Origin of the sequence: Demequina soli, assembly GCF_000971195.1 — a bacterium.
GTDB classification, from domain to species: Bacteria; Actinomycetota; Actinomycetes; order Actinomycetales; family Demequinaceae; genus Demequina; species Demequina soli.
Window position 1 is genome coordinate 223,763 of record NZ_BBLZ01000001.1, and the last position, 56,047, is coordinate 279,809.

Below are 56,047 nucleotides of genomic sequence, written 5' to 3' on the forward strand. Positions count from 1 at the left end.
CGGCGGGAACGAACACGTCGGTGAAGGTGAAGTCGACGCTGCCGGTGCCGCGCAGCCCGATCGTGTCCCACCCTCCGCCATAGGCGATCTCCGAAGTCGGAACGGCGAACATCGCGGGAGGGCCGTCGACCGGCTCGTCGTTCACGACCTTCCGTGCCGGCGTGAAGATGAAGCGGGTGTGCTTCGAACCGCTCGCGTACCGGTACGAGCCCGTGAGCTTCCAGCCTCCATCCACGGCGACCGCGGTCGCCGCACCGTTGCTCACGGCGCCGAACAGGGGCTCGCCCGAGTCGATGATCGCTCGGGCGGGGTCGTACTCGAGGTAGTCGATCATGTGACCGCCCGCAGCGAAGATCGTGTTGACCCAGCCGATCGAGCCGTCGATCTGCGCGACGCGATCGAGGATCGGAAGCGCTTCGCCGGGGAACAGGCCAAGGCCCCCGAGCTCCTTCGGCAGGAAGACCCGGGTCACGCCGGTCTCGACGAGGAGATCGATGGCGCGGTCGGTGAGCTTCTGCGCCTCCTCCGTCTCGGCGGCCTCTGCCTTGAGGTCCTCCGCGACGGACTCGAGCTTGCGCATGATGGCGGCGACGATCTCCGCGTTGTCGAGCTGGTGCTGGGGTTCTGTGGTCAGCGTCATTGCTGAGGCCCTTCTCTCGATGCCCCGATCGGCTCCGGTGCCGATGGGGTGCGACTGCACGGGTGCACCGTGTCAGTTCACATCCGAGTATTGACATATCACGGTGCGAGGTCAAGGCCCGACTTCGACGTGACGAGTCGCGACCCGCGGGATGCGGCCGTGCGCACGAACGCGTCTGCGGACGAGCTCAGGCCCCGCTACGCCAAACCGCGCCGAGCATCGTCACGCCTCCCGCACGGACCGCCACGGCGCGAGCGACGGCGGGGACGTCAGAACTGGAAGCTCACGGAGTGGCTGGCGAGCGACGTCGCGGTCAGCAGCCACTCGGTCACGCGAGCCCTCGATTCACGGATGAAGGACAGCGCGAGCTCCTCCGCCTCGTCGGGCGTCGCCGACAGCGCCGCCGACATGCCCAGCACCTGAATCGCGCTCAGCGTCTCCGACTTCCACACGAGGGTGAAGATGCGCTGCATGTCGCCCGCGAGCCTCCGATAGAGGTCGGAGAGGATCACATTGTCTGCCGCCGCGACCACGACCGCCCACGTCTTCGTCGCATAGGCGACCATCTCTTCACCGCTGGACTGCGCGCCAGGCACCTGCAGTGCCGTGATCTGCGCGCGATGCTCATCCGTCATGCGCGTCACCGCAAGCCGAAGGATCGGCGGGCCGAGGATCTCCCATGCCTCGAAGAACTGGATGATGCCGCGCAAGGTGATCGGTGCGACCTGGTAGCCGACTCTCGGGATGGCGGTCAGCAGATTGTCGGCCGTCAACCGCACGAGCGCACCGCGCACCGCCGACAGCCCCAGGCCGTATTCCGCGGCGAGTCCGCGCTCCGTCACCTGCGAGCCGGGAGCCAGCGTGCACTCGAGAATCTCACGGCGGAGCAGATCGTAGGCGCGATCAACCAGGGAGGTCGTCGACGGCTGATCGCTCATTCGCCCAGCGTAGGGCAAGCGGCGATCACCCCCTGGCTCCGGCGTACCGGCGCGCCTCCGCGGTTCGCCCTGCCCGGCGCCCACGCGCATGCCACCTAGGCTCATCCGACGCCGTGTCGATCGCCACCGCCTGCGCGATGGCGCGGGTTCTGCAATTGCAATTCAGGCTATTGACATCTCAAAAGCGCGCTGTCTAGTTTCGTTGACTACGAGGCGTCGACGCGGACCCCCCTCGCTCTCGAGCCGTCATGCGCGGCCCCGGCGGGCAGTCCTGGCCGGGCGTCCGTGCGGACAGGTCCGCTGTCCGCTGACGAGCGAGCAAGGGAGCAGGACATGGCAGACATCGATGGCCGGTGGCACATCGAGGCGATGACGCCGATGGGCAAGCAGACCTCCGTACTGGACCTCGCCGTCAGCGGGTCGTCCGCGACGGGCACGCTCGCAGGACCCGACGGAACGTCGTCCGAGATCCTCGACGCGAAGGTGGACGGCTCGAGGGTCGAGTTCGGGATCCAGACCACGACGCCGATGGCGATGAAGATCAACCTCTCCCTCGAGTTCGAGGGCGACGCGGTGACGGGGAAGGTGAAGGCCGGCATCTTCCCGCCAGCACGCGCCGCCGGATGGCGGGTCGCCGGCTGAAGGGCACCTCAGGTCGACGACGGCGACGAGGGGGCGCCCCGCGGCGAAGCGGGGCGCCCCCTCGTCGCCGTCACCGGTACACGGGGCCTTCGTACACGCGAGCGCCGACGATCATGCCCTCGCGGAACGAGTAGACACCGAGGCCAGCATGCGGCGGGCGCCTCCAGCTGGTGAACTCGACCGCGTACCCGTCGCCCGCTCGCGTCACCGTGTTGAACTCGAGCGGCACACCACCTTCGGAGCCTGAGAACGCGGCGACGAAGACGTCGCGCCCCACCGTGCCGATGGGCGAGTGGAACTCGGCGTCCGGGTGCACGACCGCCTCGAGCAGCGCGCGGTCGCCGCGCGTCACGGCCTTGAAGTACCGCTCCAGCTCGTCCGGCCATGCGAAGTCGGTGCGCGCGAGCACGGGGCGGCGGGGATCGGTGAGCCCGAAGTGTGCCTTGTTGTAGTAGACGCGGGCTCGGGGATCGGCGTCGGTCTTGTCCCAGACGAACGCCACCGGGACGTCGGCGGGCTCACCGACGTCGCGTCGGAAGGCGTACTCCCAGACGTCCCGCTCGGCGGACTCCGTCGCAGAGACCCGCTCGACCGACGCCCACGATCGCGCGGGCCAGACGAGCGACTCCGCCTCGAAGGCGCCCGCATCGCACCAGCCGACCGTCGGATCGTCGATGGACGCCTGGAGGCGTAGACGCTCGATCAGCGCCGCGACCCCTGCCTCCTGCCCGTCGGCCGGCGTCGCGCCGGGCTCGGGCACCGGCGCTGAGGCCGGCGTCGAGGCCGGGGTGCTCGCGTCGACGCTCATGCGAACCTCGAAACGTCGCCAAGGACGTGCCACTCACGGTTGTGATAGACGAGGGGCGAGGCATCGTCCTCCCCGTCCTGCCACGACTCGATGACGTGCACGACGAAGAGCGTTGCCGCACCCGCGTCCTCCTTCTTGACCACGCGCCCGCGGATGCGTCGGCGGGGAGCGACGTAGTACGGCTCGCCCGTGGGCAGCACCGCCCACTGCTCGGGGTCGGCGAAGCGGTCGACACCGCTCGTCGCGCCAAGCACAGCGATGTCGTGGCATGCGGCATCGATGAGATGGATCACCAGGGTCTCGGCCGCGAGGAGCGTCGGCGTGCTCGACGACATGTCCGACGCCGAGAAGACGAGCAGGGGCGGCGCGACGCTGATGGAGAACAGCGACGATGCCGTCATCGCGACCGGGCCGCCACCAGCGTCCGCGGTGATCACCGCGACGCCCGACGGATGGTCGCGGAACAGCGCCTTCAAAGCGTCGGGGCTCACCCCCGGCTCGCCCCCGAGCGCGACCTGATCGATGGCCGACGTCGACGGAACAGTCGACGGTAGGGATTCTTCGATTTGAGTCATCACGTACGCCTTTGCATTGTTGGTGCGACCTCGTTGTCGCCAAGCTGCAATGCCACAGTAACCCGTTGACCTTTCAGTTACCAGCCCCGGATCCCGAGGTGGGCACTCAGGCGCGGCGCCGCGTTCACAGAGGGCGCCGCACGCGCGCGGCACGATGCGGGACGCGGGAAGCACTGGATCGGCACGGCTGCGCCACCCGGCCCCGCCGCCGGACGCCGGCGCGATGCGCGGGGCGTCGCCCGCAGCTAGGTCAGGTCGGAGTACGCGATGCGTAGCAAGAGGCCGCGGAGCACGTCGACCTCCGCCTCGGACAGCGAGGAATGCACGGCACGCTCGACACTCCGCACCGCGGCTCTGGCGGCGGTGAACAGCGACACGCCTTGCGCCGTCGCCTCGACGGTGCGGGTCCGCCTGTCGCTCGGTACAGGCCTCCGGTGGACAAGGCCGCGCGACTCGAGATCATCGACCAGCGCGACGATCTGGCTGGGGTCGAGGCGCAGGTGGGCAGCCAGGCCTCGCTGCGTCGGGCTGCACTCCACAGCGAGCGCCAGAACCGAGTAGGACCTGACCTTCAGGCCCAGCCCCGCAAGGGCGCCGTTGCCGGCGGCGGCCGCCACGGCGCTCGCACGCGCGAGCAGGAAGCTCGCGTCCGAGTCGAGCGAGCTGGGCCCGATCCCGGCCGCGGTGCGTTCGGCTTCCATGGCCCAAGCCTAGCAAGCGACATGAGATATTCAATCATTGACGTTCTCAACGAAGCATGGTCGGATGTGGCCATGGAACAAGGGAGTTCGCTGATGTCACACGCCACACCGCTCAGCGGGAAGGTCGCCATCGTGACGGGATCGGGCCGCGGCCTCGGTCTCGCCTACGCGCAGGAGCTCGCCCGGCAGGGCGTGTCGGTGGTCGTCAACGACGTCGACGCGGACACCGCCGCCGGGGCGGTCGCGTCGATCACGGCGGCTGGCGGCTCCGCCGTCGCCGTGGTGGCGCCCGTGGGGCCCACCCCGACCGCCGACGCGCTCGTCGCCGCAGCCCTGGACACCTTCGGCCGCCTCGACATCCTGGTGACCAACGCGGGCGTGCTGCGCGACACCGTGCTGTGGAAGATGAGCGACGAGGACTTCGACACGGTCATCGGCGTGCACCTGCGGGGCACCTTCACCTGCGTGCGCGCGGCCGCGACGCACTTCCGTGAGAATCAGGTCGCGGGGCGCATCATCTGCATCGGCTCCCCCACGGGTCAGCGCGGCAACTTCGGCCAGACCAACTACGCGGCCGCCAAGGCCGGGATCGTCGGCATGGTGCGGACCTGGGCGCTCGAGCTCAAGCGCGCGGGCATCACGGCGAACGTGGTGATCCCGGTCGCGGCGACCACCATGACGGCGACAGTGCCCTACTTCGCCGCCGCCGTCGAGGCGGATGAGGCCGGCGCGCCGATGCCCGCGTTCTTCCGTCACGACCTCGGGTTCGGCACGGCGGACGACGTCGCCGGTCTCATCGCGTACCTGGCATCCGACGCCGCTGCGGGTGTCACCGGCCAGGCGATCGGCGTCGGCGGCGACCGGCTGCAGCTCTGGTCCCACCCCGAGGCCGTGACCACCGCCTACCACGACGGCGGATGGACCTTCGAGGCGCTCGACGCGGAGTTCCCCGCCGTCGTGGGTGACCACCTCCAGAGCGTGGGCGAGAGGTTCCCACCGCTGCCCGAGGACCTCGTCCGCCCTCAGGTCACGGCCTGACGGTGTCCGCACGACCAGCCGGACGGCGCCGATGACATACGCACCCGAGCTCGACCTCGACTCGATCACCGCGATCGACATGCATGTGCACGTCGAGGTGGACGGCCACGGCCATGCGTCGCTTCCGGCCGACCTCGCCGAGGCCGCCTCGAAGTACTTCCGCACCGACGGGCCGCGCCCCGAGCTCGAGGCGATCGCCACCCACTACCGCGAGCGCCGGATGGCGGCGGTGGTCTTCACGGTGGACGCCGAGACCGGGCTGGGGCACCCGCCGCTGTCGAGCGAGGAGATCGCCGCGGGCGCAGCTGCGCACGCGGACGTGCTCATTCCCTTCGGATCGGTCGACCCGCACCGTCCGGACGCCGTCGAGCGCATCCACCGGCTGGCGTCCGAGCACGGCGTGCGCGGCTTCAAGTTCCATCCGACGGTGCAGGGCTTCGACCCGAGCGACGAGCGCTGGTACCCGCTGTACGCGGCGATCGAGGCCGCGGCGGTCCCGGCGCTGTTCCACACCGGCCAGACCGGAATCGGGGCGGGCCTCCCCGGCGGGCGCGGACTGCGACTCGCGCTGTCGAACCCCATGCTGCTCGACGGTGTCGCCGCCGACTTCCCCGACCTGCAGATCATCATGGCGCACCCCAGCGTGCCGTGGCAGGACGAGGCGCTCGCGGTGGCGACGCACAAGCACAACACGTGGATCGACCTCTCCGGCTGGAGCCCCACGTACTTCCCCGAGACGCTCGTGCGCGCCGCCGGCTCGTACCTGTCCGACCGCGTGCTGTTCGGCACCGACTTCCCGCTGCTCACCCCCGACCGATGGCTGGCCGACATCGAGCGCACTGCGCTCAAGCCGGAGAAGCTGCCCGCGATCCTCAAGGACAACGCCATCCGCCTGCTCGGCCTCGACATCTGACGCACGCCGCGCATCGTCCCCCAGCCCGCCCCCACGAAAGGAAACGTCATGACCACCACCTCCGTCGCCTACGCCGACCTCGCGGACCTCCGCGGACGCGACCTGGGCTGGTCCGACTGGCTCGAGATCGACCAAGAGCGCGTGAACGTCTTCGCCGACGCCGTCGACGACCACCAGTGGATCCACACCGAGCCCGAGCGCGCGACGGCGGAGAGCCCTTTCGGGGGACCGATCGCCCACGGGTTCCTCACCTTGTCGCTCGCGACGCGCTTCTGGACCGAGCTGCTCGAGGTCGACGGCGTGAGCGCGAAGGTCAACTACGGGCTCGACAAGGTCCGCTTCGTGTCGCCCGTCCAGGTCGGGGCACGCGTGCGCATGAACGCGGTGATCGCCGAGGTGACGGACGTGCCGGGCGGGTACCAGCTCACCGTCGACCAGACCATCGAGGTCGAGGGTGGGACCAAGCCCGCGGTGGTGGCGCGGGGCCTGTACCGCTTCTACGCCTGATATCTTCCGAACTCGACCCTACTCACGCTGCAACGAGGCACACATGAGGAACCAGGGACTCGGCGACTGGGTCGCCCGTCGACGCATCAAGTCCGCCGGCGATACAGCGCTGATCGGCGAGGAGCGCACATATACGTATGAGGTGTTCGCGGACCGTATCGCCCGGCTCGCGAACGCCCTCGCGGCACGGGGGCTCGCCAAGCGTGACCGCCTGGTCTACCTGGGCAACAACCACCCCGACTTCCTGACGACATTCTTCGCGTGCGGCACGCTCGGCGCGATCTTCGTCCCGCTGAACACCCGGCTCGCCTCCAGCGAGCTCGAGTACATGATCGAGGACTCGGGTGCGACGTTCCTGGTCACCCACGAGTCGGCTCGCGACCTCGCCCGGGCCGCCGCCTGGTCGAGCGGCATCCGCCATCGCCTCGTGGTGGGCGGACCTGCGGATCTGCCTGCGGTCGAGTCGTTCGACGAGGTGGTGGACGCCGCGAGCGGATCGCTGCGCGACGAGGAGGTCTCGCTCGAGGATCCCGCGATGATCCTGTACACGTCCGGCACCACCGGGCGCCCGAAGGGCGCCGTCCTCACGCACGGGAACCTCACCTGGAACGTCTTCAACGCGATCGTGGACTACGACGTCACCAGCGAGGAGGTCGCGCTCATGCTCTCGCCCATGTTCCACGTCGCCTCCCTGTCGATGGGCGCCCTGCCGGCGCTGCTCAAGGGCGGCGCCGTGGTGCTGCAGGAGCGCGTGGAACCAGCGGCGGTGCTCGACGCGATCGCGTGCCACCAGGTGACCAGCCTGTCGGGCGTCCCCACGACGTTCCAGTTCCTCGCCGAGGATCCGGCATGGGCCGAGGCTGACCTGTCGAGCATCAGGAAGCTCACCTGCGGCGGCTCCAGCATCCCGCTTCGCGTGATCGAGGCCTACGCCGCACGCGGGCTGTCGTTCTCGAGCGGCTACGGGATGACCGAGGCGTCGCCCGGAGCGACCTCGCTCCCGGTTCGGAAGGCGAGCGAGCACGTCGGCACATCCGGGTTGGCGCACTTCTTCACGAGCGTGCGCATCGTGGGTCCCGACGGATCGGTGCTCCCGCCGGGCGAGGCCGGCGAGATCCAGATCTCGGGGCCGAACGTCATCCGCGAGTACTGGCGCCGCCCCGATGAGAGCGCGAGGAGCCACGATGGCGCCTGGCTGAGATCGGGGGACATCGGCAGCGTCGACCGCGACGGCTATCTCACCGTGACCGACCGGCTCAAGGACATGATCATCTCCGGCGGCGAGAACGTGTACCCCGCGGAGATCGAGCAGCTCATCATGGAGCTGTCAGCCGTGCGAGCGAGCGCCGTCATCGGCGTGCCTGACGACCGGTGGGGCGAGGTCCCCCTCGCGGTCATCGCGTTGCACGCCGGAGCCGGCCTCTCGCCGCAGGCTGTCCTCGACCACCTCAAAGGGCGGCTCGCGCGGTACAAGCAACCGCGCGCGGTGGTCATCGTGGACGACCTCCCCCGGACCGCGAGCGGAAAGGTCCGCAAGGTCGAGCTCAGGCAGATGTTCAGCGCCGTGCCGTCGGACCCCGTGGACCAGGGTGCGAGGCGGGGCTAGAGCGAGAGATCCTCGGTGACGACGTCCTGGAGGCGGCTCCGGAACCTGTCGACGATGTCCACGGCTCGCGGGTCGAGGAGCCACTGGACCTGAAGCCCGTCGATGAGCGCGACGAGCTCGGAGGAGAGTCCCGGCGTCCAGGAGCCCGTTCGCACCCTCCCTCGGGACGATGCCTCGACCAGCGCATCGTCGATGTCCGCCCGCAACGATCGGTACCGGGCGACGAAGTAGGCGTGAGCGGGGTGGTCGGGGTCGGATGCCTCGGCCGACAGGACCGCGAACAGCGCGACGATCTCGCGCTGCGTCACATTGTGGGCGACGACGTCGAGCAGCCTGCGAAGGTAGTCGATGCCGTCGCGCCGCGGGTCCGCGCCCTCGAAGAAGAGGACGCCGTTGATGCGGTCGCGCTCCTCGAGGACCGCGGTGAGGAGCGCCTCCTTGGACGGGAAGTGGTGCTGAAGCCCCGCGCGTGAGACTCCGCACGCGGCGGCGATCTGCACCATCGACGCGGAGCGGTATCCCCCGGCGGCGAAAGCGAAGAACGCGGTGTTGAGGATCTCGGCACGCCGCCGCTCGCCCTTCGCGTAGCCGCCGCGTGTACGCGCGGCTGGCGGCGTCTCGCTCCCCGTCATGCCATCACCTTGGCACGAGCCGGACGTCGAACCCACCGCTTCACGCCCACGGCCGCGATGGCGGACACCAGATCCCCGGACGCGAGGGCGACCCAGATCCCGGTCGGGCCGAACGGAGCAAGCGTCGCGACGAGCGGAAGCCGGATGACGAGCACCGTGCCGATGGAGACGACATACGAGGCCCGGGGCGATCCCGTGGCCTGGAACAGCCCCGATACCAACGGCGCGACGCCGGAGAAGACGAATCCCAGGGCGACGATGCGGAGAGCCGTCGCCGCGTCGCCGTGCGCCGGGCCCGGGCCGAGGAAGACGGCTGCCAGGGGTTCCGCGGCGAGGAGCACGACCGCGCAGGCCACCGCGCCATAGAGCACGGTCGAGCGCATGACGATGCGCGTCGCGGCGCCTACCCGGTCGGCGAGGCCGGCGCCGCTCGAGTAGCTGACCACGGGTTGAGCCCCCTGCGTGATCCCGGTCTGGGGCATCGTGATGAACGTCTGGACCCGCGCGCAGACGGCGAACGCGGCGAGCGCTGCGGCGCCCGCGGTGGCGAGGGATGCGTTCACCACCGCGGCGACGACGGTCGCTCCGATGCCGGCGAGGAAGGACGGTGCACCGATCGCGACCATGGCGCCGATCGTGCGCGCACGGGGACGCAGGTGCGCGAGCGTGATCCGATACGGGCGGTCCGGCTGCCCGAAGAAGAACCACATGGACATCAGCGCGGACACCGCCTGCCCGCCCACCGTGCCGAGCGCCGCTCCCATGACGCCCATGTCGAGTCCCATGATGAGCAGCGGGTCCAGCGCGATCTGCACGGCCACGGGGATCACCCAGAGCAGCGTGGAGAATCGGATCCGCCCCTCGGCGCGCACGATCGCGGAGAAGCCGGTGGACACGAGTGCGCCGGCAAGGATCACGGCGGCATAGGGCCGCGCATACGGCATCGTCTCCGCCGTCGCCCCCAACAGGCGCAGCAGCGGGTCCAGGAACGTCAGCCCGAGCAGGGTGGTCGCTGCGGCCGCCGACCAGAACAGGACGATCGCATTTCCCGTGGCGCGAGCAGCGTGGCCCGTCCGGCCCGCGCCGAGCGCCCGCGCGACCAGCGACGCCGCCCCGACGCCGACCGTGGTCGACACCGCGCCGACGAGGAGCAGGAGCGGCGTCGCCAGCGCCACCGCCGCGAGCGCGGTCTCGCCGACCAGCCGTGCCACGAACCACGTGTTGGTCAGCGCGTAGACGCCGTACACACCCACGGACATGGTCGTGTGCAGGCACGACTCCCACAGGAGCGGTCCGAGGGGTCGCGTCCCGAGCTCATCGGCGCGCGCGGGCGAGCGCGGCACGTCAGCGGCGCGCGCGACCGAGCGCGGCCATCACGCGGTCGAGCTCCGCCCGGCCGAAGTCGTAGACGACGGTGTCGGTGTGCCCCCGGTAGCGGGTCTCGACCACCATGATGAGCGCGAGGTACATCGAGTAGAGGCGGCGTCGCGTGCGCTGCGTCTCGCTGAGCACCCGCAAGCCGAAGCCCTCCATGAAGTCCGTCGGATCGTCGAATCCGGCGAGGTCGAGCCCGGTGAGCCCGGCCTCCATCAGCGGATCGCCGTACAGCGCGCGCTCGTGGTCGAGGATCGCGACGATGCGCCCGTCCTTGATCATGGAGTTCTTCGCCCACAGATCGACCTCGATGAGCCGCGGTTCGGTGACCTCGTCGAGCGCGCCGGCATGCTCCTCAAGCACACGCCGGATCTCGTCAGGCTCCCACCCGAGGTCGATCCCGACGGCGGCGCCGTCCCGCAGCGTGTCCTCGATGGCGGCGGTGAACGCCTCGCGCCAGGTGCGGAAGCCAGGCCCGAGCAGCGGCCCGTAGTGCGGGCCCACCACCTGGTTGATCTCGCGGTTGAGCGCGCCGAGCTCGCGGTTGCCCACGGCGATCACCTCGGGCGCAAGTCGCCCGTCAGAGGCGGCGAAGCCGAAGTTGTCCGCATCGATGTGCTCCATGAAGAACAGGTCCGCATCCACCACCTCGTGCGACAGGTCGATGTGCTCGATCCGCGGTACCGGCACGGACGTCCGCTCGGCCACGAGGCGCATCGCCTCGAGCTCGTTGCGCATCATGCCGACCTCGCGAGTCAACACGGGCACGTCCGCCGGTGGGGCGACCTTGAGCACGACCACCCGACCCGACCGCAGCCGGATGCGGTAGGCCACGTTGAACCAGCCTTCGGTGATCTCCTCGGCGAAGTCCTCGTCCTCGGGCACCTCGTCGCGCCCGAACCCACGCTCGATCAGCACCCGGAGGGTGGCGGTGGACTGGCGGTTCTTCGTGAGACTCTCCATCGAGGCTCGTCCTCTCGTACGTCGCTCAACCCCAAGCCGCATGGCCGGGATGAGCAGAGAGCGTAGCAGAAACCGGCACCCTTGCCGGTTTTGTGGGGCGCGTGGGCATGGGTCACGGCGCGGCTTCGCACCTGAAGGCCTCCCGCCCGCCGGGGTCGACATCGCCGCGCGAGCGAGCTCCGCCGAGACTTCACACGCCGACGACCTTCCTCACAGCCGATGCCACCACGTCGCGCTCGAGCGGCGCCACATCGAGGGCGCCGTGCAGCGCGAACCCCTCGATCAGGGCGTCGAGCTGACGCGCGACGTCTGGGGGGAACCAGCGTTCGAGCTCGGACCTGCTCACGGCCATCCATCGGCCGGTGATCTCTCGGTAGGCGGGGTCTCGTGCCGCGAGCATGTAGAGCTCGTACGCGACGATGTTGTCGCGCGCCCCGGCGTCGGCGCAGAGATCGCGGACGAGGGCGACCACGGCAGCGATCGCCTCCTCGTGCGTGCGCGCCTCGGCGAAGTGCGCGGCGTAGGACGCGGAGAAGTGCTCCGCGAAGCGCGCGAACGCCGTCCGGAGCAGGTCATCCATGCCATCGAAGTGATAGGTCATGGACCCCAGGGGCACGTCAGCACGGTGAGCGATCCCTCGGTGGGACACCCCGGCCACGCCGACCTCTGCGATCAGGTCGAGCGTGACCTCGACGATGCGGTCGCGCCTTCCGGGATCATGGCGCCGCACTCTCGCCGTCCTCCTCGAGCGTGCGGATCACCTTCGCGGGAACGCCGGCCACGACGACGTTCGCCGGCACGTCCTTGGTCACGACCGCACCGGCGGCGACGACGGAGTTCTCGCCCACGCTCACTCCTGGGCAGATGATGGCGCCGCCGCCGAGCCACACGTTGTCGCCGATGACGATGGGTCGCGCCGCCTCCCACTTGTCGCGCCGGGGCTGCGGATCCAAGGGATGCGTCGGCGTGAGGAGCTGGACGTGGGGACCGATCTGGCAGTCGGCACCGATCGTGATGGGCGCGACGTCCAAGGCGGTGAGGCCCATGTTGACGAAGGTGCGGGCACCGATGCGGATGTTCGTGCCGTAGTCGACATAAATCGGCGCCCGCACGAATGCGGTGGGGTCCGTTCCAGGCATCAGCTCTCGCGCGGCCTCTTGACCACGCTCGGGATCCCGGTGGTACTCGTCCGCGAAACGCGCCATGCGCCGCACGGCGACACCTTGCGCCTCTGCGATCGCCGGGTCGTCCGCGATGTAAAGGTCTCCCGCCATCATCCGTTCGTGGTGGGACCGCCGGTCGGCCGCGCCGTCGCCACGAGAGGCTTCATGATCACTCATGCGTACGATCGTACATAACCACCCCGGGTGCGCGCCCCACAGGCCGCTCGGGCCCGGAGCCCGACCAGGACCGGCCACCTCGTCAACGTCGCGGTGCGGCCGTGAGCCCGGCGCTCCCCACGCAGGCGACCGGACGCGAGACGGCCGTCCCGACGCGCGCGGCAGCGCACGTCGGGACGGCCGTCAGGGCTGCGTCACGCCGGCATCAGCCCTGCGGCGACCCCGCCGCGACCAGGTCGTCGTCCCCCTCCCGATCAGACGACTGCGGCAGAGGATGCGAGCGTTCGAGCGCCGCGCCCTCGACATCCACGTCCGGAAGGATGCGGTCGAGCCACCTCGGAAGCCACCACGCCGCCGAGCCGAGCAGGTGCATGACCGCCGGGATGAGCAGCAGCCGCACGACGAAAGCGTCGAGCAGCACGCCGAAGGCGAGCGCGAATCCCACGGACTTCACCAGGGCAGACTCGGCGAAGATGAACCCCGAGAAGACCGACACCATGATGAGGGCCGCGGCGACCACGACGCTCCGGCCCGCGCGAAGACCCGTCACGACCGCCTCGCGCGCGGGCGCGCCGTGCACGTAGGCCTCACGCATGCCGGACACCAGGAACAGCTGGTAGTCCATCGCCAGCCCGAACAGCACGCCGACCGCGACGATCGGGATGAAGGTCAGCACAGGCCCGGGCTCGTTGATGCCGAACACCCCCGAGAGCCACCCCCATTGGAACACCGCGGTCAGGCCGCCGAACATCGCGACGAGCGACAGGATGAAGCCGAGCGTCGCGGTGAGTGGTACGAGCAGCGAGCGGAACACGACCAGCAGGATCAGCAGCGAGAATCCGACGACAACCGCGAGGTAGATAGGGAGCGCGTCGGCCACCTTCTCGCTGATGTCGATGTTGCCCGAGGCGTTGCCGGCGACGCCGAACGAGTCGACCCCGGCGAGCTTCAGGTCGCGGATCTCGACGACAAGATCCTCGGTCGACGCCGCCGTAGGCCCGTCGGCCGGGATGAGCTGGAAGGCGAGCAGCGTGCCATCCTCGGAGGCGCCCATCGGCACGACCGCGCGGACGTTGTCGAGCGACTTCAACGCCGTGCCGACGCGCACCTGCTCGGCCAGCAGCGCATCATCCGTGACGACGTCCCCCATGTCCGCGACCGTGACCAGGGGGCTGTTGAATCCCGCGCCGAACTCGTCCCGGGTGAGCGTGTAGGCACGATAGCCGTCGGACCCGGCCGGCTCCCCGGCGCTCGTGTTGAGCCCCATGCGCATGTCGAGCGCAGGGATGGCGATCACGATGAGCAGCGCGACGGCGCCGACGATCGTGAGGACGGCGCGGCGCGTGGTCATCGCCTTCCGGCTCGCACCTCGGCCGCGCGTCGCGGCCGAGCGGGCACGGCCGCGCCCCTTGGCCTTGGGGGTCAGACGCGAACCCGCGAGGCCCATCAGCGCCGGGGTGAGCGAGAGCGCCATCGCGATGGCGACCGCGACACAGATGGCGCCCACGGTTCCCATCGCTCCGAGGAAGGAGATTCCCACGAGGTTGAGCGCCAACAGGGCGGTCACCACGGTGGCACCGGCGAACAGCACGGCGTTGCCGGAAGTGCCGTTGGCAAGACCGATCGACTCCCGCACCTCCATGCCGGCCCGGAGCTGCTTGCGGTGGCGGTTGATGATGAAGAGCGCGTAGTCGATGCCGACAGCAACGCCGAGCATCAGGCCGAGGATCGGCGTCAGCGTCATCATGTCGAGGACGCTCGAGAGGCTGAGCGAGACCATGAGCCCGACGGCGACGCCGAGCAGCGCGACGATGAGCGGGAGGCCGGCCGCGGTGATCGTACCGAGCATGACGATCAGGACGATCGCCGCGACCAGCAGGCCGCCGATCTCCCCCGGCCCGACGATGCTGGGCATCTCGCCGGAGATCTCACCCGCAGGAATCACGTCGACACCATCGATCGGATGGTCCGCGAGGCTCGCCTTGATCGCGTCCTTGAGGTCCTCCGAGATCGTCGTCGCCGCCTCGTTGAACTGCACCGCGGCCATCGCCGTGGCGCCGTCGTCCGAGATCTGCTGGGCACCATCCGCGAGAGACATGAGTGCGGCCGCGTTGCCCAGCGAGGCCTGCTGAGCGTCAAGCTTCGCCAGCGCGCTCTCGAGATCTTCCTGCTGCGCGTCGAGCGCGTCGACGGCGGCGTCGAGCGCCCCCGTCTCCGCGAGGCTCGTGCGCTGGCTCGCGATCCGCTCGAGCCCCGCCTCGACGTCGGCGCGTGCCGCCGCGATCTCATCAAGGCCCCGGGCGACGTCCGCATGCTGCGTCTCGATCTCCTTCGCGGTCGCGAAGGGATCCACGGCGCCCGTGACGCCGTCGACATCCTCCAGCGCGGCGAGCGTCGCGCCGACCTCGGCCTGCTGCGCCTCGGTGAACGGCTCGCCGTCGACGGTCTGGAAGAGGACCGTGCTCGCGCCGGCACCCGCGTCGGGGAAGCCCTCGGCGATCTGCGCGCCGACCTCCTCGGTCGGGGTGCCGGGGATGCTGATGGCGGTGGAAAGCGTGCCACCGAACAGCACGAAGGCGCCGACGGCGAGCGCGAGCGCGCTGAGCCACGCGCCGATCACGCGCCATGGATGCCGAGCCGACGAGACGCCGAGCCGGTAGAGAAGTGCAGCCACTGGAGGACCTTTCAGAAACGTAGGGGACTGAAGAACAGGGGGCGGTCGGAGAGCCACCGGGCGGGGCACGCCTGGCGACCATGGGTCACGGGCGCAGGAGGGTCTTCCCACGCTCGCGGTCGACATGCACGAGCGGCGCATCCTCGAGGGGACGCACGCCTGTCACGTGCAGGCGGAGACGGCCGGCGTCGACTGACGCGACAAGCTCCTCGAGGACCGTGCGCGAGGGGTGCGCGGCCATCCTGATGGTGGTGATCCGTTCGTCGTCCGCCTCGATGTCCGTGGTCGCCGACACCAGACGACCGCGAGTCCGCACCAGCGGCGCGAGCTCCGCGACCGGGGTGGGCGCGACGTTGACGGCGAGGTCGTAGGAACCCGGCTCGATGTCGCGGACCGCCGTCTCGGTGTAGTCGAGGATCCGCGCTGCGCCGTAGCCGCGCACGCGCTCCACGCTCATCGGGCCCGCGATCGCATCGACCTCCGCGCCGGCGGCGACCGCGAGCTGGACCGCGAGGCCACCGACCACGCTTCCGGCACCGTTGACGAGCACACGTTGGCCACCGACGAGCGCACCGTGCTCGAACAGGGCCTGCCACGCGGTGGTCCCGGTCGACGGCAGCCCCGCGGCTTCGACCAGGGGTATCGCCGTCGGCGCGTGGGCAAGCAGCCCGACCGGCACGGCGACGTACTCGGCCGCTGCTCCCACGATGTTCGGCGGGAGGAACGCCACGACAGCATCCCCTGGCGCGAACTCCGGTCCAGCATCGCCGACGATCGTCCCAGCGAGGTCCATGCCCATCGTGTGCGGAAAGGTCAGCGGCAGCACGGCAGAGAAGGCGCCGGTGCGGATCGCCACATCGGCAGGGTTGAAGGACGTCGCCGCCACCTTGACGAGCGCCTCCCCTGGGGCCTGTCGAGGCATCGGAGCCTCGTCCACCTGCAGAACCTCGGGCCCTCCGTAGGCATGGATGCGCAGCGCCTTCATGTCGTACCTCTCCGTGTGGTGCGCGCCACGTGAGCGCCTCGCGCGCATCACATGGCATTCACTGCGTCGGAACTGGCGGCATCGGCACACCAAGGCGCCTCCACAGCCGGCATCGACGCCCAAAACCGGAGGCAATTCCTCCGGTTGACTGGGACCTTAGCACTAAAACGGAGAACGTGCGTCCGCTTGCCTGCCTAGGATGAACCCATGAGCACCTCGGCCTCACCGCAGCACCGCCCCCTTCGCGCCGACGCCGAACGCAACCGCCGGCGCCTCCTCCGCGCGGCCCGAGAGGTGTTCGCGGCGCGCGGCCTGGACGTCGCACTCGACGACGTCGCCCGCCACGCCGGGGTTGGCGTCGGCACCGTCTACCGACGATTCGCGAACCGCGAGGAGCTCGTCGAGGCGGTCCTCGACGAAGGCGTCCGGCAAGTCGCCGAGATCGCCAAGGACGCACTCACCGACGACGACCCCTGGGAAGCCTTCGAGCGCTTCTTCCTGGAGGCCACCGCAATGCTCGCGGAGGACCGCGGGCTGCGCGAGATCCTGCTGCTGGGCGGACACGGCACCGGCGCCGCACTGGAGACGGCGCAGGCGCTGCTCACACCGAGAGTTGACGCCCTCATCGAGCGCGCGCAACGCTCCGGACAGCTGCGCGACGACCTCGAGCCCATCGACTTCCCGATGATCCAGCTCATGCTCGGCGCCGCATCGGAGCGGAGCCGGGACGTCGAGCCCGGCCAATGGCGGCGCTACGCCGGCCTGCTGCTCGACGGCCTGCGCACACGTCGGGACGGCCCGACCGCGCTCGGCACCCCCGCGCTCACCGGCAACGAGTTCTACCGCAGCATGACGGGCCACGCCAACGAGTCCGCGCGCTAGCTGAACTCGCTCACGAGCCCGGAGACAGCGCCGAGTCCCGATGGACCTACTGGAGCCTTGCAACTCGGCGGCATCGCGCCCGAGCCGACCTCAGGGCCTCGAGCCCGCCCCGAGCGCCGGAGTGCACACCCGAAGCGTCCGTGACCCACCCGCGCTATCGCCGCTCCGCAGTACCGCAGCGAACTCGGGCCTCAGCGAGGCCAAAGTGATGAGTAAACGATGACCTGGTCACTTCTCACATCCGATGAAGGTCGTGGAAACCTGCGAGTTACCAGGACTTTCACCGTCGGGGTGACAGGATTTGAACCTGCGACCCTCTGTAGGATCCGGCCGGCTTCCGGACCTTCACGCTTGTCCCGGGAGCTCGCGTGTTCCCTGGTGATGCGAGGGACGCTGGCGGTTCGCTCATTCCGACTGTACCCGGATGATTCCGGTTGGTCACGGCTGAATCTGATGGGTTCCTGATGGGTTCACACTCCGGCGAGCTCGCCTGTCGAACTCAGTCCCAGCGCCGCGCGCTGGGGTCCCAGCGGTGCACAGCCTGTGATCCAAGGACGGGGTCGGCGAACTCGGAGACTGCCGCGAGCACCTCACTGAAGGTCTCAGGAAGGTCGTCGAGCCTGCCTGTGCGCCGTCGCCATGCGGCCCACTTCGCCTGTGCGAGTGCCGGCATTCCGGCGAGCGCGGGCAGGAGCGGCTTGAGCTCGACGCCACGGTAGCGCGCGACGGTCTCGAACGACGCTCGAAGCACGCTCGCGCCCACGTCCCTGGAGCGCGTGAGCGTGTAGACGTCGGCGAAGTCTCGCCACCGGGTGTTCGCCTCGCCGCGGTCGAGCATGGTGATGATCTTCTCGGCGAGCACCATCGTCAGCGGGTAGCCGAGCAGCCTGATCCCCTCTTGCCCGAGCGCGAGCAGCCGGGGCACCTCCACGACAGTGGGGGCGGGCCCGATCGGATCGCCGAAGTTGACGTCGATGCCGATGGTCACCCGAGAGCGGCCGAGATGTCCGACGAGCCGGACGCGGACTCCTGCGTACTCATCTTCGTCACGGATAGCGGTCGCCCCCACGCTCTCGACGTCGAAGACGACGCCGTCCGCCATGTCGATCGATGCGATCGCACGGACTCTCTCGGCGACGTCGTCCGCATCGTTCGCAAGACCAGTCGCCTGCAGGTCGATGTCTTTGGTCGGCCGTCGAAGTGCGAACGCCGCGAGGAGCACACCGCCCTTGAGCACGAAGTCATCGCGATGCCCGCTCGCGGCGATCCGGGCGAGGAACGCCTCGAGGACGTACAGCGTCTGCAGCTCCTGGACGTCCCCGCCGGTCGCCCGCGCGAGACCACGGATGGCGAGGACCGCGTCGCCGTCGGGCGTGCCGTGTCGAGGGTTCGGGCTCACAGCAGGATCTCCAATGCAGTCCGGATCGCGGGCTGCGCCTTGGGGAATGATGCGGCCATCTCGAGGAGCGCAGACGGGCTGCTCTCGCGAGTGCGGAGCCATCGCTTCAGCGCCTCGATCGCAAGGTCGCTGCCCCAGTCGTGTCGCAGTCGGAACAGGTCGATGATCGTCCGCTCCGCGGAGTACAGGCCGATAGACAGGTCGCCGGGCAGCTGGTGCTCACCACGCCCGATGTCGAACGTCGCTGCATCGAATCGGTGCCACGCGATCGGAGCCGTCGGCGCCTCGATCGACTGGATCCCGCGCGGGATCGCGATGTGCGAGCGAGTGGGGATCTCGTCGGTCAGCTCGTGCAAGGCGAGCGCCGAGAGCAGGCAGAGCGTCGCTTGCGGTCGCTTGGCTGCGATCGCGATCCATGCTGCCGTCGTGTCGTCGACCTCACCGGCTCGCAGGAACAACCCCGGCGCGATGCGCTCATACTCCCCCGCGCCCAGCAAGGCCCGGAGCCGATGCCTGGTCAGGCCATGGTCCGCGAGCGACTCGTAGCGGAGCATCGTGGGATCTGCAGATGGAGCCATGCCCGTGTCCTCCCGGTCACTCCGACGGAAACATGAACAGATAAAGAATACCTGTTACTGTTTCCGTCGATCAAGAGTGTGCTCGCCAGGACCCCTGAACGGCCGGCGCCGCTGCTTCGACGCGCAACTGACCGAGATACCACTCGCGGCGATGCAGGCGACCACGACCGCGCATCATCGGCACCATCACGCGAAGATCTCCACGAAACCCGGAGCGCAACACTTCGCGGGTCGCACGTCTCGCAACACGCACCACCAGGGGCACAACGCCGAGGAAGACAACCGTTACGCCACCCGACAGGGCTGGACCCACGGCACCAGGCCGACGAGACTCCACTGGTCTCGGTTCATCCGAAATTACTCGGCGCCGCAACCCGTCCGCAATCGCGCCGTTCTATGGTGACGGTGCCACCCAATCAGGCGAAGAGAAGGAATCGGGATGAACCGCCCACTGTCGGCCATCAGCGCATTTACGCTCGGCATCTTCTTGCTCATCGCAGGCGGGTCAACCGCAGGCGCAACCACTCATACCCGCGCATCCGCCACGCCGGCCAGCGCCCAGGTTGCTGCCGCGTCCTGGGTGGAGTGGGACGGCAACCACATCACCACCGCGGCAAAATGTGCAGCCCGTTTGACCTACATCGCCAACACTTACAACATCCAACGAAGCGCGCTGTGGTGCGAGAAAGTCGCCGTGCCCATCTGCCCACCCCAGTACTACTGGGTCCTGATGATCAACACCAGCGCTGCAGCATTCTCCGTCCCCGAGACGGTCACTCGCGAGGCTGCATCATCGACACTGGTCGCCGCCTGCGCGTGAGCAGGTCACGGAGCCCCTGGTTGCCCCTTGTCGTAGACGAGGGGCAACCAGCTCAGTGCATCGGACAGCCTCACTGGCTCGCGGGCATACCTCACTTGCAGTCCAACGGCACCTTCGACCTCACATCCGAAGGTTGGCTGATGAGCTCCGTCCCATTGAGGCTTGCGGTGACGTCGCGAGCGTTCGACGACGTCCTCCACCACATGGTCGTCGCTTCCGGGTCTTGGGCAGATGATGCACTCCACGTCGAACGGCTGACGCCAGTCCCGCGGGCGACGAATGAGCGGCAAGCGCGCGGCCAGGTGCGCCGGACTCTTCGCACCGAAGAACGACCTAGGCACCGGGACCCCGTCGAACGATCCCTCTTGGAAGAGGGGTCGGCGCTCGAGATCGATGTCATCGAGGACGGGCAAGGGCGGTTGCACCGCGTTGTTCTCGCGCACGATGTGCGACGCGTCAAGGCCGCGCTCGAGCATCGAGACGGCATACCCCTCGAAGTCATCCCGAGCCGGCGCACGCAAGCCGAGCTCGATTCGATCCTCGAAGAGATTCTCGCCGACGAGCCTCTCGTGCGCGGATTCGGATTCAAGGCCAGACCACGCGAACAGGTGCGCATCGCGTTGACAGTCCTTCGAGTGACGCCGCGGCTCGAGCGCAGACTCGCCGCCGTGCCGGCCGACGTGCTCGACATCACTAGCCTCGTCACACCTCGTTGACCCGCGGCACGTGACACGGGTCAGGCTCCCTTGGACTTATTCTTGGATTGATCCCCGCCCTGCACCTCCCGCACAAAGCGGTGAACGAGCGCCGTGCGGCAGTCTTGGCCCATGAACATGGTCCGAGAAGACTGGCTGCTAATCGCAGCGTTCGGCGCGCCGTTGACCAGTGCAATCATCTTCGGGGTGTCAATCTGGCTGAACATGCGCGCGACACGGCGAGCCGAAGCCGCTCGACTCGCAGCTGCGGTTCGTGCGAGCGCCTTGGCTGCCCTGAAGGCCGGCACCGTGTCACACACGTTGGGTCTGTTCAGCGGCTGGCCATACGAGTTCGTTCTTCGGACTAGCGAACTTGCCAGTTGGATTGACATCAAGGGTGAGAACCCGGTGAGCAAGTGGCTTGTGGAAGGGGTTCCGCACGTCGTGCAGGAGTATGACGCGGAGGCCCGAGGGCGCAGAGTTGGCGAGTACGTCGCGATGCTGATCCTTCTCGAAGACCGCAAGGGCCGGCCGATGCGGCGCGCCCGCCGGGTCGCCGCGGCCAAGCCCTGGCCCGACGAACTCCCGGACCTGCCGCGATGGCGGAAGCTAGTGCAGTCGATGCGGGCCACCAGCGACTGAACCGATGCGCCTCGGGCATGGCCAAGACTCGGAAACATTGACCTGGCCCGCCTGCGACGAGTGCTTCTGGTTGGCGGTCGGCTATGACGAGGCGGCGCCGATGAGGCGGCAGGGATCATAGGCCCAGGTGTCGGCTCGACGTGGTCTGCATCGACGCGATGGGTCGGATGTAGGCGTTCACCAGCATCGCGAGGTCGCGGTGGCGGGTCTGTGCAGCGATGCGGTCGAGTGGCACGCCGGCCATCGCGGCGGCCGTGGCGTGGCCGGCGCGTAGGGAGTGGGCGGTGATGCGGTCGCCGGTGAAGCCGACGGCGTGGGCGCGGGTCTTGACGATCCGCACGACCGAGGCGGCGTTGATCGGCTCGCTCGTGACGGTGCCGTTCGCGCGGACTCGGGTGAAGACGCTCCCGGCGCTGCGGGGGCGGACGCGCAGCCATGTGCCCAGTGCTTCGACTGGATCCGATTCGGCGTGACGGCCGCGGGCGATGGCGATGGCCTGGCCCGCGCCGTGGGGGTCGCCTTTTGACCGGCGCACGGTGATGAGAAGTCCACCCTCTGCGGGCGCTATGTCCCCCACTTCCAGCGCGGCGAGCTCACATCGGCGCATGGCCGAGGCGAAGCCGAGCAGGATGATCGCGGCGTCGCGCTTGCCGATGGCGGTGGTGCGGTCGATGGCAGCGAGGATCTCGCGGATGTCCTCGACGAACAGGGGTCGTGCGCGGCGGCGGGGTGCGACGCCGAGGATGCGGCGCAGGCCGCGCCGGACGCGTGTCACGAGCTCGCTGTCGGTGGGGTCGTCCAGGCCGGCGACTCGGTGCCGGTGGGCGATGGCGGCAAGGGTGCAGGTGACCATCCCCATCGTCAGGCCCCGTTCGGCCTGCGTGGTGATGTAGGCGCAGACAATCTCGGGTGCCGCGGGCAACGCCGTGAAGCCGCGCTGGTCACACCAGGTCTCGAATCCTCGCCACGCCGAGGCGTAGGTGGTGCGCGTCGAGGGCGCGTGATGGGCCGCAACCGCTGCGTCGATCCGTGCCAAGTCGGCCGGAGTCAGCCCTGCGGGGAGGGATCGCGGGAAGTCTTCGTCTGCTGTCAGCCATGGAGTCATGCAGGCATGCCAGCAGGGCGACAGCAGTCGTCACAAAGATGAGTAAAAGATGACTTGGTCACTTTTCACGTCCAATGAAGCTCGTGGAAACCCGCGAGTTACCAGGACTTTCACCGTCGGGGTGACAGGATTTGAACCTGCGACCCTCTGCTCCCAAAGCAGATGCGCTACCAAGCTGCGCTACACCCCGTGTCACCCCACGCGGGGGCGATGTTCCTCGCTCGCGCGAGGCTCCGCTACTCTAGTACGCGCCGAGCAGGCGTCATCGCCGTCGGCTTCGCGGGTGTAGCTCAATGGTAGAGCCTCAGTCTTCCAAACTGATCACGCGGGTTCGATTCCCGTCACCCGCTCTCGCAGCACGAAGGCCCCTCCCCGGAGGGGCCTTCGTCGTCGATGCGAACGTGCGCGCTGCGAGGCGCTCACTGCCCGATTCTCGCGATTCTGAGGACTGGGCACCTCAGGGGGCGCGACGCTGGCCGCGCGAAGGGATCACAGCGCCGCCCACGCCTCGCGGCGCACCATCACCCGCTCGAGCGCCGCGAGGAAACGCTCCACGGCGGCGGCGTCGATGGTGAGCGGCGGCTTGATCTTGAGCACGTTCTTGTGATCGCCGGTCGGCTGCACGATGACGCCCTCCAGCAGCAGCGCCTCGCAGATCTCGCGCGCCGCCACGGCGTCCGGCGCGTCGGGTCCGCCCGCGACCACCTCGAGGCCCAGGTACAGGCCCAGCCCGTGAACCTCGCCGAGGGCGGCGAAGCGCGCGCAGGCCGCGCGCAGGCCGTCCGCGAGCAGCGCGCCCACCACCCGGGCGTTCTCCTGCAGCGCGTCCTCGTCGAGCACACGCAGCACGGTGGACCCGACCACACAGCTGACGGGGCTTCCGCCCGCCGACGAGAAGAACGACCCCTCCACCGCGAACCGTTCCGCGATCTCGCGCGTCGTGATGACCGCCCCCAGCGGGTGACCGTTTCCCATGGCCTTGGCGACCGCGATGACGTCGGGCACCACGCCCTGCTGCTCGAAGCCCCAGAAGTGCTCGCCGAGGCGCCCGTAGCTCACCTGGACCTCGTCCGACACGACGATGCCGCCGCGCGAGCGCACCGCCTCCCACACGCCCGCGAGGTACCCGTCGGGCAGCAGGATGCCGCCGCCGTTGCCGAAGATCGGCTCCGCCACGAACCCGGCGAGCGACACCCCGGCCGCGTCGAGCTCGCCCAGGCGCCACAGCGCATCGTTCAGGTACCGCCGCACCTCCGCACCTCGGTGTCGGCCGCGATACGTGTTGGGCGCGTCGAGCAGGTGCACCCAGTCGGGGCGCGACGCCAGCGCGCCGGGGTTGTCCCCCAGCGAGGTCGAGATCGCATCGGCGCCGACGGTCCATCCGTGGTACGCCTCGGTGAGCGCGAGGATGTCGGTCCGTCCGGTCGCGGCGCGCGCGACGCGGATCGCGAGGTCCACGGCCTCCGAGCCCGAGTTCACCAGCAGCACGGTGTCGAGCCCCTCGGGCGCGCGGGCGGCGAGCTCCTCCGAGAAGTCCACGACGGCCTCGTAGTGGAAGCGCGAGTTGGTGTTGAGGCGGCGCAGCTGGCGGTCGACGGCGTCCGCGATGCGCGGCTCGCCGTGACCGAGGATCGCGACGTTGTTGACCATGTCGAGGTAGCCGCGCCCGTCGGTGTCGATGAGGTGGTGGCGCCAGCCGCGCTCGATCCGCGGCGGCGCGGCGTAGTAGTGCTCCTGCACGGCGGCGAACGACGCGTCGCGGGCCGCGAGCAGGGCACCTGGCGTGCGGGGGGACGATGCGCCGGTCGCCGGGACGCGTCCCAGCAGCGGGGCGGGGTCCGGGCACAGCGCGGCCCAGGCGTCGTCGTGCCCGGGCATCACGCGTGCTGGCGGCCCGAGGTGGGGCACCACGGACTGCCACACGAGCACGACGGCGAGCCCGTCGTCCGCCGCTGCCGCGCGCGCGACGGGCTGACCGGCGACCACGCGGGCGCCCGCGGCCACGAGAGGCTCGACGCCGCGCACGTGCACCGCGGGACCGTAGTCGACGCGGAGCGCGAGCGCGTCGGCCTCCGCGAGGGTCACGGTCCCGCCCGCCGGGCTCACGATCGTGGTGCCGGACGCGACGGCGACCGCCCGGCCCGCCAGCCGCGAGCGCGGGGCGGCGGCGAGCGCGGCCTCCGGCAGCAGGAGGTGCTCGCCGTACCGCGTGACCGCGCCGGCGCCGTCGGCGCGGGCCTCCGCGAGCGCGGAGCGGAGCGACGCGGGGTCGAGCCACGCGCCCCCGTCGTGGCGGGCCGACTTCACGGACAGGTCGGCCTCGGGCGCGTCGGCGAGCCCGGCGATCATGGGGGCGTAGGTCCGCGATGCGGCGTCGGGCACGCGGCCGAGCGCGTGGCGCACGAGCAGCTCGGCCTCGTCGAAGCCCAGCGCGGTCGCGCGCTCGAGCATCCGCGCCTCGAGCGGCCGACGCGCCCGCGCGTAGTCGTTCGAGGGATCCTCCGCGAGCACGCGCTCCCCCGCCGCGGCGAGGACCACGGCGCGCGCCACCACGAGGGGCCACACGGCCACGAGGTCGTCCTCGTCGAGCGGGGCCGCGCGATCGAAGGCGGCGACGGCGGCGAGCGCGTCGCCGATGGCGTCGCCGTCGTGCTGGAGCAGCGCGCACGCGAGGATCGCGGCCTCCGCGACGGCCCAGCCTAGCCCCAGGTCGCCGAAGTCGATCAGGCCGGCCACGCGGCACTCGGGGTCGACCACCACGTTGTCGGCGGTGAGGTCGCCGTGCACCGCCTGGACCCGCAGGCGCGGCGCAACCCCGGCCAGCCGTGCGCCCGCGGATTCGAGCAGTGCGGCGAGGCGCGCATGCTCGTCGGTGCCGAGCGCGACGGCGGCGGCGTCGAGCACCTCGCGCGCGCGCCGCAGGTCCCACGCGCCGGACGCCAGCCCGGCGTGCGCGAACGACGCGAGAGCGGCCGTCAGCTCCCCCGCGGTCGCGCCGAGCGCGGCGGGCAGGCCCGCGGGCAGCCGCGCGCCGTGCGGAGGCTCGCCCTCGAGGAAGTCGAGCACGCGGGCATGCGCGCCGCCGTCGAGGGGCACGATGCGCTCGCCGCCCGTGGTCGCGTGGACGCGCGGGACCGGCAACCCCGCCGCGGCCAGGTGCGCGAGCGCGGCGTCCTGGGCCTCGAGCGCGGCGCGCGCGATGCCCGGGTGTGACGCCTTGAGCAGGCGGCGCGTCCCGTCGGCGAGCGTGAGCAGGACGTTGCGGTCCTCGTTGGAGCCGAGGTCGCGGGCGTCGGCGAGGTCGAGGCCCCACTCACGCGCGGCGAGCGCGCGCAGGGCGTCGAGGGTGAGGTCGGCGTTCATGATGCGCGCATCGTCTCACCCCGCCGCGCCGCGCGCGGGCGCGCTACTCCGAGGCGGCGGTCAGCGCGTCGAGCTCGTCGGTCGACAGCTCGAGGGTCATCGAGGCCAGCAGCGGCGCGAGCTGCTCGAGGGTGCGGGCCGAGGCGATCGGCGCCACGACGGTCGGCCGCGAGCGCAGCCAGGCAAGCGCGACCGACGCGACCTCGACGCCGTGCGAGGCGGCGACGGAGTCGAGCGCCTCGAGCACGCGGCGGCCGCGGTCGTCGAGGTAGGCGCCGGCGCCCTCGGCGCGGACGGAGTCCACCGCGACGCCGTCGCGGTACTTGCCCGCGAGGAAGCCCTTGGCGAGCGCGAAGTACGGCAGCACGCCGAGCCCGTGACGGCTCGCGGCGTCCCGCGTCTCGCCCTCGAAGCCGCGCTCCACGAGGTTGTAGTGGGGCTGCAGCGCCACAGGCCTGTGCAGGCCGTCACGCTCGGCGATCGCCAGCCACTCGTCGATCCGCTCGGGCGTGTAGTTGGAGACCCCGATCTCGCGCACGAGGCCGCGGTCGACGAGGCGGCTGAACGCGGCGGCGGTCTCGGCGAGCGGCACGCTCGCGTCGTCGAAGTGCGCGTAGTAGAGGTCGATGCGGTCCGTCCGCAGGCGCTCGAGCGACGACTCGGCGGCCGCGCGGACGTTCTCGGCCGACAGCCCGCGGAACTGCGGGTGGGTCGACACCTTGGTCGCGATCAGGACGCGGTCGCGGGCCCCGCGCGCATCCTGCCACTGCCCGATGAGGTGCTCGGACTCGCCGCCGACGTGACCCGGCGCCCACGCCGAGTACCCGTCGGCGGTGTCCACCATGACGCCGCCGCCGTCGACGAACGCGTCGAGGACGCGGAACGAGGCGTCACGGTCGGCCGTCCAACCGAACACGTTGCCTCCCAGCGCCAAGGGCGCGCGCGACAGGTCAAGGGATCCGAGAGAGGCGGAGGTGAGCTCAGCGGTCATGGACGCATCAACATTCGGCATACCCGCAAGCATTCCCGGCGACCGGCGCCAGGGCAACCCCTAGAACAGGCCGATGATCAGGCCGGCGACGCCCAGGCCGACCGCATCGTGCGCCGCGTCGATGAGGGTGACCGCCGGGCTGCGCTGCGCGAAGCCGTTGTGAATCGCGTGCGCGCCGCCGCGCAGGATCAGGCCCACCACCAGGCCGAGCACGAGCCCGCCGGACCAGTCGTCGATGCCCAGCCCGTTCATGAGCATGGCCAGCACGATCACGCCGAGACCGGTGGCGAGGATGGTGCCGCCGAAGGCGACGCCCATGTTGCCGCCCTCCATCATCTCGTCGGTGATGCCGGCCTTGTCCCGCCACAGCCGCCAGAACCCGGCCGGCGAGTACCACCACCAGCCCACCGCGAAGCTCACGACGAACGCGACGAGCACCGCGAGCCAGTTGATCCCCTCGAACGTGAACCAGTCCATGACCCCTCCCCGGGTCCACGGGCCGCCACCGCGGCCCCTCAGCGTGAGCGTATGCCCTGGCACCGACACCGCGGCGGACGATGCGCGGGTCGCGTCCGTACGGCGCGCGTCAGGCGGGCTCGGCGGCCTCCGCCGCGGCGGCGATGTGCGCGAGGTCGTCCTCGAGCGCCTTGCGCGTGGCGCGCATCCCGGCCTTGCCGAAGAGCAGCCAGCCGAGGCGCTGCGCGGGCCCGGGGCTGGGCGTCTCCGCGGTGAAGTCGCATACGAGGCGCGTCCCGTCCCCCGCCGGCTCGAGCGTGTACACCGTCACGTACTCCGTGCCGCGGGACTCGGCGCGGATGGTCGTGGCGACCGGCGCATCGGCCACCGTCACCACCATCTCCTCGGTCTCCTCGCGGCCCCACATCTTGCGGGTCTCGCGCCACCGCACGCCCACCGCATAGCCGTCGCCCTCGAGCCGCTCGAGCGCGACGATGCTGGGCAGCACCTCGGTGGCGTAGTCGAGGTCGGTGAGGATCTCCCAGACACGCTCGACGGAGGCCCCGATCCCGCGCTCCGCGCGCACGCTGTGTCCCGCCATCGCCCATCCCCTCTGCCGCGATGCGGACAGGCTAACCCGGCGCCCGCGCGGGCGCCCGGCGAGTCAGGAGAAGTGCCTGATGAGGTCGCCGATGTCGGCCTTGAGGCGGACCGTGCCGCCAAGCGAGAAGAACGTCGCAACCGCCTTGCGCATCGCGCGCTCCGCGAGGGACGGGTCCGGGTGGTAGACGTGGAAGACGCGGCGGACGAGCGTGCCGTCCTCCGACTCCGACAGGAACGTGGTCGAGGTGAAGGTGCCGTCCGGCCCCACGCGCTCCTGCACGAGCCGGCGGTACGGATCGGACGCGGTGGTGGTGAGCCGCACCACCACCGGCTCGCTGCCCGCGACCCTCTCCGTGAGCTGGAGCACGTGGCCGACCTCGCCGGGCAGGCCCTCCTCGGTGACCGCCTGGGACACCATCGAGAACACCTCCACCCGCGCGTCGGGGTCGGTGAGCGCGCGCCAGATGTCCTTGGCGGTCGCGGGCACCAGCCCCTCGCGATGCACCGACACGTCCAGCGGGCCCGACATCGCCCCTCCTTAGCGAGGCGCCCGGGTGCGCCTCATCCCCCCGTCATAGCAGGAAAGGGACGTCCACGGCAGGGTTGCCTGGCCCAGGGCGTGGCGCTAGCCTGGGCCCGAAGCCACGAAAGGTCGGGACGATGAGCATCGAGCGCCGTGCGGTGACCGCACCCAGCTCTGCCCTTCCCACCCGTGCTCTCCGCGACACCCGCTGCCGCTGCTGCGGCTGCTGCTGTCTGTAGAGCGCTGCCAAGCGCCGTCCGGCCAGCGGCCGGGCTCCGCCAGCACCAGCGCTCGCCCCGGCATCGATTCCGATGCGCTCGCGTTCTGAACCCTGGAACACCCACCTCTCAAGGGAAAAGAGGAAGCAGTCACATGGCACGCATCTACGAGGACGCCACCGCCCTCATCGGCAACACCCCGCTCGTGAAGATCAACGCCCTCGCCGAGGGCGTCGAGGCGACCGTCCTGGGCAAGCTCGAGTTCTACAACCCCGCCAACTCCGTCAAGGACCGCCTGGGCGTCGCCATCGTCGACGCCGCCGAGGCGGACGGCTCGCTCAAGCCCGGCGGCACCATCGTCGAGGCCACCTCGGGCAACACCGGCATCGCGCTCGCGATGGTCGGCGCGGCCCGCGGCTACAACGTCGTCCTGACCATGCCCGAGACCATGTCGAAGGAGCGCCGCGCGCTGCTGCGGGCGTTCGGCGCGGAGCTCATCCTCACCCCCGGTCCCGAGGGCATGCGCGGCGCCGTCGAGGCCGCCAACAAGATCGCCGAGGAGCGTCCCGGCTCGATCTTGGCCCGCCAGTTCGCCAACGAGGCGAACCCGGAGATCCACCGCCGCACCACCGCGGAGGAGATCTGGAACGACACGGACGGCGAGGTCGACATCCTCATCGCCGGCATCGGCACCGGCGGCACCATCACGGGCGTCGGCGAGGTCCTCAAGGCCCGCAAGCCGTCCGTCCAGGTGATCGGCGTCGAGCCGGCGGAGTCGCCCATCCTCAACGGCGGCCAGCCCGGCCCGCACAAGATCCAGGGCATCGGCGCGAACTTCGTGCCCGAGGTCCTCAACACGGAGATCTACGACGAGATCTTCGACGTCGACGGCGAGACCGCCGTCGCGACGGCGCGCGCGGCCGCCCGCAAGGAGGGCCTGCTCGTCGGCATCTCCTCGGGCGCGGCCCTGCACGCCGCCATCGAGGTCGCGAAGCGTCCCGAGAACAAGGGCAAGACGATCGTCGCGATCATCCCCTCGTTCGGCGAGCGCTACCTCTCGTCCGTGCTCTACGCGGACCTGATGGACTGATCCACCCACGTTCCCACCGGGGCCAGTCCCCACCCGGAGGTATCCAGATGGCAAGCCAGATCGGACCGATCGCCCGTGCGATCGAGGATGTCCGCACCGTGCAGCGCCGCGACCCCGCCGCGCCGGCGTGGTGGGTCATCGCGGGCTCCTACCAGGGAGTCCACGCCGTCTGGTACCACCGGGTGGCGCACTGGCTGTGGGGCCGCGGCTTCCGCTCGTACGCGCGGCTCATGTCGCAGTACGCGCGGCGGGTCACCGGCATCGAGATCCACCCGGGGGCCCAGCTGGGCCGCCGGGTGTTCATCGACCACGGCAGCGGCGTGGTGATCGGCGAGACCGCCGTGGTCGGCGACGACGTCCTGATGTTCAACGGCATCAACCTCGGCGGCACCACGATGAGCCCCGGCAAGCGCCACCCCACCATCGGCGACCGCGTGGTCATCGGCGCCGGTGCGAAGGTGCTGGGCCCGCTGCGGGTGGGACCGGACGCGCGCATCGGCGCCAACGCCGTGGTGGTCAAGGACGTGCCGGACGGCGCGACCGCGGTGGGCATCCCCGCCGTCATCCGCAACCACCCCGGACCCACCGAGGCCTCGACCGCCGCCTCGGCCGTGGACTCGGGCGACTCGCACCGCCACCCGGACCCGGACGCCCCGCCGGAGCCCATCCGCGAGCCGGCGATGTACTACATCTGAGCAGCCGGATGAGGGCCCTCGCCTCCGGGCGGGGGCCCTTGCCACGTCCCTAGACTGGGACGGTTCCCCCTGACGAGATGGAGTGTCGATGAAGACGTTCACCATGCCCGGCGCGGACCTCCAGGTCCCCGCCGTCGTGCTCGGCCTCATGCGGATCGCCGAGAAGTCCGACGAGGAGGTCCGCACCCTGGTGCGCACGGCGATCGACGCCGGGATCGACTTCGTCGACCACGCGGACCTGTACGGGCCGACCTATCACGCGTGCGAACGGCGGTTCGCGGAGGCGATGCGCCTCACGCCGTCCGAGCGCGAGGCCCTCACCATCCAGACGAAGTGCGGGATCCGCCAGCCGGGCCCGTACTTCGACTTCTCGTACGAGCACATCCTCGAGTCCGTCGACGGGTCGCTCGCAGCGCTCGGCACGGACTACCTCGACATCCTGCTCCTGCACCGCCCCGACGCGCTCGTCGAGCCCGACGAGGTCGCGCGGGCGTTCGACGCGCTGCACGCCGCCGGCAAGGTGCGCCACTTCGGCGTCTCCAACCACACGCCCGGCCAGGTCGAGCTGCTGCGCCACAGCGTCCGCCAACCGCTGGTCGCGAACCAGATCCAGCTGTCGGTCACCCACGCGCCGGCCATCGCGAGCGGCGTCGCGATGAACATGGGCGACCTGGACCAGTCGATCGACCGCGACAACGGCATCGTCGACTACTGCCGCCTGCACGGCATCACGCTGCAGGCGTGGTCGCCGTTCCAGGCGCGGTTCTTCGACGGCCCGTTCCTCGGCAACCCGCGCTACGCGGAGCTCAACACCGTGATCGACCGCCTCGCGTGGAAGTACGAGGTCCCCGCGGAGGCGATCGCGGTCGCGTGGATCACCCGCCACCCCGCGCAGATGCAGGTGGTCCTGGGCACCACCACGCCCGCGCGCGTCGAGGCGGCCGCGCGGGGTGCCGACGTGCACCTGTCGCGCTCCGAGTGGTACGAGATGTTCCGCGCCGCGGGCCACACGGTGCCCTGACGCGGCCCGCTCTCGCGACGCGGCCCCCGCCGCCCGGGTGCACCGGGAGGCGGGGGCCGGGTGCGTGGGGACGATGCGCGGGTCAGGCGGTCGCCGCGGCGCCGTCGGTCTCGGGGTGCGCACGCTCGTGGTCGCGCGGCAGGGCGAGCGTCGCCGCGAGTCCGAGGAGGATGACGCCCGCGGCCACGCCCGTGGTGACCTTGGACGCGTCGACCATCGCCTGGGCGGCCGCGTCGCCCGCCGCGCTCGTGGCCGCCTCCGCCTGGAGCGCGGGGATCGCGGCGCCGGCGGACTGCCGCACGGCCTCGGAGACCTGGGTCGCCTGCGACGCCGACGCGCCGGCGTCGGCCACGCGCGTCTCGGTCGCGTGCCCGAGCGACACCATCAGCAGCGTGCCGAGGATCGCGACGCCGAGCGACGATCCGAGCTGACGGACGGTGCTCTGCAGCCCCGAGGCCTGGCCGGACTCCGCGACGGGAACGTCGGCGAGGATCACGCTGGTGAGCTGGGCGGTGGCCATGCCGACGCCCACGCCGTAGAGGAACAGCCACACCGCGACGACGACGCCGGACACGTCGAGCGAGAGCGTGACGGCGAGGCCGGCGACCGCGATCGCCTCGAGCGCCAGCCCGGTGCGGACCACCGCGCGGGCACCCATGCGGCGCGTCAGCTGCGGGGTCGCGCCGGACACGAGGAACGTGCCGACCGCGAGGAACAGCACGAGCCAGCCCGTGCCGAGCGGGGTGTATCCGAGCGCGTTCTGCAGGAGCAGCGGCAGCGTGAAGAGCAGGCCGAACTCGCCGAGCGCGACCACCAGCGCGGCGATGGATCCGTACCGGAACGAGCGGATGGCGAACAGGCCGAGGTCGACCAGGACCACGCCGCCGCGGCGGCGCCGCACCAGCTGGTCGCGCACGAACAGCGCCATGACGACCAGGCCGACGGCGATGACGACCGGCACGGGCGAGAGGCTGCCGTCGTCCTGGAGCCACCAGCCGTAGCGGCCGCCCTCGATGAGGCCGAACACGATCGCGCCCATGCCGAGCGCGGACATGACCGCGCCGCGGATGTCCAGGCCGCCCGTGGCGGTGTCGTCCCTGGTCTCCGGCACGGCCCAGACGACAAGGGCGAGCACGGCGAGGCCGACGGGCACGTTGAGCCAGAAGGCCCAGCGCCAGCTGACGTCGGTGGTGAGCCAGCCGCCCACGAGCGGGCCGACGGCGGCCATGCCGCCGATCGTCGAGCCCCACACGGCGAAGGCGATCGCCCGCTCGCGCCCGCCGAAGACGGCGTTCACGGTCGACAGCGTCGCGGGCATGATGAGCGCCGCGCCGATGCCCTGGAGCGTGCGCGCGGCGATGAGCGCGCCGCCGTCGCCGACGGAGCCCGCGACCACGGAGGCGGCGATGAAGACCACCATGCCGACGAGCAGGAGGCGGCGCCTGCCCCACAGGTCGCCGATCCGGCCGGCGGTGAGGAGGAGCGCCGCGAACATGAGCGAGTAGACGGCGTTCATCCACTCGGCCTGGGTCGCGCTGAGGCCCAGCTCGCGGATGACCTCGGGCAGGGCGACGTTGACGATCGTCGCGTCCATGATGATGAGCGACACGGCCAGCGCGACGGCCGCCAGGGCCCACCAGCGGCGCGGGCTCGCGGCGGTCCCGGCGGGCGTCGGGGCGCCCGCGGTAGAGTTGTCGACAGACATGTCGGCATCTTATCGACGCGCGCGTCGATAAGCAACGCCCGCGAGAGGAGGGACGATGCCCCGCATCGACGCCCCTACCGTCGCCGAGCACCACCGGCGGCGCCGGGCGGCCCTCATGGCGGCCGGGCGCACGCTGCTCGCGGAGCACGGCGCCGAGGCCGTCACCCCCGCGGCCGTCGGCGCCGCGGCGGGCATCGCCCGCTCGAGCGTCTACCAGTACTTCCCGTCGAGCGGCGAGCTGCTCGCCGCGATCGTCGAGGACGCCTTCGCGTCGGCGGCCGAGCGTCTCACGGCTGCGATGGCCGGCGCGCGGACGCCTCGCGGGCGGCTCGACGCGTACCTGCGCGCGTCGTTCGCCCTCGCGACCGACTCGGAGCATCGCATGTTCGACGGCATCGACCCGGCGAGCCTGCCGCCCGCGACGCGCGCGCGCATCGCCGCGCTCCACCGCGAGCAGACGGCGCCGCTCGTGGACGCGGTCCGCGATGCCGGCATCCCGGAGCCGACGATCGCGGCGCAGCTCGTCTCCGGCCTGCTCGGCGCATCGTCCCGCGTGGTGGCCTCGGGGGCGGACCCCGAGGTCGCGCTCGCGCTTCTCATGCGCGCGGTGCGCAAAGGCGTGGTGCCGGACCCCGCCTGAGCGTCGCGCGACCGGCGCGAGGCTCCGCCTCCCGGGACGACCGGGGCGGGGCCTCGCGGTCGGCGGCTATGCCGCGAAGGACCGCAGCATCCAGGCAGCCTGCTCGTGAGCGGCGAGGCGCGCGTTGAACAGGTCCGCGGTCGCGCCGTCGCCCGCCTCCTCGGCCACGTCGACGAGCGGGCGGACCAGCCGCGCGAGCGTCTCGTGGTCGCGCGCGAGATTCGCCACCATCGTCATGGCGTCGGTGGTGCGCTCGTTGTCCGTGATGGACGCGTGCGCGAGGAACTCGGCGAGCGAGCCGGGGGCACCCGAGCCAAGCGCCCGCATGCGCTCGGCGATCACGTCGGCGGCGGCCCACAGCTCCTGGTACTGCTCCTCGAACATCAGGTGCAGCGACCGGAAGTGCGGCCCGGTCACGTTCCAGTGGTAGCCGTGCGTCTTCACGTACAGCGTGAAGGTGTCCGAGAGCACCTGTGCGAGCCCGGCGTTGATGGCCTTGAGGTCGTCCGCCTTGATCCCGATCCTCGGGCTCGTCTCGGTGGTCTTCACGGGCGTCGTGGACGTCATGTCTCCTCCTCGCATCGAGGTCCGCGGCGCCGCCGGATCGCGACGCCATCCTTGGGGGCAACCGGGCCGCCCGCCGCGCCATTCCCCCGCCGCGCGGTGCCCCCAGAAGAGGGGGGCACGGAATGCCGCCTTTGCCTGATACGTTCCCGGACCATGGAGCACCTCAGCCTCGACCCCTCGCGTGATCCCGCAGCCGAGTCCTGCCCCGCCCCCGTCTTCTCGGACGCGCCCGGCGACGACGAGCTCGCCCTGTCCCTGGCACGTACCAGGCGTGTCGCGATCGTCGGCGCCTCCCCCAACCCCATGCGCACCAGCTACCAGATCGCGGTCTGGCTGATGGAGCACACCCCCTACGAGCTCTACCTGGTGAACCCCGCGGCCGGCGGCGAGGAGATCCGCGGCCACGGCTTCTACTCCTCGCTCGACGAGATCCCGGTGGAGATCGACCTCGTCGACGTGTTCCGCCGCGCGGAGTTCACGCCCACCATCGCGGCCGAGGCGCGCGACATCCACGCGAAGGCCCTGTGGTTGCAGCTGGGGATCTCGCACGCGGACGCGATGGGCATCGCGCGCTCAGCCGGCATGGTCGCCGTGCAGAACCGGTGCATCAAGGTCGAGTACAAGCGCCTCGAGGACCGCATCGCGTCCTTCCGCGCGCTCTGACGCCCGCGACGCGCCGGGCCGCCGCCGGGACGCGCATCGTCCCGGGTGCCACGATGGCGATATGTCCGTCACGCCCGGGTATCGCCTGATCTCGCTCCCCCACGACCGCGCCGAGGAGATGCTCGACGTCAACACGTGGGCGTTCACGGGCGAGATCCGTGCCGAGGACGCCGCCGCATTCGTCGCGGAGATCCCGTTCCCGCGGGTCCGCGCGATGGAGATCGAGGACGCGGCGCACGGCCGGGTCGGCTCGGTCGCCGGCGTCGCCGCCGCGTACACGTACCGGATGCGCGTGCCGGGCGGCGCGCACGTGCCGGTCGCGGGCCTCACCTGGGTGGGGGTCCATCCGGGCCACCGCCGCCGCGGCCTGCTGCGCGCGATGATGGCCGACCACCTCTCGGACGCGCGCGCCCGCGGCGAGGTCGCGTCCGCCCTGTACGCCGCCGAGACGGAGATCTACCAGCGCTTCGGCTACGGCCTCGCGGCGCGCCAGCTCGACGTACGCCTGCCGCGCGGCGCGGGGCTGCGCGACGTGCCCGGCTCGGACGCGCTCCGGGTGCGGCTCGAGGACGCGAGCCTCGAGCACCACGGCGAGGCCGTGGCCCGGATCCAGGGTCGCCTCGAGCGGCCCGGCACGCCCACGCTGGACGATGCGGCGGCCCTGCGGTCCCGCTTCTCCGACCCGCTCGCGCACCGGAGGGACAGCGAGCGGATGCGAATCCTGCTGGTCGAGGACGCGCGCGGGGTGCCCGTCGCGTACGCCTTCTTCCGGCGTCACGGCAGCTGGGACGCGGACGGGCTGCCGGACGGCAAGGTCCACACGTGGTCGTTCGGAGCGGAGACCCCCGCGGCGGCCCACCGCCTGTGGTCGGTCCTCGCGGACCTCGACCTCACGGGGGTGGTCGAGGCCGCGCCGCTCGCCGCCGACGACCCGCTGCTGTGGATGCTCAAGGACCCGCGCTCGGTGCGGCCGCGGCTGCGCGACAACATCTGGCTGCGCATCGTCGACGTGCCCGCCGCGCTCACGGCGCGCGAGTACCTGTGCCCCGTCGACGCCGTCATCCAGGTCGACGACCCGCTGTTCCGGGACAACACCGGTCCATGGCGCGTGACCTCACGCGACGGCGAGGGGCACGTCGAGGCCGCGCCCGGCGAGGAGCCCGACGTGGTCATCGGGATCCAGGAGCTGTCCGCGAGCTACCTGGGCGGCGTCAGCCTCCAGGCGCTCGCCTCCGCGGGGCTGGTCGAGGAGCGCACCGAGGGCGCGCTGCACGCGCTCGCGGCGGCGTTCGAGTCGACCCAGGCCCCGGTGTGCAACCTGTTCTTCTGATTGGCAATGACGGATGTGACGCGAGTGAGCTCGCGTCACATCTGTCATTGCGAATCGTCGCCGAGGGTCAGCGGCGCGCCTCGTAGTCCGTCATGAGGTCGATGCGGCGCTGGTGACGCTCGTCGCCCGAGAACGGCTCCGCCAGGAACGCGTCCGCGATCGCGGTGGCGTCCTCGAGCGAGTGCATGCGGGCGCCGATCGAGCCGACCTGCGCGTCGTTGTGCTGGCGCGCGAGCCTGGCGGTCTCCACCGACCAGATGAGCGCGGCACGGATGCCGGGGACGCGGTTCGCGGCGAGCTGCTCGCCGTTGCCCGAGCCGCCGATGACGATGCCGAGGTCGGCGCCGTCGCTCGCGGCCACGGCCTCGGCTGCGGCGATGCACATCGGCGGGTAGTCGTCGAGCGCGTCGTACTCGAAGGCTCCGTGGTCGACGACGTCGTGGCCGGCATCGCCGAGGTGGGCGATGAGGTGCTGCTTGAGCTCGTAGCCCGCGTGGTCCGCGGCGATGTGGATGCGCATGGCCCCATTCTGCCAGCGCGCACCAGGTCGACTGCCAATGACAGATGTGACGGACGATGCGGGCGGGACGGATGTGGCTCAGCTCGCGGGAGGCCCCGAGTCACACCCGTCACATCTGTCATTGGGAACCGCCACTCGCCGTGAGCGAAACCGCTGCTCGCCGCGCATCCGCCCCCGTAGGGTGAGGGACATGACGCTCCACTCCGGCATCGACACGTCCGAGTTCTCCCCCACCGTCCGCGCGCAGGACGACTTCTTCCGCTACGTCTCCGGGCCGTGGGAGGAGTCCCACGTCATCCCGGGCGACCGCTCCGCCGACGGCTCGTTCTACACGCTTCGCGACGAGGCCGAGAAGCAGGTGCGGGTCATCATCGAGGAGGCGCCGCGCGAGAGCCAGATCGGCGCGCTGTACGCGTCCTTCATGGACGTCGAGAAGGCCAACGGCCTCGGCGTGGGCCCCCTCGAGCCCGACCTCGCGAGGATCGAGGCCGCCGCCACCCACGAGGACCTCGCCCGCGTGATGGGCGAGCTCCAGCGCGACGGCGTGTCCGGCACGGTCGGCTACTACGTCTTCGCGGACCGCCTCGACCCCGACCGCAACGTGGTCTACCTGGGCCAGTCCGGCATCGGCCTGCCCGACGAGGCCTACTACCGCGACGACGCCCACGCGGAGACGCGGGAGAAGTACGTCGCGCACGTCGACCGCATGGCGGGCCTCACGGGCCTCGCGTTCGACTCGTCGACCGTGGTGGGCCTCGAGACCGCGATCGCGCGCGAGCACTGGGACGTGGTGAAGACCCGCGAGGCGGAGCTCACGCACAACCCCACCACCCTCGCGGGCCTCGCCGCCGACGCGCCCGGCTTCGAGTGGGACGCATGGGCGACCGCGATCCGCCTGCCGGAGGCCGCGTACGAGCTGCTCGTGGTCGGCGAGCCGAGCTACTTCACCGCGTTCGCGAAGATCTGGGCCGAGACGGACGTCGAGACCTGGAAGGCGTACCTGCGCTGGCGCGTGCTCAACTCCCGCGCGGCCTACCTCACGGAGGAGCTGTCGAAGGCGAACTTCGACTTCTACGGCACGGTGCTGAGCGGCGCGACCGAGCAGCGCGAGCGCTGGAAGCGGGCCGTGGGCCTGGTCGAGGGCGTCGCGGGCGAGCTCGTGGGCCAGGAGTACGTGGCCCGCCACTTCCCGCCCGCCTACAAGGAGCAGATGGACGCGCTGGTCGTGAACCTCATCGAGGCGTACCGCGTCTCGATCGAGTCGCTTGAGTGGATGACGCCCGAGACCCGCGAGAAGGCGCTCGAGAAGCTCCGCCAGTTCACGCCGAAGATCGGCTACCCCGAGAAGTGGCGCGACTACGCCGGGCTGTCGGTGGACCCGGACGACCTGGTGGGCAACATCCGCTCCGCGAGCGCGTTCGAGGAGGACTGGGAGTGGGCGAAGATCGGCACGCCGGTCGACCGCTCCGAGTGGCTCATGACGCCGCAGACGGTCAACGCGTACTACCTGCCGGTCGCCAACGAGATCGTGTTCCCGGCGGCCATCCTGCAGCCCCCGTTCTTCCACCCGGAGGCCGATGCGGCGGTCAACTACGGTGGCATCGGGTCGGTCATCGGGCACGAGATCGGGCACGGCTTCGACGACCAGGGCTCGAAGTACTCGGGCACCGGCGCGCTCGAGGACTGGTGGACCGAGGCGGACCGCGAGGCCTTCATGGAGCGCGCCAAGCGCCTCATCGCGCAGTACGACGGCTACTCCCCCGCCCAGCTCGACGGGTCGCACCACGTCAACGGCGCACTCACGGTCGGCGAGAACATCGGCGACCTCGCGGGCGTCGAGATCGCCCTCAAGGCGTACGAGATCGCGCTCGGCCACCCCATCGAGGAGGCGCCCGAGCTCGACGGGCACACCGCGCTGCAGCGCTTCTTCATCGGCTACGCGCTCACCGAGCGCATGAAGGTGCGCTCGGAGGCGCTCGTCACGCGCCTCGCCACCGACCCGCACTCGCCGAGCGAGTTCCGCGTCAACGGCATCGTGCGCAACATCGACGCCTGGTACGAGGCGTTCGGCGTGGCCGAGGGCGACGCGCTGTGGCTCGACCCCGAGGAGCGCGTCGCCATCTGGTGACGATGCGGCGAGCGGCCGTCCGTGCGCAACCGGCGCACAGGCGGCCGCTCGCCTCTGCACACCAGGCACGATGCGCGGGCCGGGGCGTCTCGTACGGCGGTTGGGTGCGGGGGCCGGGTCACCGGTGCAGGTAGACCCGCACCTCCCACGGGTCCAGCGGGATCTCGCCCGCGCCGGCGGGGTACGGCGTCGCACCGGTGCCGAGGTTGTGCAGGATCAGCCCGCCGTGCGCGACGTCGATGGGCGCCGTCACATCGGAGCCCGACAGGTTCGCCGCCACCGTGAGCACCGTCGACCCGAGCACCCGCCGGTACGCGAACACCTGCGGGTCCTCGGCGAGCAGCATCTCGAACGTGCCATGCGCGACCACGGGCTCGGCGTGCCGCAGCGCGATGAGCGCCCGATAGAAGGCTGCCACGGAGTCCGGATCGGTGCGCTGCGCCTCCGCGTTGAGCCACGTGTGGTTCGCCGTCGCGGGCAGCCACGGCGTCCCCGTGGTGAAGCCGGCGTGGGGCGAGGCGTCCCACTGCACGGGGGTGCGCGCGTTGTCGCGGCCCATCGCGGCGAGGCCGTCGAGGATCCGCGCCTCGGGCACGTCCATCTCGCGCAGCTCGTCGTAGGCGTTGAGCGACTCGACGTCGCGGTACTGGTCGATCGCGGTGAAGCCCGCGTTCGTCATCCCGAGCTCCTCGCCCTGGTAGACGTACGGCGTGCCGCGCATGAGGTGGAGCACGGCGGCGAGCGCCTTCGCGGACGCGGCCCAGTGGTCGCGGTCGTCCCCGAAGCGGGAGACGATGCGCGGCTGGTCGTGGTTGTCCCAGTACAGCGAGTTCCAGCCCCGGTCTCCCAGGGCGGCCTGCCAGCGTCCGAGCACCGCCTTGAGGCGCACGAGGTCGAGCGGCTGCGGGTCGAACTTGCCCAGCGGGCCGTGGTCGACGTCGACGTGCTCGAACTGGAACACCATGTCGACCTCGGCGCGGTCGGGGTCGGTGAAGAGCACCGCATCGTCCACCGTGGCCCCCGGCGTCTCGCCGACGGTGAGGAAGCGGCCCGCGCGGCCCGCGAAGACCTCGCGGTGCATCTCCTGGAGGAACTCGTGGATGCGCGGCCCGTTGGCGTACAGCGGGAAGCCGTTCCCGAAGCCGCCGCCGATCGGCTCGCCGTCGCGCAGCGGCAGCACCTTCGAGACGAGGTTGATGACGTCCATGCGGAAGCCGTCGACCCCCCGGTCGAGCCACCAGCGCATCATGGCGTAGACGGCCGCGCGGACCTCGGGGTTCTCCCAGTTGAGGTCCGGCTGCTTGGGGTGGAACAGGTGGAGGTAGTACTCCTGCGAGTCCTCGTCGTAGGCCCACGTCGGGCCCGAGAAGAACGCGCGCCAGTTGGTCGGCTCGGCTCCGGGCGCGCCCGGCTCGAGGCCCTCGCGCGGGGGCCGCCACCAGTACCAGGCGCGCTTGAGGCTGCGCCGCGAGGAGCGCGACTCGAGGAACCACGGGTGCTCGTCCGAGGTGTGGTTGACCACGAGGTCCATCACGAGCTTCATGCCGCGCGCGTGGACCGCGGTGAGCAGCGCGTCGAAGTCGTCGAGGTCCCCGAACACCGGGTCGATCGCCTGGTAGTCGGAGATGTCGTAGCCCGCGTCGGCGTGCGGGGACGCGTAGATGGGCGACAGCCAGATGACGTCCACGCCGAGCCACTCCAGGTGGTCGAGGCGCGACATGATGCCCCGCAGGTCGCCGATCCCGTCGCCGTCGGAGTCCTGGAAGCTGCGGGGATAGACCTGGTACACCACGGCGGACTTCCACCAGTCGTCAGACACGACGCGCTCCTCACTGGATCGGCGGGGACCCGTCCACCCTAGTCCGCCTGCTGGGCCGCCAGCCGGGCGTAGAGCCCCTCGCCCGCGAGCAGCTCGCCGTGCGTGCCCGACTCGACGATGCGCCCGCGCTCGACCACGTGGATGACGTCCGCGCCGGCGATGGTGGAGAGACGATGCGCGACCACCAGGGTGGTGCGCCCGCGCGCGGCCCGGTCGAGCGCGGCCTGGACCACGCGCTCCGAGACGGTGTCGAGCGCGCTCGTCGCCTCGTCGAGCAGGAGCACGGGCGGGTCCTTGAGCAGCACGCGCGCGATCGCGATGCGCTGCTTCTCGCCTCCCGAGAGGCGGTAGCCGCGCTCGCCCACGATGGTCTCGTAGCCGTCCTCGAACGACACGATCGCATCGTGGATCGACGCGTCGCGGCACGCCCGCTCGAGCTCGGCCTGGGTGGCGTCCGGCTTCGCGTAGCGGAGGTTCTCGGCGATGGTCGCGTGGAAGAGGTAGGTCTCCTGCGACACCACCCCGACGTTGTCGACCACGGACTCGTGGCGCAGGGCCCGCACGTCCTCGCCCGCGAACAGCACGCCGCCGGCGCTGACCTCGTGCAGGCGCGCGGCGAGGTAGACGATCGTGGTCTTGCCCGCCCCGGACGGGCCGACGAACGCGTGCGTGGTGCCGGGCTCGACGCGGAACGACACCCCGTCGAGCGTCGGGGCCGCCTCCTCGCGCGCCCCGGGATACCGGAACACCACGTCGCGGAACTCGACCGCGCCCACCGGGCCAGGCGCATCGTCCACCCCGACCGCGTCGGGGGCGTCCGCGATCGCCGGGACGAGGTCGAGGTACTCGAAGATGCGCGCGAACAGCGCGCGCGACGTCTGCACCTCGAGCGCGACCCGCATGAGCGCCATGAGGGGGAAGAGCAGGCGCGACTGCACCGCCGTGAAGGCGACGATGGTGCCCGCGGTGAGGACCGTGGAGCCGCGCCCGAGGAGGATTCCGGCGGCGAGGTAGATGACCGCCGGCACCGACGACATCACCACCTGCACCATCCCGAAGAACCACTGGCCGGTCATGGCCTGCTGCACCTGCAGGCGGATCTGGGTGGCGTTCTCGGCGCGGAAGCGGTCGGTCTCGAGGCGCTGGCGGTTGTAGACCTTCGACAGCAGGATGCCGCTGACGGACAGCGTCTCCTGCGTGATGGCGGTGAGCTCCGACAGCGACTCCTGCGTGCGCGACGCGATGCGCGCGCGGACCCGGCCCACGCGCCGCTGGACCGCGACCAGCGCGGGCATGAGCACCACGGCGAGCAGGGTGAGCCGCCAGTCGAGCACGATCATCGCGACGAGGCTCGCGATCACCGTCACCGAGTTGCCGACGATGCTCGACACGAACGTGGTGAGCACGCCCGAGACGCCGCCGACGTCGTTCTGCAGGCGCGACTGGATCACGCCCGTCTTGGTGCGCGTGAAGAACGCGAGCTCCATCGACTGCAGGCGCGCGAACAGGCGCTCGCGCAGGTCGCCGGTGACGCGGTTGCCGACGGACGCCGTGAAGTAGGTCTGCCACACCTGCAGGCCCGCCGTGACGAGGTAGATGACGATCATCACCGCGACGAGCTCGGACAGGAGCGGCAGGTCGACGCCCCCGCCGGGCGGGAACAGCGCGTGGTCGAAGATCCGCTGGACCAGGAGCGGCGGGATCACGGTCGCGCCCGCGGACGCGACCACCAGGATCGCGGTCGCGGTCAGCGCCCCGCGATACGGACGGAACAGCGCGACGACGCGGGGCCACAGGTCGGGGATCTCGGGCGCCTCCGCGTTGAGGGCGCGCTGCGCCGCCTCGTCCCTGCTCGCGACGCCGCGGCCGGGCATGCCGCCCATCGCGGCGCGGCGGGGGCCCACGGGCGGATGGCTCATGAGAGGAGCCTAGGACCGCCGTGGGACACTGGCCGCATGCCCGTCGCCCTCCCGTCGATCGCCTTCTACGAGCCCCGCATCCCCGAGAACACCGGCAGCGCGATCCGCCTGTCCGCGGTCACGGGCTCGCACCTGCACCTGGTCGAGCCGCTGGGCTTCGTGCTCGAGGACTCCAAGCTGCGCCGCGCGGGACTCGACTACCACGACCTCGCGACGGTGACCGTGCACCCCGGCCTCGAGGCGCTGCTCGCCGCGCAGCCCTCGTCGCGCGTCTTCGCGTTCACCGCACGCGCCGACACCGTCTACACCGACATCGCGTACGAGCCGGGCGACATCCTCATGTTCGGCCCCGAGCCGACCGGCCTGCCCGAGGGGGTCATGGCGCACCCGCGCGTCACGGCGCGCGTGCGCATCCCGATGCTCGCGGGGCGCCGCTCGCTCAACCTCGCCAACTCGGCGTCGATCGCGATCTACGAGGCGGCGCGCCAGCTGGGCTTCTCCGACATGGAGTGAGCCGGCGGACGATGCGCCGCACCGGTGGGCGCGCACGCGCCCGGCCCGCGCATCGTCCCCGCTACATCCCCAGCTCGAGGAGGTCCTGCGGGTCAGGCTCGCCCGCGGCGCGGGCGAAGGCCTCCATGCCCACGCGCACCGCCTCCCGCTCCTCCGGGGACAGGCTGGCCAGCGTCTCGGCGATGAGCGTGCGGCGCCGCGCGGTCACGGTCGCGACCAGCTCCGCGCCGCGCTCGGTGAGGTCCACGCGGACCTCGCGACGGTTGTCCGGCACCTCGGCGCGGACCGTCCAGCCGCCGTGGTCGAGGCGCTCGATGGTGCGCGTGAGGGTCGAGGGGTGGATGCCGATCCGCTCGGCGAGGTCGCCCATGCGCTGCGGCCCGGACGACGCGAGCACGACGAGCGCGCGGAACTGCGGCACCGTCACCTCGGTGAGCGCGGGCGCGAGCGAGCGGGCGACATGGCCGAGGAGGGCGCGGGAGGCGACCAGGGTCGCCGCGGTGACGTCATCATGCACGGCACCAACCTAGCGCCGCGGCTCTGCTAAGTTGCGATGGTTGCATCCGTACAAGCATAAGGAGCCCGCGTTGTCCGCGCTCGCCGCCCGGGGTCCCGCCCGGGCCTGGACCCTCGACCGCTTCCGTCGCTCGCAGAACACGGTCCTCATCGCGCTGTCCGTGGTGGTCGGCGTCCTCGCGGGCTTCGGCGCCATCGCGTTCCGCTGGCTCGTCGTGCACGCCACCTGGGTGTTCTCCGGGCACGCGGACTACGCCGGCACCACCGGCCATCCCCCGCACCCGTGGCTGCCGTGGCTCGGCGGCTTCTTCGTGGTCCTCGCCCCCGCGGTCGGCGGCCTCATCTACGGCCCGCTCGTCCAGCGCTTCGCCAAGGAGGCGCGCGGCCACGGCGTGCCCGAGGTGATGTACGCGATCCACCGCCGCGGCGGCCGCATCCCCGCGCGCGTCGCGTTCGTCAAGGCGCTCGCCTCGGCGATCACGATCGGCTCGGGCGGGTCGGTGGGCCGCGAGGGGCCGATCGTGCAGATCGGCTCGGCCCTGGGCTCCTCGCTCGCGCGCGCGGCGCGGCTCGACGAGAACGGCGTGCGCATGCTCGTCGCGTGCGGCGCCGCGGGCGGCATCGCGGCGACCTTCAACGCCCCCATCGCGGGCGTGTTCTTCGCGCTCGAGCTCCTCCTCGCGTCGATCGCGGCCCGCTCGTTCGGCGCGATCGTCATCTCCGCGGTCACCGCCTCTGTCATCGGCCGCGTGTTCCTCGGCGACGAGCCGTTCCTCGTGCTGCCCGAGTTCTCCGTGGGCCACCTGCGCGAGTACGGCCTGTACGTCGCGCTCGGCGTGCTCGCCGCGCTCGTGGGCGTGATGTTCACCAAGGTGCTCTACCGGATCGAGGACGCGTGCGACGCGATCTGGCGGGGGCCCGAGTGGCTGCGCCCGGCCGTCGGCGGCCTGCTCCTCGGGCTGATCCTCCTGGTGCTGCCCCAGATGTACGGCGTCGGCTACCCCGTGCTCGAGGGCGCGGTGCTCGGCCGCTACGCGATCGGGTTCCTCGTGGTGCTGCTGCTCGCGAAGGTCGTCGCGACGTCGCTGACGATCGGCATGGGCGGCTCCGGCGGCGTGTTCGCGCCGTCGCTGTTCCTCGGCGCGATGCTCGGCGCCGCGTTCGGCCAGACCGCCGCGCTGCTCATGCCCGGCCTCGGCCTGGACCCGGGCGCCTACGCGCTGGTGGGCATGGCCGCGGTGTTCGCCGGCGCGTCGCGCGCGCCGCTGACCGCCGTGATCATCCTGTTCGAGCTCACCGGCGAGTACTCGATCATCCTTCCCCTCATGCTCGCCGTGGCCGTCTCGACGGTGCTGTCCGGCGTGCTGACGAAGGACAGCATCTACACGCTCAAGCTGCGCCGCCGCGGCGTCGACATCACGCGCCGCGCCGACACGCGGGCGCTGGACGGGGCGACCGTCCGCGACGTCATGACGGTCGCGCCGCCCGCCCTCGCGCGGGACCTCTCGGCGGCCGATGCGGTGGGCGCCCTCGTCGCCGCCCGCCGCCACGCGCTGCCCGTGCTGGACGCGCAGGGCGCGTTCGAGGGCGTGCTCGGCTCGGCCGCAGCCGCGGGCGCGCTCACCGGGGACGACGACGCGGTCGAGGTCACCGTCGGTCAGCTGGTCGAGCGGCGCGCCGTCGCGGGACCCGCCGAGGCGCTCGGCGACGTCCTGGAGCGTCTCCTCGACGAGGACGCCGGCGACGGCCTGCCGGTGGTCGAGGACGGGACGCTCGTCGGGTGGCTGCCGCAGGACGCGGTGCTGCGCAGGCTCGCGGCCGCCTCGGCGTGACGCGCCGGGGACGGTCGCACGCGGATGCTAGCGTCATCGTGATCGAAGGGACCCCCATGACGCTCCGCCTCCCCGCCGCCTGGGCCGGCGCCGCCGCCGGCGCGGCCGTGCTGCTCGCCGGCTGCACGCCGCTCGACTCGGGCGTCGGGCCGACCGCGAGCGCGTCGCCGTCCGCGGAGCCGACCATCTCGGCCGTCGCTGTGGCGCCCGCGGGCACCCCCGACCCGTGCGCGATGATCGTGCTCGACAAGTTGAACTCCGTGCTGGACACCACGATGGCCGAGGGCGTCTTCGACTCGGGCCTGTCCTACGACGGGCGCAACATCTGCGGCTGGGCACCCAAGGACGACCAGAAGACCGAACCCCGGGTCCAGGTGGAGATCAACTGGGAGTACCCCGACGCGACGCGCCACCGGAAGATCGCGGCGGACCTGTTCGGCAAGACCATCGACATCAAGCCGATCAAGAACGCCAAGGACGCGTACGCCCTGCCCGGCAAGCGCACCATCGGCATGAGCGTGGGCGACTACTTCGTCAAGGTGTCCTTCACGCAGCCCGACCGCCGCAAGGGCGACGAGATCACGCGCGAGCTCGCGGGGATCGTGGCGAAGAACCTCACCAAGTACGCCGACGCGACGGGCGCCTCGGGCCAGTAGGCCACCCGCGCATCGTCCCCGGCGAGACGCGCGCTACGGCGTCGGCGCCTGCGCGTCGTACTCGCGCCACGCCCGCTGCACGCGCGTGAGGACCGCGATCAGCGCGACGATCGCCATGCCGCCCAGCAGCGGCGGGAACCACAGCGCGCCGGCGGCCGCGAGCGCACCCGCGTACATGTCGCCCACGCGCGGCCCGCCGGTCACCACGACCATGAAGACGCCCTGGATGCGGCCGCGCATCTCGTCGGGCGCCGCGGTGATGATCATGGTCTGGCGGAAGATCGCGCTGACCTCGTCCGAGGCGCCCATGCCCGCCATCGCGAGGCACAGGAGCGCGAGCACGGACAGGTCGGTGCCGCCCCAGCCCTCGCCCGCGACGTGGTCGCCGCGCATCGCGAGCAGCGTGACGAGCCCGAACAGCGCGGCGAACGTGCCGAACACCTGGATCGCGCGCGAGATCGCGATCCCGTGCCGGTGCACGTGCGCGATGCGGCCGGAGAACAGGCTCGTGAGCATCGTGCCGATCGCGCCCGCCGCGGTGAGCGCGCCGACGGTGAGCGCGCCGCCGCCCACGACGGTCGCGCCGAGCGCGGGGAACAGCGCGTAGGGTCGCCCGAAGGTCATCGCGATGATGTCGACGATGAAGCTCATGCGGATGTTGGGGGCGTGCCGGAGGAACACGAGCCCCTCCTTGAGCACGTGCCAGCCGGCCTCGACGGGCTCGCCCAGGCGCGGCAGCGGCGGGAGCGTCCAGATGCCGAGGAAGCCCGCGGTGAACAGCACGCCGTCGACCACGAAGGTCCACGGCAGGCCCACGCTCGCCGCCATCACGCCCGCGAGCGCGGGGCCGATGGTGACCATGGCGCCGAAGCTGATGCCGTTGAGCGCGGTCGCGCGGCTGATCATGTCCTCGGGCAGGATCCGCCCCACGAGCGACCCGCGCGCGGCGCTGCCGATCGTGGTCGCGACCGCGTTGAGGGTGGTGACCAGGTAGAACGGCCACACGGGAGCGTGCCCGCCGCCACCCTGCAGGTGCAGATCCCAGAACGACAGCGCGATCAGCGCGAGCGTCGACGACCACGACACCAGGGACGATGCGATGAGCACCTTCCGGCGGTCGAAGACGTCCGCGATCATGCCGCCCCACAGGCCGGCGACGATCATCGGCAGCAGCGAGATGCCGCCGACTAGCCCGACCATGAACGTCGACCCGGTGATCTCGTGGATCTGCAGGCTCACCGCGACCGACGTCATGAACGCGCCGATGCCGGAGATCGCGCCGCCGATCCACAGGCGCGCGAAGGCCGGGCTGGCCTTGAGCGGCGCGATGTCGACGAGGTGCGTGCTCAGGCGACGGCGGGAACCGGCGTCGGGCTGGGCGGGGGCGGTCGCGGGGTCGGCCGCGCCGGGCTCGGGGTCGATCTGCTCGGTCACCGGAGGATTCTAGGGGTGGTCGGCCTGGGCGGGAGCGCGGCTCGCCTCGCCGATGTCCCCGGCTCCCGGCGGGGCGTGCGTTGTCCCCGGCGTGTCGCGGAGGATGGTGTGCGACTCTCCCGAACTGTTCAACATGTTGAGCATGTTCGACGAACCACCCCATGGACGCGGGCTCGCCCCCTCCCAGGCGCCGCTCACGTACGCGCTGCTGGACACCGCGCATATCGTCGCCCAGCTGATCGAGCAGCTCGTGGGCGGCCCGCGCATGACGGCCGCCCAGGGGCGCCTCGCGCTGCACGTGGCGTCCTCGTACTACGGCATCGCGCCGACCGAGCTCGCCTTCCGCCTCGGGGTGTCGCCGCAGGCGGCGACCGCGATGGTCGGCCGCATGGTCGTCGCCGGGCTCGCGCTGCGCGACTTCGACCCGCGCGACTCCCGCGGCTACCTGGTCGGGCTGACCGGCCGCGGCCGGCGCGAGGCGAAGCGGCTGCGACGCCGGCTCGACGGCTACGAGGAGAAGCTGCGCGCCGTGATCGAGCCCGAGGACCGCGCCGGCCTGGTCCGGTCGCTGCAGTCGCTCGCGGATCTCACGCGCCTGCGCGGCAACCCCTGGCACGACCTCCAGGCGACGCCGCCCGAGTTCCGCCTGTGGTGAGGCGCGTGGTCGACGGGCTCGCGCGGGTTGTTCAACATGTTGAAGAACCCGCGAGAGACCATGCCGGTCCCGCGCCGACACGCCCGACCACACGCCCGGCCGTCCGCCCGCCGGACGATGCGCCCGTCCCCCGCCCGCGCATCGTCCACCGGTGGCGAAATCCCGGCCTCCCGCGCGAGGGGCATGGAAGAATCGCGCCATGCCAGGTACCAACCTCACGCGCGCCGAGGCCGAGGCCCGCGCCGCCATCGTCGCCGTCGACACCTACGCGGTCGACCTCGACCTCACCACGTCGGACACCACCTTCCGTTCGACCTCCACCGTGCGCTTCTCCGCCACCCCGGGCGAGAGCACGTTCATCGATCTCATCGCGCCGAGCGTCGCGAGCATCACCCTCAACGGCGAGGCGCTCGACCCGGCCACCCACTTCGCGGACTCGCGCATCGCGCTGCCCGGCCTCGCGGCCGAGAACGAGCTCACCGTCGTCGCCGACTGCGCCTACATGAACACCGGCGAGGGCCTCCACCGCTTCGTCGACCCCGAGGACGGCGAGGTGTACCTCTACTCGCAGTTCGAGGTCGCCGACACCCGCCGGGTCTACGCCGTGTTCGAGCAGCCCGACCTCAAGGCGTCCTTCGCCTTCACGGTGACCGCGCCCGAGCACTGGCACGTGCTGTCCAACTCGCCCGCCACCAAGACGGCCGCCGAGGGCTCGATCACCATCGCCGGCACCGCGCGCGGCGTCGCCACGTGGGCGTTCGAGCCCACGACGCGCATCCCCTGCTACGTCACCGCGATCGTCGCCGGCCCGTACCACGAGGTCGAGGGCACCGTGGAGTCCACGAAGGGCACGCTGCAGGCCAACGTCTACTGCCGCAAGGGCCTCGCGCCGTACCTCGACGCGGACGTCATCCTCGACGACACCCAGCGGGGCTTCACCTTCTACGAGGAGAAGTTCCAGACGGAGTACCCGTTCGAGAAGTACGACCAGATCTTCGTGCCCGAGTTCAACGCCGGCGCCATGGAGAACGCGGGCTGCGTGACGTTCCTCGAGGACTACGTGTTCCGCTCCAAGACCGCGCAGGCGCGCGTCGAGCGCCGCACCGTCACCGTGCTGCACGAGCTCGCGCACATGTGGTTCGGCGACCTGGTCACCATGAAGTGGTGGAACGACCTGTGGCTCAACGAGTCGTTCGCGGAGTTCGCGTCGACCCTCGCGACCGCCGAGGTCACGCAGTACACCAACTCGTGGGTGACGTTCAACGCGCTCGAGAAGTCGTGGGCGTACCGCCAGGACCAGCTGCCGTCGACGCACCCGATCATGGCCGACATCAGGGACCTCGAGGACGTCGAGGTCAACTTCGACGGCATCACGTACGCCAAGGGCGCGTCCGTGCTGCGCCAGCTGGTCGCGTGGGTGGGCCAGGACGAGTTCTTCGCCGGCGTCGCCGAGTACATGCGCAAGCACCACCACGGCAACGCGACGCTCGCCGACCTGCTCGCCGAGCTCGAGAAGGCCTCCGGCCGCGACCTCTCCGGCTGGTCCGACGTGTGGCTCCAGAAGGCCGGCGTCACCACGCTGCGCCCCGTCATCGCGACGGACGATGCGGGGGTCATCACGTCCTTCGCCGTCGCCCAAGAGGTGCCCGCCGAGTGGCCGACCCAGCGCCCGCACCGCCTCCGCATCGGCGGCTACGACCTCGCCGTGAACGAGGACGGCGACGAGGTGCTCGCCCCGACGTTCAGCGTCGAGGTCGACATCGACGGCGAGCTGTCGCCGATCGACGCGCTCGTCGGCGAGCGGCGCCCGGCGCTCATCCTGGTCAACGACGGCGACCTCGCGTACGCGAAGGTGCGCCTCGACGAGGCGTCGCTCGCGACCGCGGTCGAGCATGTGTCGAAGTTCACCGACCCGCTGGCCCGCTCGATGGTGCTCGCCGCCGCGTGGGACATGACACGCGACGCCGAGATGCCCGCGCGCCAGTACGCCGACCTGGTGCTGAAGAACATCGGCGCCGAGACGGAGTCGACGACGGTCATGGTGCTGCTGCGCCAGCTCGCGACCACGCTCGCGCTGTACGTCCACCCGTCGCACACCGACGAGGTGCAGGCGGCCGCGGCCCGCGAGATCTGGCAGCTCGTCATGGCGGCGGAGCCGGGCTCGGACAGCCAGCTCCAGTTCGTCAAGGCGTTCGCGTCGCTCGCGACCGTCGACTCGATGTTCGACACCGTGCAGGCGCTGGTCGACGGCAAGCTCCAGCTCGAGGGCCTCACGATCGACACCGACCTGACCTGGGACCTGCTCATCTCGCTGGTCGCGGGCGGCCGCGCCGGCGACGTCGCGATCGAGCTGCAGCTCAGCAAGGACGCCACCGCGTCGGGCGAGCGGCGCGCCGCGCACGCCCGCGCCGCGGTCGCGACGGCCGAGGCGAAGCGCGCGGCCTTCGACGTGCTCATCAACGCGGAGAAGGACCTGCCCAACGCGCTCCAGTACGAGACCATCGCGGGCTTCAACCACGCCCACGACCTGTCGCTCATCGAGCCGTTCGTCGACGAGTACTTCGACGCGCTGCGCCGCATCTACTCGACCAAGACCAACGAGATCGCCGCGAACCTCATCGAGGGCCTGTACCCGGTCGAGCTCGCGGGCCGCGTCGCGGACCTGCAGGACAAGGCATTCGCGTGGCTCGAGGCCAACCCCGACGCGCACGACGCGCTCAAGCGCCTGGTGCGCGAGGGCTCGGACGGCGTGCGCCGCGCCCTGCTCGCGCAGGCCGCGGACCTGGCCTACGGGGGCTGACACCCCCTCCAGGGCTCGACACGACGGCCGTCGCGGATCTCCGCGGCGGCCGTCGTCGCGTCCCGGCGGAGGGCGCGCCGGGCCACGCGGACCCCTCACCCCTGCCAGACTTGGCCCATGCCAGGTCTGAACCTCACCAAGCAGGAGGCGGCCGACCGCTTCGCGATCGTGCCGAGCGCCCGCTACTCCGTGACCCTCGACTTCACCCCCGAGGGCGACACGTTCCGCTCCGACACCGTCATCGAGTTCCCCGCGATGCCCGGCGCGACCACGTTCATCGAGGCCGTCGCGCCCCGGATCGACCGCATCGAGCTCAACGGCGAGCCCCTGGACGTCGACGCGCACCGGGACGGCCGCATCGTCCTCACGGACCTCCGGGAGCTCAACACGGTGAGGATCGCCGGCGACTTCGGCTACCGCAACGACGGCCAGGGCATCCACCGGTTCATCGACCCCGCCGACGACGAGGTCTACCTCTACAGCCAGTTCGCCGCCAACGACGCCCGCGCCGCGTTCGCGTGCTTCGACCAGCCCGACATCAAGGGCGAGTTCACGTTCACGGTGACGGTGCCCGACCATTGGGTCGTCGTGTCGAACGCGCCCACCCCCGAGCCCGAGGCCGTCGACGGCACCGTCCTGGTCGCGGGCGTCGAGCACGGCCGCGCGCGGTGGACCTTCCCCGCCACGGTCCCGATCCCCTGCTACGGCGCCGCCGTGGTGGCCGGCCCGTACGCGTACCACGAGGGCGTGCTGCACAGCGCGAAGGGCGACCTCGCCGCCCGCGTCTACGGCCGCCCCGCCCTCGAGCAGTCCTTCGACGGCGACCGCGTCCTCGAGGACACGCAGAAGGGCCTCGAGCTGTACGAGCGCGTCTTCCAGACCGACTACCCGTACGAGAAGTACGACCAGATCTACGTCCCCCAGTACAACCTGGGCGCGATGGAGAACATCGGCTGCGTCACCCTGTCCGAGGACCGGCTGCTGTTCCGCGGCCGCCCGACCGCCGCCGAGCTCGAGGAGCGCACGGTCGTCGTGCTGCACGAGCTCGCCCACATGTGGTTCGGCAACCTCGTCACCATGAAGTGGTGGGACGACCTGTGGCTCAACGAGTCGTTCGCCGAGTTCATCGGCACGTGGGCGGCCGCCGAGACGTCCGAGTGGAAGGACGCGTGGGTGACGTTCGCCGCGGACCGCAAGTCGGTCGCGTACGTGCAGGACCAGCTGCCCACCACGCACGCGATCGTCACCGAGGTGGTCGACACCGAGGCCACCGTCTCGGCGTTCGACATGATCACGTACGCCAAGGGCGCGTCGGCGCTCAAGCAGCTCGCGCGGTTCGTGGGCGAGGACGCGTTCTTCGGCGGCGTCGCGACCTACCTCGAGCGCCACCACCACGGCAACGCGACGCTCGCGGAGTTCCTCGCGGAGGTCGAGCGGGCCGCGGGCCGCCCCCTGGACGAGTGGGCCGGGGTGTGGCTCGAGACGCCCGGCGTCACCACGCTGCGCGCGATCGTCGCGGAGGACGATGCGGGGGTCCTCACCCGCCTCGCGGTCGCCGAGGACGTGCCGGCCGAGTTCCCCGTCGCGCGCCCGCACAGCGTCGAGATCGCCGGCTACGAGCTCCGCGACGGCAGCCTGGACCGCGCGTGGACCGTCCCCGCGACCGTGGGCGGCGAGCTCACCGAGATCGAGGGCGCGACGGGCCGGCCCCGCCCGGACCTGCTGCTCGTCAACGACGGCGACCTCACGTACGCCAAGCTCCACCTCGACGACGTGTCGCTCGCGACCCTCGCGACCGACATCGCCGGCATCGACGACCCGATGGTCCAGGCCACCGTGCTCGACGCGCTGTGGCACATGACGCGCGACGGCGCCCTGCCGGCCCAGCGCTACATCGAGGCCGTGCTCACGCTGCTGCCGCGCGTGCGCAACTCCGCGACCGCCGAGTCCCACGTCGCGCTCATGGTGACCGCGCTGCGCCGCTACCTCGCGCCGGAGCTGGTCGCCGCGACCACCGAGGCCGCCGCCGAGCGCCTGTGGTCCGCCCTCGCCGGCGCCGACCACGGCTCCGACATCCAGCTCCAGCTCCTCAAGGGCTACGCGCAGGTGGCCTCCACGCAGGAGCAGGCGCTGCGCCTGCGCACCCTGGTCGAGGACACCGCGGAGATCCCGGGCGTCGAGATCGACTCCGACCTCACGTGGGACCTGCTCACGGGCCTCGCGGCGGCGGGCGGCACCTCGGTCGAGGAGATCGACCACTACGCGTCGCTCGACGTGTCCGCGGCCGGCCAGCGCCGCGCGGCGGGTGCGCGCGCCGCGGTCGCCACCGCGGAGGCCAAGCGCGCCGCGTGGAACGCGCTCGCGCATCCCGCCGACGGGCCCGCGATCAACGCCGTGCAGTTCGAGCTCGCCGCCGGGTTCGCGCGGACCGTCGACCCGGCGCTGCTCGCGCCGCTCGTCGACGACGTGCTCGCCGACCTGCGCGGCTACTACGACGCCAACGCCGGCTTCGTCGGCAAGCGGGTCGCGCGCGCGGTCCTCCCGCTCGAGGTCACGGGCCGCGTCGACGGCCTCGCGGAGCGCCTGGACGCGTGGCTCAAGGACAACGCGGACGCGCCGAGCGTGCTGCGCAAGGTCGTGGTCGAGGGCCTCGACCACGTGCGCCGCGCGCAGGTCGCGCAGACGGTGAGCCGGATGGCGATCGACGCCTGACGGGAGCGGGGACGATACGGTGCGAGCCGCATCGTCCCTGCCTCACCTCCGCGCGTGCTTGATCGCGCGGAACAGCCGGCGCACGCGGGGGTGCTCGAACAGGTCGTCGAGCAGGACGGGCACGCCGTTGCCGTCGGTGATGGGGATGCACCAGTTCGGGTACTCGGTGTCGGTGCCGGGCATGTTCTGCGCGCGCCGCTCCCCCACCGCGTCGGTGACCGCGATGCCGGTGAGCAGCGCGGGGCTGTCGAGGACCCAGCGGTGCAGGCCCGCGATGAGGTCCTCCTCGTTGTAGTCCTCGAGGATCCAGCCGCGCTCGAGCATGACGTCGATGAAGCCGGCGCGTTCGCGCTCGGCCTCGGCCTGCGCATCCTCGATGGTGCCGGTGCCGAGCATGCCCAGCTCGGCGCGCAGGCGCACGTGCTCGCCCGCGAGGTAGGCGCCCGTCGGCGGCAGGTCGTGCGTGGTGACCGCGGCGAGGGTGTCGGGGCGGTAGTCCTCGGGCAGGCGCGGGGTGCCGTCGTCGTGGCGCTCGAACCACGTGATGGAGGTGCCGAGCAGGCCTCGCTCGTGGAGGTACTCGCGCACCCACGGCTCGACGGTGCCCAGGTCCTCGCCGATGACCAGCGCGCCCGCGCGCTCCGCCTCGAGCGCGATGATCCCGATGAGCGCCTCGTGGTCGACGTACACGTACACGCCGTCGACCGGGATGTGGCCCTGCGGCACCCACCACTGCCGGAACATGCCCAGCACGTGGTCGATCCTCAGCGCGCCCGCGTTGCGCACCGCCGCGCGCACCATGTCGCGGAACGGCAGGTAGGCGGCGGCCTCGAGGGCGCGCGGCTGCCACGGCGGGATCGACCAGTCCTGGCCGAGCGCGTTGTAGAAGTCCGGCGGCGCGCCCATCGACATGCCCTGCGCGAGCACGCGCTGGTACGACCACGCGTCCGCGCCCTCGGGGTGGACGCCCACCGCGAGGTCGATCATCACGCCGATCGACATGCCGGCGCGGCTCGCGGACGCCTGCGCGTCGGCGAGCTGCTCGTCGCAGATCCACTGCAGCCACGCGTGGTAGAGCACCCTGTCGGCGTGCTCGTCACGCCATGCCGCGACGGCGGGCGACGCGGGCGAGTCGAACTCGGCGGGCCAGGGCAGCCCCTTGTGCGCCTCGGCGATCGCGCACCACGTCGCGAAGTTCTCGAGGGCCGCACCCTCGCGCAGGCAGAAGGCCTCGAAGCGCGCCTCCCGGCCGGCCGACCGGGGCGCGAGGAACACCTCCTCGAGGGCGGCGGACTTGAGGCGCCAGATCGCGTTGCGGTCGAGCAGGTCGTCCGAGGCGTTGGTCCGCTGCGGCCGCTCCGCCTCCCAGGCCAGCAGCGCGCGCTGCTGGGACGGCAGGTACGCGACCTCGGGGATGTCCTCGACGCGGATGTACAGCGGCGACATGAAGCGCTTCGAGGTGGGCAGGTACGGCGAGTTGGTGATCGGCGGCACCGGCTCGGTGGCGTGCAGCGGGTTGATGAGCACGAAGTCGGCGTCGCCGCGCGCCTTGCCCAGCGCGCACAGGTCGGCCAGGTCGGCGAGGTCGCCGATCCCCCACGAGCGCGCGGAGCGCAGGGAGTACAGCTGGACGGTCAAGCCCCAGGGACGATGCGCGCGCACCTCCGCGGGCACGCTCACCCGGTCGGGGGTGACGACCACGTAGCCGCGGCCGCGGCTGCCCCTGGTCTCCGCCTCGATGACGTGCCAGCCCAGCGGCAGGTCGCCGGGGATCTCGAACGTCGCGCGGCCCATCGTGCTGGGGCCGATCTCGCGCGGCGGCACCCAGCGGTCCAGCTGAGCGACGTCACGGTGCTCGCCGGACTCGAGGCGCAGCATCACGGTCACGGGGTCGCCGTCGAGCACGTGGACGGGGATCTCGCGGGCCTGGCCGGCACGCACCACCGTCACGGAGGGCACGAGCCGCAGCCATTCCTGGTCCTCGAGGGTCTCGAGCGTCCGCTCGCACGCGAGGTCCGACGAGGCGTCGAGGCCCATCGCCGTGAGCGCGGCGCGGATCGCGGCGGCGGAGCACTCCACCTGGGTTCCGTCGATCGCGAAGTACTCGACGGACACCCCGCACGCTCGAGCGAGCGCGACCAGGGCCTCCGACGGGGCCTCACGCTCGATCTCGGGCGCATCGATCACAGTGTCATCCTGCCAGATGCGAGGTGGTATAGGA

At 71.3% G+C, this 56,047-nt stretch carries 50 protein-coding genes and 2 tRNA genes (1 of these 52 only partly in view); 23 read left to right on the forward strand and 29 right to left on the reverse strand.

Annotated features, from left to right (window positions below; all coding sequences use genetic code 11):
• Both AOM04_RS01080 and AOM04_RS01085 read right to left on the reverse strand, forming a co-directional pair.
• Positions 1 to 640: the 5' portion of an acyl-CoA dehydrogenase family protein gene (locus AOM04_RS01080; protein ID WP_062461024.1), read on the reverse strand. It extends 572 nt beyond the left edge of the window; the window shows 640 of its 1,212 coding nt (coding positions 1-640); it begins with the start codon at positions 638 to 640; the stop codon falls past the left edge of the window.
• A gap of 269 nt (positions 641 to 909) precedes the next feature.
• Entirely contained in the window at positions 910 to 1,578 is a 669-nt protein-coding gene (locus AOM04_RS01085) for a GntR family transcriptional regulator (protein ID WP_062461027.1), read from the reverse strand.
• A gap of 333 nt (positions 1,579 to 1,911) precedes the next feature.
• On the opposite strand from AOM04_RS01085, the gene AOM04_RS01090 reads away from it, so the two are divergent.
• The gene (locus AOM04_RS01090) at positions 1,912 to 2,220 is read left to right on the forward strand and encodes a hypothetical protein (protein WP_062461029.1); all 309 of its coding nucleotides are present in this window, start codon (positions 1,912 to 1,914) and stop codon (positions 2,218 to 2,220) included.
• Positions 2,221 to 2,290: 70 nt separating this feature from the next.
• Here AOM04_RS01090 and AOM04_RS01095 read toward each other — a convergent pair whose 3' ends face one another.
• The 3 genes from AOM04_RS01095 to AOM04_RS15065 all read right to left on the reverse strand — a co-directional run bounded on the left by AOM04_RS01095 (position 2,291) and on the right by AOM04_RS15065 (position 4,304).
• The gene (locus AOM04_RS01095) at positions 2,291 to 3,028 is read right to left on the reverse strand and encodes a nuclear transport factor 2 family protein (RefSeq protein WP_062461032.1); all 738 of its coding nucleotides are present in this window, start codon (positions 3,026 to 3,028) and stop codon (positions 2,291 to 2,293) included.
• On the reverse strand, positions 3,025 to 3,519 hold the full coding sequence (locus tag AOM04_RS01100) for a flavin reductase family protein (protein ID WP_228373576.1): 495 nt from the start codon (positions 3,517 to 3,519) through the stop codon (positions 3,025 to 3,027). The genes AOM04_RS01095 and AOM04_RS01100 overlap by 4 nt, the downstream gene beginning before the upstream one ends.
• Before the next feature lie 329 nt (positions 3,520 to 3,848).
• The gene (locus AOM04_RS15065; RefSeq protein ID WP_062461038.1) at positions 3,849 to 4,304 is read right to left on the reverse strand and encodes a MarR family winged helix-turn-helix transcriptional regulator; all 456 of its coding nucleotides are present in this window, start codon (positions 4,302 to 4,304) and stop codon (positions 3,849 to 3,851) included.
• A gap of 93 nt (positions 4,305 to 4,397) precedes the next feature.
• On the opposite strand from AOM04_RS15065, the gene AOM04_RS01110 reads away from it, so the two are divergent.
• From AOM04_RS01110 to AOM04_RS01125, 4 genes are read left to right on the forward strand one after another with little or no spacing between them, the layout of a single operon-like run.
• Positions 4,398 to 5,342, forward strand: coding sequence for an SDR family NAD(P)-dependent oxidoreductase (locus tag AOM04_RS01110; RefSeq protein ID WP_062461041.1), 945 nt, complete (start codon positions 4,398 to 4,400; stop codon positions 5,340 to 5,342).
• A gap of 31 nt (positions 5,343 to 5,373) precedes the next feature.
• On the forward strand, positions 5,374 to 6,255 hold the full coding sequence (locus AOM04_RS01115; RefSeq protein ID WP_062461044.1) for an amidohydrolase family protein: 882 nt from the start codon (positions 5,374 to 5,376) through the stop codon (positions 6,253 to 6,255).
• A 48-nt stretch (positions 6,256 to 6,303) separates the two neighbouring features.
• The gene (locus AOM04_RS01120; protein ID WP_062461047.1) at positions 6,304 to 6,762 is read left to right on the forward strand and encodes a MaoC family dehydratase; all 459 of its coding nucleotides are present in this window, start codon (positions 6,304 to 6,306) and stop codon (positions 6,760 to 6,762) included.
• Between the two features lie 43 nt (positions 6,763 to 6,805).
• Entirely contained in the window at positions 6,806 to 8,368 is a 1,563-nt protein-coding gene (locus AOM04_RS01125) for an acyl-CoA synthetase (RefSeq protein WP_062461051.1), read from the forward strand.
• Here the strand turns inward: AOM04_RS01125 and AOM04_RS01130 are convergent.
• The 7 genes from AOM04_RS01130 to AOM04_RS01160 all read right to left on the reverse strand — a co-directional run bounded on the left by AOM04_RS01130 (position 8,365) and on the right by AOM04_RS01160 (position 16,336).
• On the reverse strand, positions 8,365 to 9,000 hold the full coding sequence (locus tag AOM04_RS01130; RefSeq protein WP_062461054.1) for a TetR/AcrR family transcriptional regulator: 636 nt from the start codon (positions 8,998 to 9,000) through the stop codon (positions 8,365 to 8,367). The genes AOM04_RS01125 and AOM04_RS01130 overlap by 4 nt on opposite strands.
• Entirely contained in the window at positions 8,997 to 10,259 is a 1,263-nt protein-coding gene (locus AOM04_RS01135) for an MATE family efflux transporter (protein WP_082104340.1), read from the reverse strand. The genes AOM04_RS01130 and AOM04_RS01135 overlap by 4 nt, the downstream gene beginning before the upstream one ends.
• Positions 10,260 to 10,344: 85 nt before the next feature.
• Positions 10,345 to 11,337 carry a phosphotransferase family protein gene (locus AOM04_RS01140; RefSeq protein WP_062461060.1) on the reverse strand — a complete coding sequence of 331 codons (993 nt, stop codon included), beginning with the start codon at positions 11,335 to 11,337 and terminating at the stop codon, positions 10,345 to 10,347.
• Positions 11,338 to 11,527: 190 nt separating this feature from the next.
• The gene (locus tag AOM04_RS01145) at positions 11,528 to 12,067 is read right to left on the reverse strand and encodes a TetR/AcrR family transcriptional regulator (protein WP_062461062.1); all 540 of its coding nucleotides are present in this window, start codon (positions 12,065 to 12,067) and stop codon (positions 11,528 to 11,530) included.
• The gene (locus AOM04_RS01150; protein ID WP_062461065.1) at positions 12,054 to 12,677 is read right to left on the reverse strand and encodes a sugar O-acetyltransferase; all 624 of its coding nucleotides are present in this window, start codon (positions 12,675 to 12,677) and stop codon (positions 12,054 to 12,056) included. Before AOM04_RS01150 ends, AOM04_RS01145 begins: the two co-directional genes overlap by 14 nt.
• A 205-nt stretch (positions 12,678 to 12,882) precedes the next feature.
• Entirely contained in the window at positions 12,883 to 15,351 is a 2,469-nt protein-coding gene (locus AOM04_RS01155) for an MMPL family transporter (RefSeq protein ID WP_062461067.1), read from the reverse strand.
• Positions 15,352 to 15,436: 85 nt separating this feature from the next.
• Positions 15,437 to 16,336 carry an NADP-dependent oxidoreductase gene (locus tag AOM04_RS01160; RefSeq protein ID WP_062461070.1) on the reverse strand — a complete coding sequence of 300 codons (900 nt, stop codon included), beginning with the start codon at positions 16,334 to 16,336 and terminating at the stop codon, positions 15,437 to 15,439.
• A gap of 207 nt (positions 16,337 to 16,543) precedes the next feature.
• On the opposite strand from AOM04_RS01160, the gene AOM04_RS01165 reads away from it, so the two are divergent.
• Positions 16,544 to 17,218 carry a TetR/AcrR family transcriptional regulator gene (locus AOM04_RS01165; RefSeq protein WP_062461073.1) on the forward strand — a complete coding sequence of 225 codons (675 nt, stop codon included), beginning with the start codon at positions 16,544 to 16,546 and terminating at the stop codon, positions 17,216 to 17,218.
• 499 nt (positions 17,219 to 17,717) lie between these two features.
• Here the strand turns inward: AOM04_RS01165 and AOM04_RS01170 are convergent, their stop codons facing one another.
• Entirely contained in the window at positions 17,718 to 18,719 is a 1,002-nt protein-coding gene (locus AOM04_RS01170; RefSeq protein ID WP_082104259.1) for a nucleotidyl transferase AbiEii/AbiGii toxin family protein, read from the reverse strand.
• On the reverse strand, positions 18,614 to 19,171 hold the full coding sequence (locus tag AOM04_RS01175; RefSeq protein ID WP_228373577.1) for a type IV toxin-antitoxin system AbiEi family antitoxin domain-containing protein: 558 nt from the start codon (positions 19,169 to 19,171) through the stop codon (positions 18,614 to 18,616). Before AOM04_RS01175 ends, AOM04_RS01170 begins: the two co-directional genes overlap by 106 nt.
• Positions 19,172 to 19,634: 463 nt before the next feature.
• On the opposite strand from AOM04_RS01175, the gene AOM04_RS01180 reads away from it, so the two are divergent.
• From AOM04_RS01180 to AOM04_RS01190, 3 genes are all read left to right on the forward strand, one after another.
• Positions 19,635 to 20,015: a hypothetical protein gene (locus AOM04_RS01180; protein ID WP_062461082.1), complete on the forward strand. Its 381-nt coding sequence runs from the start codon at positions 19,635 to 19,637 to the stop codon at positions 20,013 to 20,015.
• Positions 20,016 to 20,155: 140 nt separating this feature from the next.
• Complete coding sequence (locus tag AOM04_RS14400; protein WP_156160558.1) at positions 20,156 to 20,731, forward strand: hypothetical protein; 576 nt, start codon at positions 20,156 to 20,158, stop codon at positions 20,729 to 20,731.
• A 111-nt stretch (positions 20,732 to 20,842) separates the two neighbouring features.
• A complete protein-coding gene (locus AOM04_RS01190) occupies positions 20,843 to 21,352 on the forward strand; it encodes a hypothetical protein (protein ID WP_062461088.1) in 510 nt (169 codons plus the stop codon).
• A 115-nt stretch (positions 21,353 to 21,467) separates the two neighbouring features.
• Here AOM04_RS01190 and AOM04_RS01195 read toward each other — a convergent pair whose 3' ends face one another.
• Complete coding sequence (locus tag AOM04_RS01195) at positions 21,468 to 22,457, reverse strand: tyrosine-type recombinase/integrase (RefSeq protein WP_062461091.1); 990 nt, start codon at positions 22,455 to 22,457, stop codon at positions 21,468 to 21,470.
• Positions 22,458 to 22,573: 116 nt separating this feature from the next.
• Positions 22,574 to 22,647, reverse strand: a tRNA-Pro gene (locus AOM04_RS01200).
• Between the two features lie 89 nt (positions 22,648 to 22,736).
• Here AOM04_RS01200 and AOM04_RS01205 point away from each other — a divergent pair.
• Positions 22,737 to 22,807, forward strand: a tRNA-Gly gene (locus AOM04_RS01205).
• Positions 22,808 to 22,946: 139 nt separating this feature from the next.
• On the opposite strand, the gene AOM04_RS01210 is transcribed toward AOM04_RS01205, so the two are convergent.
• From AOM04_RS01210 to AOM04_RS01230, 5 genes are all read right to left on the reverse strand, one after another.
• A complete protein-coding gene (locus AOM04_RS01210; RefSeq protein WP_062461095.1) occupies positions 22,947 to 25,820 on the reverse strand; it encodes an aminotransferase in 2,874 nt (957 codons plus the stop codon).
• A gap of 43 nt (positions 25,821 to 25,863) precedes the next feature.
• Entirely contained in the window at positions 25,864 to 26,811 is a 948-nt protein-coding gene (locus AOM04_RS01215) for an aldo/keto reductase (RefSeq protein ID WP_062461096.1), read from the reverse strand.
• 60 nt (positions 26,812 to 26,871) lie between these two features.
• On the reverse strand, positions 26,872 to 27,288 hold the full coding sequence (locus AOM04_RS01220; protein ID WP_062461097.1) for a DUF1761 domain-containing protein: 417 nt from the start codon (positions 27,286 to 27,288) through the stop codon (positions 26,872 to 26,874).
• A 109-nt stretch (positions 27,289 to 27,397) separates the two neighbouring features.
• Positions 27,398 to 27,868 (reverse strand): SRPBCC family protein, encoded by a 471-nt coding sequence (locus tag AOM04_RS01225; RefSeq protein WP_062461100.1) that lies wholly within the window; start codon positions 27,866 to 27,868, stop codon positions 27,398 to 27,400.
• Positions 27,869 to 27,931: 63 nt separating this feature from the next.
• A complete protein-coding gene (locus tag AOM04_RS01230; RefSeq protein ID WP_062461103.1) occupies positions 27,932 to 28,399 on the reverse strand; it encodes an SRPBCC family protein in 468 nt (155 codons plus the stop codon).
• A 366-nt stretch (positions 28,400 to 28,765) separates the two neighbouring features.
• Here AOM04_RS01230 and cysK point away from each other — a divergent pair, with 366 nt between their 5' ends.
• From cysK to AOM04_RS01245, 3 genes are all read left to right on the forward strand, one after another.
• Positions 28,766 to 29,701 (forward strand): cysteine synthase A, encoded by a 936-nt coding sequence (gene cysK, locus AOM04_RS01235; RefSeq protein WP_062461106.1) that lies wholly within the window; start codon positions 28,766 to 28,768, stop codon positions 29,699 to 29,701.
• Positions 29,702 to 29,748: 47 nt separating this feature from the next.
• Positions 29,749 to 30,396 carry a serine O-acetyltransferase gene (gene cysE, locus AOM04_RS01240; protein WP_082104260.1) on the forward strand — a complete coding sequence of 216 codons (648 nt, stop codon included), beginning with the start codon at positions 29,749 to 29,751 and terminating at the stop codon, positions 30,394 to 30,396.
• Positions 30,397 to 30,484: 88 nt separating this feature from the next.
• Positions 30,485 to 31,417: an aldo/keto reductase gene (locus tag AOM04_RS01245; RefSeq protein ID WP_062461109.1), complete on the forward strand. Its 933-nt coding sequence runs from the start codon at positions 30,485 to 30,487 to the stop codon at positions 31,415 to 31,417.
• 82 nt (positions 31,418 to 31,499) lie between these two features.
• Here the strand turns inward: AOM04_RS01245 and AOM04_RS01250 are convergent, their stop codons facing one another.
• A complete protein-coding gene (locus AOM04_RS01250) occupies positions 31,500 to 33,122 on the reverse strand; it encodes an MFS transporter (protein WP_082104261.1) in 1,623 nt (540 codons plus the stop codon).
• 55 nt (positions 33,123 to 33,177) lie between these two features.
• On the opposite strand from AOM04_RS01250, the gene AOM04_RS01255 reads away from it, so the two are divergent.
• Positions 33,178 to 33,762 (forward strand): TetR/AcrR family transcriptional regulator, encoded by a 585-nt coding sequence (locus AOM04_RS01255; RefSeq protein ID WP_062461112.1) that lies wholly within the window; start codon positions 33,178 to 33,180, stop codon positions 33,760 to 33,762.
• Between the two features lie 66 nt (positions 33,763 to 33,828).
• Here the strand turns inward: AOM04_RS01255 and AOM04_RS01260 are convergent, their stop codons facing one another.
• Complete coding sequence (locus tag AOM04_RS01260) at positions 33,829 to 34,329, reverse strand: Dps family protein (protein ID WP_062461115.1); 501 nt, start codon at positions 34,327 to 34,329, stop codon at positions 33,829 to 33,831.
• A gap of 153 nt (positions 34,330 to 34,482) precedes the next feature.
• On the opposite strand from AOM04_RS01260, the gene AOM04_RS01265 reads away from it, so the two are divergent.
• Both AOM04_RS01265 and AOM04_RS01270 read left to right on the forward strand, forming a co-directional pair.
• Positions 34,483 to 34,992 (forward strand): CoA-binding protein, encoded by a 510-nt coding sequence (locus AOM04_RS01265; protein WP_062461119.1) that lies wholly within the window; start codon positions 34,483 to 34,485, stop codon positions 34,990 to 34,992.
• Positions 34,993 to 35,053: 61 nt separating this feature from the next.
• Entirely contained in the window at positions 35,054 to 36,322 is a 1,269-nt protein-coding gene (locus AOM04_RS01270; protein ID WP_062461122.1) for a GNAT family N-acetyltransferase, read from the forward strand.
• 67 nt (positions 36,323 to 36,389) lie between these two features.
• Here the strand turns inward: AOM04_RS01270 and AOM04_RS01275 are convergent, their stop codons facing one another.
• Positions 36,390 to 36,842, reverse strand: coding sequence for a ribose-5-phosphate isomerase (locus AOM04_RS01275; protein ID WP_062461125.1), 453 nt, complete (start codon positions 36,840 to 36,842; stop codon positions 36,390 to 36,392).
• Between the two features lie 190 nt (positions 36,843 to 37,032).
• Here AOM04_RS01275 and AOM04_RS01280 point away from each other — a divergent pair, with 190 nt between their 5' ends.
• A complete protein-coding gene (locus AOM04_RS01280; RefSeq protein WP_062461126.1) occupies positions 37,033 to 38,970 on the forward strand; it encodes a M13 family metallopeptidase in 1,938 nt (645 codons plus the stop codon).
• Positions 38,971 to 39,088: 118 nt separating this feature from the next.
• On the opposite strand, the gene AOM04_RS01285 is transcribed toward AOM04_RS01280, so the two are convergent.
• Both AOM04_RS01285 and AOM04_RS01290 read right to left on the reverse strand, forming a co-directional pair.
• Positions 39,089 to 40,789 carry an alpha-glucosidase gene (locus AOM04_RS01285; protein WP_062461129.1) on the reverse strand — a complete coding sequence of 567 codons (1,701 nt, stop codon included), beginning with the start codon at positions 40,787 to 40,789 and terminating at the stop codon, positions 39,089 to 39,091.
• A gap of 38 nt (positions 40,790 to 40,827) precedes the next feature.
• Positions 40,828 to 42,672, reverse strand: a complete 1,845-nt coding sequence (locus AOM04_RS01290) for an ABC transporter ATP-binding protein (RefSeq protein ID WP_062462276.1) — start codon at positions 42,670 to 42,672, stop codon at positions 40,828 to 40,830.
• A 72-nt stretch (positions 42,673 to 42,744) separates the two neighbouring features.
• On the opposite strand from AOM04_RS01290, the gene AOM04_RS01295 reads away from it, so the two are divergent.
• Positions 42,745 to 43,221, forward strand: a complete 477-nt coding sequence (locus AOM04_RS01295) for a tRNA (cytidine(34)-2'-O)-methyltransferase (RefSeq protein ID WP_062461132.1) — start codon at positions 42,745 to 42,747, stop codon at positions 43,219 to 43,221.
• A gap of 61 nt (positions 43,222 to 43,282) precedes the next feature.
• Here AOM04_RS01295 and AOM04_RS01300 read toward each other — a convergent pair whose 3' ends face one another.
• The gene (locus AOM04_RS01300; protein ID WP_062461135.1) at positions 43,283 to 43,738 is read right to left on the reverse strand and encodes a MarR family winged helix-turn-helix transcriptional regulator; all 456 of its coding nucleotides are present in this window, start codon (positions 43,736 to 43,738) and stop codon (positions 43,283 to 43,285) included.
• Positions 43,739 to 43,808: 70 nt separating this feature from the next.
• Here AOM04_RS01300 and AOM04_RS01305 point away from each other — a divergent pair, with 70 nt between their 5' ends.
• Both AOM04_RS01305 and AOM04_RS01310 read left to right on the forward strand, forming a co-directional pair.
• A complete protein-coding gene (locus AOM04_RS01305; protein ID WP_228373578.1) occupies positions 43,809 to 45,569 on the forward strand; it encodes a chloride channel protein in 1,761 nt (586 codons plus the stop codon).
• 56 nt (positions 45,570 to 45,625) lie between these two features.
• A complete protein-coding gene (locus tag AOM04_RS01310; RefSeq protein ID WP_062461138.1) occupies positions 45,626 to 46,225 on the forward strand; it encodes a hypothetical protein in 600 nt (199 codons plus the stop codon).
• Positions 46,226 to 46,258: 33 nt separating this feature from the next.
• Here AOM04_RS01310 and AOM04_RS01315 read toward each other — a convergent pair whose 3' ends face one another.
• The gene (locus tag AOM04_RS01315; protein ID WP_228373579.1) at positions 46,259 to 47,659 is read right to left on the reverse strand and encodes an MFS transporter; all 1,401 of its coding nucleotides are present in this window, start codon (positions 47,657 to 47,659) and stop codon (positions 46,259 to 46,261) included.
• Between the two features lie 142 nt (positions 47,660 to 47,801).
• Between AOM04_RS01315 and AOM04_RS01320 the strand changes: the two genes are divergently transcribed.
• From AOM04_RS01320 to pepN (AOM04_RS01330), 3 genes are all read left to right on the forward strand, one after another.
• Positions 47,802 to 48,314 (forward strand): MarR family winged helix-turn-helix transcriptional regulator, encoded by a 513-nt coding sequence (locus tag AOM04_RS01320; RefSeq protein ID WP_169816392.1) that lies wholly within the window; start codon positions 47,802 to 47,804, stop codon positions 48,312 to 48,314.
• A gap of 199 nt (positions 48,315 to 48,513) precedes the next feature.
• Entirely contained in the window at positions 48,514 to 51,114 is a 2,601-nt protein-coding gene (pepN, locus tag AOM04_RS01325) for an aminopeptidase N (protein ID WP_062461144.1), read from the forward strand.
• A 117-nt stretch (positions 51,115 to 51,231) separates the two neighbouring features.
• Positions 51,232 to 53,826: an aminopeptidase N gene (pepN, locus tag AOM04_RS01330; RefSeq protein ID WP_062461147.1), complete on the forward strand. Its 2,595-nt coding sequence runs from the start codon at positions 51,232 to 51,234 to the stop codon at positions 53,824 to 53,826.
• 42 nt (positions 53,827 to 53,868) lie between these two features.
• On the opposite strand, the gene malQ is transcribed toward pepN (AOM04_RS01330), so the two are convergent.
• The gene (malQ, locus tag AOM04_RS01335) at positions 53,869 to 56,013 is read right to left on the reverse strand and encodes a 4-alpha-glucanotransferase (RefSeq protein ID WP_062461150.1); all 2,145 of its coding nucleotides are present in this window, start codon (positions 56,011 to 56,013) and stop codon (positions 53,869 to 53,871) included.
• Positions 56,014 to 56,047: the final 34 nt, after the last annotated feature.

Bases quoted from the DNA above. Each gene is read 5' to 3' on its own strand.
- AOM04_RS01085 (WP_062461027.1), bottom strand. From the start codon at position 1,578: ATGAGCGATCAGCCGTCGACGACCTCCCTGGTTGATCGCGCCTACGAT.
- AOM04_RS01090 (WP_062461029.1), top strand. From the start codon at position 1,912: ATGGCAGACATCGATGGCCGGTGGCACATCGAGGCGATGACGCCGATG.
- AOM04_RS01095 (WP_062461032.1), bottom strand. From the start codon at position 3,028: ATGAGCGTCGACGCGAGCACCCCGGCCTCGACGCCGGCCTCAGCGCCG.
- AOM04_RS15065 (WP_062461038.1), bottom strand. From the start codon at position 4,304: ATGGAAGCCGAACGCACCGCGGCCGGGATCGGGCCCAGCTCGCTCGAC.
- AOM04_RS01110 (WP_062461041.1), top strand. From the start codon at position 4,398: ATGTCACACGCCACACCGCTCAGCGGGAAGGTCGCCATCGTGACGGGA.
- AOM04_RS01115 (WP_062461044.1), top strand. From the start codon at position 5,374: ATGACATACGCACCCGAGCTCGACCTCGACTCGATCACCGCGATCGAC.
- AOM04_RS01120 (WP_062461047.1), top strand. From the start codon at position 6,304: ATGACCACCACCTCCGTCGCCTACGCCGACCTCGCGGACCTCCGCGGA.
- AOM04_RS01125 (WP_062461051.1), top strand. From the start codon at position 6,806: ATGAGGAACCAGGGACTCGGCGACTGGGTCGCCCGTCGACGCATCAAG.
- AOM04_RS01130 (WP_062461054.1), bottom strand. From the start codon at position 9,000: ATGACGGGGAGCGAGACGCCGCCAGCCGCGCGTACACGCGGCGGCTAC.
- AOM04_RS01135 (WP_082104340.1), bottom strand. From the start codon at position 10,259: ATGTCCGTGGGTGTGTACGGCGTCTACGCGCTGACCAACACGTGGTTC.
- AOM04_RS01140 (WP_062461060.1), bottom strand. From the start codon at position 11,337: ATGGAGAGTCTCACGAAGAACCGCCAGTCCACCGCCACCCTCCGGGTG.
- AOM04_RS01150 (WP_062461065.1), bottom strand. From the start codon at position 12,677: ATGAGTGATCATGAAGCCTCTCGTGGCGACGGCGCGGCCGACCGGCGG.
- AOM04_RS01160 (WP_062461070.1), bottom strand. From the start codon at position 16,336: ATGAAGGCGCTGCGCATCCATGCCTACGGAGGGCCCGAGGTTCTGCAG.
- AOM04_RS01165 (WP_062461073.1), top strand. From the start codon at position 16,544: ATGAGCACCTCGGCCTCACCGCAGCACCGCCCCCTTCGCGCCGACGCC.
- AOM04_RS01170 (WP_082104259.1), bottom strand. From the start codon at position 18,719: ATGGCTCCGCACTCGCGAGAGCAGCCCGTCTGCGCTCCTCGAGATGGC.
- AOM04_RS01175 (WP_228373577.1), bottom strand. From the start codon at position 19,171: ATGCTCCGCTACGAGTCGCTCGCGGACCATGGCCTGACCAGGCATCGG.
- AOM04_RS01180 (WP_062461082.1), top strand. From the start codon at position 19,635: ATGAACCGCCCACTGTCGGCCATCAGCGCATTTACGCTCGGCATCTTC.
- AOM04_RS14400 (WP_156160558.1), top strand. From the start codon at position 20,156: ATGAGCTCCGTCCCATTGAGGCTTGCGGTGACGTCGCGAGCGTTCGAC.
- AOM04_RS01190 (WP_062461088.1), top strand. From the start codon at position 20,843: ATGAACATGGTCCGAGAAGACTGGCTGCTAATCGCAGCGTTCGGCGCG.
- AOM04_RS01195 (WP_062461091.1), bottom strand. From the start codon at position 22,457: ATGACTCCATGGCTGACAGCAGACGAAGACTTCCCGCGATCCCTCCCC.
- AOM04_RS01210 (WP_062461095.1), bottom strand. From the start codon at position 25,820: ATGAACGCCGACCTCACCCTCGACGCCCTGCGCGCGCTCGCCGCGCGT.
- AOM04_RS01215 (WP_062461096.1), bottom strand. From the start codon at position 26,811: ATGACCGCTGAGCTCACCTCCGCCTCTCTCGGATCCCTTGACCTGTCG.
- AOM04_RS01220 (WP_062461097.1), bottom strand. From the start codon at position 27,288: ATGGACTGGTTCACGTTCGAGGGGATCAACTGGCTCGCGGTGCTCGTC.
- AOM04_RS01225 (WP_062461100.1), bottom strand. From the start codon at position 27,868: ATGGCGGGACACAGCGTGCGCGCGGAGCGCGGGATCGGGGCCTCCGTC.
- AOM04_RS01230 (WP_062461103.1), bottom strand. From the start codon at position 28,399: ATGTCGGGCCCGCTGGACGTGTCGGTGCATCGCGAGGGGCTGGTGCCC.
- cysK (WP_062461106.1), top strand. From the start codon at position 28,766: ATGGCACGCATCTACGAGGACGCCACCGCCCTCATCGGCAACACCCCG.
- cysE (WP_082104260.1), top strand. From the start codon at position 29,749: ATGGCAAGCCAGATCGGACCGATCGCCCGTGCGATCGAGGATGTCCGC.
- AOM04_RS01245 (WP_062461109.1), top strand. From the start codon at position 30,485: ATGAAGACGTTCACCATGCCCGGCGCGGACCTCCAGGTCCCCGCCGTC.
- AOM04_RS01250 (WP_082104261.1), bottom strand. From the start codon at position 33,122: ATGTCTGTCGACAACTCTACCGCGGGCGCCCCGACGCCCGCCGGGACC.
- AOM04_RS01255 (WP_062461112.1), top strand. From the start codon at position 33,178: ATGCCCCGCATCGACGCCCCTACCGTCGCCGAGCACCACCGGCGGCGC.
- AOM04_RS01260 (WP_062461115.1), bottom strand. From the start codon at position 34,329: ATGACGTCCACGACGCCCGTGAAGACCACCGAGACGAGCCCGAGGATC.
- AOM04_RS01265 (WP_062461119.1), top strand. From the start codon at position 34,483: ATGGAGCACCTCAGCCTCGACCCCTCGCGTGATCCCGCAGCCGAGTCC.
- AOM04_RS01270 (WP_062461122.1), top strand. From the start codon at position 35,054: ATGTCCGTCACGCCCGGGTATCGCCTGATCTCGCTCCCCCACGACCGC.
- AOM04_RS01275 (WP_062461125.1), bottom strand. From the start codon at position 36,842: ATGCGCATCCACATCGCCGCGGACCACGCGGGCTACGAGCTCAAGCAG.
- AOM04_RS01280 (WP_062461126.1), top strand. From the start codon at position 37,033: ATGACGCTCCACTCCGGCATCGACACGTCCGAGTTCTCCCCCACCGTC.
- AOM04_RS01290 (WP_062462276.1), bottom strand. From the start codon at position 42,672: ATGGGCGGCATGCCCGGCCGCGGCGTCGCGAGCAGGGACGAGGCGGCG.
- AOM04_RS01295 (WP_062461132.1), top strand. From the start codon at position 42,745: ATGCCCGTCGCCCTCCCGTCGATCGCCTTCTACGAGCCCCGCATCCCC.
- AOM04_RS01310 (WP_062461138.1), top strand. From the start codon at position 45,626: ATGACGCTCCGCCTCCCCGCCGCCTGGGCCGGCGCCGCCGCCGGCGCG.
- AOM04_RS01320 (WP_169816392.1), top strand. From the start codon at position 47,802: ATGTTCGACGAACCACCCCATGGACGCGGGCTCGCCCCCTCCCAGGCG.
- pepN (WP_062461144.1), top strand. From the start codon at position 48,514: ATGCCAGGTACCAACCTCACGCGCGCCGAGGCCGAGGCCCGCGCCGCC.
- pepN (WP_062461147.1), top strand. From the start codon at position 51,232: ATGCCAGGTCTGAACCTCACCAAGCAGGAGGCGGCCGACCGCTTCGCG.